The sequence below is a fragment of the Acidithiobacillus sp. HP-2 genome, assembly GCF_015100155.1.
Classification (GTDB): domain Bacteria; phylum Pseudomonadota; class Gammaproteobacteria; order Acidithiobacillales; family Acidithiobacillaceae; genus Acidithiobacillus.
This window is the reverse complement of sequence record NZ_JACKZA010000005.1, coordinates 113,202-170,872: the sequence shown is the minus strand read 5'-3', so window position 1 is coordinate 170,872 and position 57,671 is coordinate 113,202. Positions and strand designations below refer to the sequence as shown.

The following is a 57,671-nucleotide window of genomic DNA, read 5'->3' as shown; positions in this document are numbered from 1 at the left end:
GGGCTGATCTTGATTTTACTAATGTGCGACTCCAGAAAACCTCGCAGGCAGACGTTTACTGGACGATCCAGTGTGTTCTGCACGATTTGCGTAATGCATCCGATGAAAAGGGATTAGCAACTACATACCACACAACACTCATCAGTCCAGCTAATTTTGATCGCTACAACGACGGAGTGATTCAGGCATCTCTGCTCAGGGCTGCGCTTCCCGTGGAGCTTGACTATCGCGTCGACGCTATATTTAGCCGCCAAATGACTGATGTGATTTTGTCAGTTTTAAGAAATTGGAAAAATGCACAAGGGGAAGGTGCTTTAGAATTTTTAATGGCGTTATGGACGCAACACCTACAGCTCATTGACGATCACTTAGCGGAAATTGTCAAGCTTAAAAGTGAAGAGATGCCTGAAACTATCAAATTCTTACTGGATTGCTTAGACGTACAATTGAGTGCCGTCCCCTGATTTCTTGATATGTACGTTAGATGCAAAACTAGTCTTTGAAAGAATGCCAGCTAATATATTGTGCACCCACTATGGACGTCACAGCAATATAATTGAATATTTTCTCGGTAAAGCCTTCCGCGTATTAAGACTAACGATCAGCGCGCCTTCGGCGAATACCACGACCCAACGCCTGATGCTATCGACAAGGGATGCGCTGCAAATGGGAGTGCCGCGATGACTACAGCAGCAAGTACCCCGCTCATCAATATCTACGTCGATGAATCCTGCCACCTGCCCGCAGACCGGCAAACGGTGATGGCACTGGGCGCGCTATGGTGCCCGCAAACGGAAGTGCGCCGTCTGAGCGCTGCCTTGCGCGACCTCAAGGCCAGGCACCGTGCGCGCGGTGAATTGAAGTGGTCCAAGGTATCGGCTTCGCGGCTCGCCTTCTACTGCGACCTGGTTGACTGGTTCATGGCCGAGGAACCCTTGCATTTTCGCGGCCTGGTGGTGCTGGACAAGCAGCAGCTCAACCACGCCGCCTTCAATCAAGGCGACCACGACCTGTTCTATTACAAGATGCAGTTCTCGCTGCTCAACCGCATTCTCTCGCCCGACAGCCACTACGCCATTTACCTCGACATCAAGGACACGCGTAGCCGCCTCAAACTGTGCAAGCTGCGCGAAGTGCTGTGCAACAACATGTACGACTTCACCAGCGCGATGATCGGCCACATCCAGAACATTCACTCGCACGAAGCGGAATTGATGCAACTGGCCGATTTTTTCTCCGGTGCCTTGACCTATCGTCACCGGGAATTGCAGAGCAACCCGGCCAAGCTCGCCGTGATCGACCATATCGAGCAGCGTCTGGGGCGATCCCTACTGCAAGCCACTCCACTGCGCGAAACCAAGCTTAACGTGTTTTTGTTTCATCCCCGGCGGGTCGGGCCATGACCGCGCCGGCAGAACCAGCATGGCTGCCAGCGTTGTTCAGCATGTCGCCGTGGTCACCGGCGGTGACAGAGGCACTCTACTCCGTGTTTCGCCGCGATTTCGTCGACAACCCTGCGTGCTACCAAAACTGTGAGGTATGGTTTTTTCCTGAGCGGGAACGCGGCAAGGAGTTGATCTTCTGGCACCTCGTCGAGCGCGAAGACCCGCCGCGCTCCGGAAACCGCCTGCCGGATTTTCGCCGCGCCGAGCGTCTGCCCTGGGCGCGCGCCATGCTCGATCACATTGACGACCCAGCCGTGCTGCATTGGGACTACGCGGAAGGCGATGGCGACATTCACACCTATGTGTGGCTGCAAACCTTGGACTACCTGATCGTGATGAAAAAGTACCGTGACGGCAGACGACGGCTGATCACGGCATTCTGGCTGGAATATGAGAACAAGCGGCGCAAGCTGGCGCAAAAATATGCGCAGCGTCTATTGTAATTACCCGGAAACGAAAAGGCCAACGCACATGGCGTTGGCCCAACTCCTTTAGCCTTTGGCTAATGAGTATCTTAAGTGTAGGCAATTTCCGGTGATACCGTCAAGAAAATTTACCGTTACCATTCCATCATGAGCGAGGTCTTCCGCTTCCCTCACACCCCGCATCTCCCCAGGCTGAGCCAAGGCGATGAAGTTTTTGGGCAAGGCGCGCGCCAGTGACTGTCAACAGTTGGTTGACACCTATGGCACTGAGGTGTAATTTTTAACAGGGCGGCAACAACCTCTCCGAGGGTTCCACTTGATACGAAGTTTTGTGCATAAGGGCCTCAAGCAGGTTTTCGAGACGGGTCAATCGGCAAAAGTCGGTGCGGATTTGGTCACCCGCTGCAGGCGCAGGCTTGATGCCATAAACGCTGCAGTATCCCCGGAGGAGTTGAACGTGCCAGGTTTCGACTTCCATGCTTTGGAGGGAAAACCGAAGCGGTACACGGTTCATGTGAATGGACCCTATTGCATCACCTTCGAGTGGCGTGAAGGAGATGCCTGGCGCGTTGATCTGGAGAATTACCATTGAAGGGGGGTATCCAATGGACGAAATGACCGTTGAGCAGGTGGACCGGATACCGACGCATCCGGGCGAGATATTACGGGAGGAGGTACTGCCTGCACTGGATATCTCTGTAGCAGAGTTTGCCCGTGGCCTGCGGGTCTCGCGCCAGACCGTTCACGGCATCCTGTCTGAGCGCAAGGGCATCACCCCGGAGATGGCCTTGCGTATCGGCAAGTATCTGGGTAACGGGCCGGGGATATGGCTACGCATGCAACAGGCTTACGATTTGATCGTTGCGGAACGTCGGTTGGCCGAAGAACTTGCGGCCATTCGCAAGCCCGAGCAGGCCGCCTGACTGACAACCCGAGCGCACATCCGGAGTCTTGAAGATGGACTCGCTGAAAATAGCCCTGCTTGAAAAAACCGGACATGACCACGGCTTTGAGCATGTCCTGTCTGCCAACCCGCAAGCCGTCTGCCTCGCCTCTGCCAGGCACCCCACCCGCGTCACGGTTACGGGCACTGCGGATGACGGGTACCAAGTCTATTTCGAGACAACATCAGCCAGTCTAACGGGAGAGTTGGCGCGTGGTTTTCCCCAGTGGACATTGGCTAACAACTATTTTCTAGTCTCCGGGAATGCGGAACTCGCCACTCTCTTGCAGCGAGCAGCCGATCTGTCGCGGGCCTTGCCCAATGAGGCAGCCCTTAGCTACGAAGATGCTGTGAAAGAGGAACTGATTGCATTGCCGCCTGAGACACTGCACACGGAAGTCGAACGCATTGTCCGCCAGCGCATTGGCCAACAGAAATTCCGCGAAGCCATGCTGACCTACTGGGGCGGCGCCTGCGCCATCACCGGCCTGGCACTGCCCGACGTACTCCGCGCCAGCCATGCCAAACCTTGGGCAGAATGCGAGTCAGATGCGGAACGGCTGGATGTCTTCAACGGTTTTTTGCTCACCGCCAACCTTGATGCCCTTTTCGACCGCTTTCTGATCAGCTTTGATGCGCAGGGCCGCCTGCTACTTTCCCCAGTACTGGCAACAGCCGATCTGCGCTTGCTGGGCATTTCACCGGAACTCCGACTACGCTGGCTCGCACCCGAACATCAATCCTATTTGCAATTTCACCGTGCGCGCATGCGAGAGCACTCCCAACCAATCCAATAGGAATTTGACTGCCGGTTAGGTGCTAACCATATAGCTCGAGCCATCGATAACACTGAGCCGATGAAAAACTTTCTCAAAGTCCTCGGGCTATCTCACGCAGCAACCCCCAACAGAAATGTCCAACCAACAACCATTCCGGTCCGAAAGGCAATAAAAGACACAACGCAAGGCTACCGATTTTTTAAAAAAACAGAAAAAGAGCGATTTTAACTGCTTAATAGCAACAAAACAATAAACAGAACGACATATTCTAATCATAGACAAGTTGGTCAAATGGGTCTGCGGGCCTAATAGCATATATCCAGCAACTCACTTTAAAAAGGATCACATTGATGGACTATCAAACCGAGAAAAGAAATCTTGAAGTCATGTTTCAAAGGCAAATGCTCTTTTATCAGCAGGTACAGGACCTAATCTTTGAAGATGCTCAGAAGAAAGCACAAGAGTTTTATGCAAGCCAAAAAAAGCTATCCCAGCAAATCCATAAAGATAATCAGACCAAAGAATGGAGCGACTTGAGCATCGCGGTAAGAAAAACGATAAACGGCAGTGTGACAGTGCATTGGCGCAGTAGAATATGGTATAAATCATCCAACAATAGCCGCAAAAATTTCAATGCAAGACATATCAGCAAGGCTAGGAACAGTCAGAATTACAAAAAGTCCCTAGCAAAACATGCCACAACAGAAGAGTATGAAACCGTGATGAGACTTGAGGATCAGTTTGAGAAGTTGCGAAAATTTTCGCGATCGGTACAAGATGCGCGGCGGCAACTGCTGAAAACTGCAAAAGAATTAGGATTTTCTATTAAAGATGATCCGTTCATAATAGGGCAAGAATCAGCATACGCTCTACATGAGCAAATCGGAAATCTAATGTTATTGCTTCGCCACAAAATTTGGCCGACGCAAACAGACGCAGATCGTCAAGCGGACTTTGTGCAATTGGTTGATCCACATGCTGGTCTACCACGTAATGTGGATACAAGGGAACTGCATGCTTCCCTACAAAAACTAGAGGAGGCGCATGTGGTGCTGGGTAACCTGCTCATAATCTGAGGCATTGGGATTAATTTGATCCATTTTCTTTATAACGGTAACAACATGATCATGCGTCTGCCGCAACGTCATTAGTCTATGGACCATAGACTTACACGCTTGACGTTTTTTTTTGAGTCTTTCTATAGGCAAAAAAATGTGCATTTTCTAGCTTGTTTTAACCGGAAATCAAAATGTGATTCCTGATGTCAACAGTCGCAAAACGAATTAACATCGCGGCTGAGGCCATGCCGCTGATGACGGTCACTGGTCAATTACCATTTGTTACTAGATAATAACAGCCTTACCCACATACTCCCGCTACACTCACAACCTATGGACGGCTTGTTACACTATAACGACCAGCTGTACACGTTCCGACTTGCCGACCACACCCGCGCGGCCCTGTGGTCTGGATGGACCCCGTTGCGCGGGCAAAAGTTGTGGATTTTCCTGCTGCGGCTTGGATAAGGCTAGTGCCCCTCTACACCCCATGTAGACCACTTGCAGCCCCATAAAACAATAAAAACGGTCATCAACAAAAAGTATACCTTTTTTAGAACGTTTCTTCACCCCTTTGCCCTGCATAGCTTTCACCAGGCTAAACATCTCATGGAGGGTGTGCCCCTGTTCATCTCTTCTACACCTCTTGCAGCCGCATCCTTGCCAACGTCTAAACTTCCCACAAAGGCGGCTGGCATACCTGGGGGGCGCATACACGAAGGCCGTTGATGCCGTTACAGTCACGGAACTACTTTATTTTTACATAACAGTCATAGAAAATACTTATATTTAATCTACCAAACATATATAGGGTGGATCGAAAAACCCGCTTTCCTGACGAATGTCAGCTTCTAAAATCAGGATTTAGGACATTTTTCTACGGATTTTGTAGTAAAAGGTATTTTTCAAGGCCATATATCCAAAATTTTCTGCATTATGGGCATATTACGGCCCTGATCAGCCCCCTTACGAGAAAAGTCAGTCGCTTGATATTGTAGATCACAGTGCGCCATGATGATCATCAATAAGCTCGCGCGTGCTTGGCCGATCGTCTGAATACGCATGCTGGCCACGGAACAGAAAACCAACCGACCATTTGTAACACATTGTGAGCATTGCGAAAAAATAATAAGTTTACTCTCAGTCCGTCCAACCATCGGCCTTCTTAACGAGTGTGGTCTGAGATCGATACTGCTTGGCATAATTTGTCATTTTGACATTGAACAGATGTTGGAATTCTTTGGTAGTCGCCCATTTTGGAGGGGCCGAGCACTTCCAGTCATAACTGACGTTGGTCATCTTGAGTCCAACAAAGCTATTCACTCTAGGGGTGGTGTAATGGTTCACTTTCACCAGCTCACGATGATTAATGACAATGTGTGCCATACTTGATTGAGCAGCCAAGAATTTTTTGCCATAAGCTGTTAGCCCGAGCAAAAATATTTTTTCCGGTCGTGCTGTAGCGGATGCCTTAAAGCTAAAAGTAAATGGATTCCAAACCTTATGTTTTACGGATTTTGTGAATACCGAAAACAACCCTGATTTTACCAAATACTGCATTCTTTTCAGTTGTTTGCTATTTTCTTCGGGAAAACTATTATGCGGATTTTTAAAAGCTATGGATAATGGGACTTCAACCTTGGTACATGCGATATTGCTCAGATGCTTCTCCAAGGCTTTATGAATGCCTTTCGCGTTGGTCGAACATCCAGCGAGGACAATCGCCGACAGGATAAGTAATGACTTCGCCATAAATCTATTTAAATGAATTGGTGCACGGTTTTTAGAAATCACGACTCACTCCTTTGAAGTATATTGCCTCACCAGCCATCTCCGCTTATGGCCGGATTAAATTGATGTTTAATTTCATTAAGATGCAAAGAAAAAGAACAAAATATGTCAAAAATAGAGCTAAGCATCTTTACCGAAACTGCAGATATGTTTAGGGGCTATCATAGACGGACTCCGTCAATTAAGGGGTCTTACCCCAAGCACATAAAAGTCTAGGATAAGACAAGTGCTTTCCATACACACGCTTGCCACCACTTCGTTAACTGCTTTAGGAATTATTTTTTTGGGCTTAGTATGCAGAGCAGTTCATACAGCTTTGCATGTTGATGAATACTCATTGTTCACACAAGAAGGCGCGTATTGATTCATGGTTTCAACCGGTGTTGGCTTTGATAACTTGGGTGGCGTATGCGCCATCACTGGTACACGCTTATGCGCCTTCAACGGCACGCACGTATGCGCCACAGCTGGTACACTCACAGCACAAAAAGCCAGCGAAAGAATTGTAAGAACGATATTTTTTGACATATTTTTCCTCTGTTCACACTTTCAATAGTATTTTAAGGCTGCCAGTTTACTACTGCCCATGTCAACAGTAGCATTGTGGGTGGGAGGGTCGAAATCCCGCTCTACCCACAAACATAACAATCTGTGGACGGCTTCTCTAGTCGAACCAGCGGTACAGGTCCCGGTTTGCCGCCTCCCCCCACTGCGGCCTGGGAGTTAGAGAAATACCTATACGCTGGCAGGGGGGTTTGATTGGCTTGCCCTTTACATCCCATGTAGACCGCAGAAACTCGCATGAGCGCATCAAATCGGCGAATGATAATAAAGCGGCCCCTCTTCTATACCGTTCTGTAACGCACTCAGGACAAATATTAAATTCATTCATCATCATCATTCAAGGAATTCAAATCGTAATCCAAAGTCAAGCCATAAACAAATGCCCAACCAGAAAATATCACAGTGAGAATCGTCAGTACCAACATCAACGAGACCGATTCCCACGACATAAACACTTTGACCAGATATTCCGACCAGAACCAATAGAAGCCCAGCACTACAATCGTAATTATCATCCATTTTCGAAACGAAAGACGTTCCAACATCTGTGATGTCCACGTCATCATGTCCATCGGGGTTATTTGTTTATCCCAAAATATAATCGCCGATATGGCGGGCCATAATAAAAAAAATCCCACAACAATCAGTGATAACACCAGAGGGAAATTGTCACAAAAGCGTAACCACACACTATGGGCACTACTGCCCGCACCGGGATACATCCAAGCTCTATAGTCCCGCAGACTGACCATCCTAAATAGTCCAGCAGTCAACACAACTGGAACTGAATAAAAAGCGAAGATGATGAGTATAGACCGTACATGTCGCCGGACCCTTATCCAGGTTTCAGCAAACGACCAGTGATAATATACCCTTGCGTAGAGAATCCATAAAGTTGGGATCCAAATGAACAAAACGGCAAAGAACAGAATAGAGGGCAAAAAAGTGACGGCCAGCAAAGCCATGGTCATCAGTAAAAAACATAAGCTGCAACGCCCTATCAGAGCAAAAGGCACGTACCAGATGCGCATATTTATATCACGAGACAACATTTTTACTTCTCCTTTTTATGAATATCTTTAGAACAAGCCATGGCTATTTTATCAGGTACTTTGTGCGTAAACGATGGAACATGCGCAGCCTCCGCTTTATTCCGTACATGATACCCGCGTAGATATGCCTGCCGTTTATACGGTCGCTGTGGATGAGACCAGCAACCGACGCGGCCACGACTACATAACAATATTCCTTGATCTGGAAGCGCGGCAGCTATTGATTGCCACCCTCGGCAAAGACGTCGCCACCTTTGCTCAATTCGCCACCGACCTAGAAACCCAGGGGGTATGCGCAAGCAATCACGGACGTCAGCATGGACCTGTCTCCGGCCTTCCAGAAAGGCGCCGATGCGTATCTCCCCAAAGCCCAAGTGACCTTCGATCGATTTCACCTGATGAAACTCGTCAATGAGGCCGTGGACCAGGTCCGCCGCACGGAATCGCTCACCCAGCCCGATCTCAAAAAAACGCGCTGGGTATGGCTCATGAATGACCGCAACTTGAAGGCAAAACAGAAAGTAAAACTGCAGGAATTACTCCAGAACCAGAACCTCAAGACGACGCAGGCTTACCAGTATCGCCTGACCTTACAGGACATCTTTACGATCATGAACCGCCACCAGGGAGCCACACTCTAAAAGCTTGGTTGGAAAGCGCCAAGGCCAGCGGCTTGGTGCCTATCGTCAAGGTCGTCTATACCATCATGAACCATTGGGATGACGTACTTATAGTGGACCCCAATTTCCATTCGTTAATTATGCGTAGCTGACCATCAGCCTTTTTCTAACATATCTAACTGAACTAAAGGAAATAAAGTTGGCTTTTGTTGCCCCGCTGCATGAAAGTAAATTTGTCCATCTGGATCTGCCATCACTGACTGCTTGTGCATATCTATCGTACCCAAAGGCAATGCCATCAGGGTAGTCATCAATGAAAAATATCTATTCCTACGCCACCGAATCTGATAATACTCACCACGCTGCAAGTCCTCTTTGCGACATCTACTGCCCCAGGCATCCGCCCAAAGGAAATCACCTGTGAGCTCACGTCCACCATGCAGCTTAATACGATCCCAAGAGGCTAACGTGTCAAAAGTGCTTACGAGAGAATTCAACAGGGCTTCAGGAAAGGCTTCGCATAGCCCTTGCCCTACCACGTCCGCCTCTTCTTGCTCTAAGATGAGCCGTGCTAATTGTAGAATGATTTTATCGAGCGTTTTCATCCCCGCGCCCATGGAAAAATGACCCAACGATTCGACTGTCACTATCTCTGGCATGTTCGCAATATTGTCATCAACCTCTAACCGATTATTGGTGAAAAACACATGATTACGAATTTGTTCGGCGGCGATTTGAATACCATTCTTGAATAGATACTCTTTTAAATTTTCTGCCTTAATAGCGTTTACAACAACAACATTCGGTACCTGCATTGGTTCAACGTCACTGCGGCGATGACGCACCCAGGCATTTTTATTCCCTTGGCAAGTCATTAAACTTCCAGACCAGTTTTTGACTTCAATCACATGAACATGACGTTGGGTCAGTAGGATCAAATCAATCTCTACACGTTTACCTGGGAGAAGCTCGCATTGCCGGACGTTGGGAATGCGTTTATTCGCGTACAAGTGAGAACCGCGTAGTGATCTATGTTTGTTGAGTGTGTCCAACACCGCTTTTTCCCCTGCATCGCCGGCAGACTTAACGGCATCCTCATCCAATGGACGCACACTGGAGAGAATCTTCCAATGACTAAATCGGTCGTGCAATGAAATCGTAGACAAAACAGGTATGTTGTTCTGTTCTGGCCACACAAATCTAGCCGGCTGCCGCTCAACGTTATGTAACATTGATTTGTTTCCAGGCATCCATAAATTAATTTCCTTACCAAAGAATGTTTTTCCAACTTGACGGACAGCTGCATACACTCCAAGTATAAATAAATATAGCAAAAATATAAATAATGGTATTTCAGTTAAAATTAAAAATATCCATAGCAATAAAACCTTTAAAATTGATCCGCGCCAATCTATTTTTTTTTGGACACTTATGCGCTGATATCGCCAGAAATACCAAGCACCATTCAAAATAATTATCACCATTACAGCTATAGCTAGCAACGATCCAAAATCAATTCTTTTTTGGCCCGTCATGAAAACTATAAGAGCTTGAGAAACCAAGAGAAATGCTACGCAAGCAGTCACCATACTTACATTTATTAATCTCATTGACCCATTATTCTTGATCTTCATTGTAATCCTTGTCGATTTCAATCGGAAATATAATAATAAAGATAAGTCGAGCCGTATTCAACAAACCGACCTTATATCTTGGAAACAGCCCGTCTGGACTGGTACCCTTTGACTGATTTCCGGAGGAGATAGATCAGTTTTTAGAGGGTTGGGACATGACCCCGTAAAACAGAAATTCATGCCGTTGGTACAACTAAACTGTCCCGGGCCAAAACGGATGAAGCGGACGCCCGGATCATCGCGCTTCCATTGACGCCCCTTTTGCTATCCATCCATCAGCAAATTAATGCCGTCTGCAGACAAATCCAAGGTCATATGGATCACCCCCCCCCGGATCTGAAATCGTGAATACTCCACCGGCTAAAAGCCGGTGGCTTCAGGTTACGGCTGGAAGCCGGATCTGTCGGCACTGAGGCCGACGGCTGTCGCTACACGACATGAAAGTCATCGTCTGGATCTGGTGGGTTTGATTCTTGATGTACTCCTGCCAAACCTCATCTGTTACATTCCCACTACTCGCGACCCAATAGCCTCGCCCCCACAAATGTTGGCCCCAGTATCTCTTGCGTAACTTCGCATACTCCGTCAGCAACCGATGCGAGCTCTTCCCTTTCAAATATTGTACCGCCTTGGATACCGATAGATTCGGCGGTATCCCTATCAATAGATGTACATGGTCAATATTAATCGACCCCACATAAATCACCATTTCCTTACTACGCGCTATCTCTCGCAGCAATTCCCGACATCGTAGCCCTACATCCCCGGCCAATACCTGATATCGGTACTTCGTCGTCCAGACTAGGTGATACTTACAATCCCAAACCGTGTGACTACCACTTTTATAAGATTCCATAGCTGGGTTATACCACCGGACTTATCCGCCGCCTAAAGGCGGGTGGTTTACGGATCCCCTATCGGGGACTTATATGGATGCCTCCATGTTCGCAAGGTGATTTTCGATGTCTGGCATATTGAGGTCGGTTGCTGCCTTATATCCGGTCTTTAATGCAGGTTAATCCTGCTGACCCTGATGAAATCCGCCGGGAAAGTCCTCATCTCTAAAGCGTCCTTATTAGGACATAGTCCCCTCAGGTTCTCTTTCCCGTGGTCTGACCTGTTTTGCCATCAATCGGTTATCCGCCTGCGCAACTCCTTATGTTGAAGTTCAACAATTCTGTAATACCGTACTATGCGGCGGTTTTTATCGTCGCGTGATTCGCGTCGTAGATAGTGTCTCGCACCAATAGCGACCAAATCGTTCTGGCCATCTTGTTGGCCTGTGCCACGACAACCACGTTGTGGGGCCGTCGGCAGAGCAGCTTGTCCATCCAGGGATTTCGGTTCTTGATCTGGAAATTCACCACTGCCCGCGCTCCGTGGGTGAGCAGCTTTCGCAGATAGCTGTCTCCACGTTTACTGATGCCCAGCAACCGAACCTTGCCACCGGTCCCACTCTGGCGGGGAACCAATCCCAGAAAAGCCGCAAACTCCCGCCCCGACCGAAAGGATTCCATATCGCCCACGGTGGCGATGTTGCCGGTTGCCGTGAGCAGTCCCACGCTGGGAATCGCCATCAATCGCTTCACCGCTTCCTGATCTTTCTTCCACAGCGCCAAACACTTTTCGATATCCGCAATATCCTTGTCCATCTGTTCAAGCCGTTTTAATTGCTGGCGAACAGTGTCCAGGAACATGGGCGATAGGAATTCTTCCAGATCGGCCAATGCATCCGGCACTTCTTTCAGGCCCTTCTGCCGACCTTGCGGCAGATCGGCACCAAATTCATAGAGCAAGCCCCGGATCTGATTCACCTGCATCGTCCGGACCTTGATGAGTTGCTCCCGGATACGGTGGAGCGACAGGACGAATTGCTGCTCTTCACTCTTGACCGCCACAAAGCGCATATCGGGACGCTGTACGGTTTCCCAGATGGCTGCCGCATCCGCTGCATCGTTTTTGTTGGTCTTCACGAAAGGGCGCACAAATTGTGCTGCTACCAGATGGACCTCATGACCGAGATTGCGTAATTCCCGGCCCCAATAATGCGCACTCCCACAGGCTTCCATGGCCACGATGCCCGGTTGCCGATTGGCGAAAAACTCCAGAAGTGCCCGACGCTTCATCTGTTTGCGATGAATCTCACCGGTCTCCATGTCTACCCAGTGCAGCTGCATGACCCTTTTTGCCAAATCCAGTCCATAAGTTGTAACCTGCATGACGAGTCCTCCTTGTCCTTACCGTGGATAAATTTCCACCTTGGCACCTTGATGCCGTCCGGATCAAGCGGGGACTCCCTTCTGAAGCGCCCCGCTGCCGGTCCTGTAGGGGGAGGCATCCATTACATCTCTAAAAGGTGCTCCTGCTGAGTATTCCCGGCTTCGGCTAGACCACCTCAGCCATGCTACTGGCTTCCCTCAACTCGCTCACGCGCTTTAATTCCGCTAAACGGATCGTCGCCGATGCGGCACTCAACCCGCGTCTTGCGAGTCGAGTCAGTGGACCGGGAAAAGCAATATTGCCAAGGCAATCAATGCTCTTCTACGCAAAACACTGTACCTGCCAGCCGCAGTGACCAAGTGCTACGATCCAATGATCGTCCCCTTTTACGATCGGTTACAGTCACGGGGTTAATGTCTTATGCAGGTCATTGTGGCTGCCATCCACAGACTATTGGAATCACCTTAGGTGTGCTCAACTCAAGCCCATTCATGCCCTTACATAAACCGGTTTAAGACGATATAGATCGATGCGCACAGTACTCAAAATGCCGATGGAAGGCATACATCTTGACCGGCCAATGCACCGTGTAATGCATGGGCGCATTACTACGTTACAAAAATCATTACTGTAATACGCCCAGCATTACATCCCATGTTACATTCTACGTTAACGAGGGTCATACATCATATACCATGCTTTTTAAGATGAAATCTCGGCAGCCGTTCAGTTGCGGCAGTTCTGCACTTGGGGCTCAAATAGAGCCCCGCTTGGTATGGTATACGACATCAAAAACAGCGCGTGGTGTGGTAGCTGTTCGGTTACCACTATATTTTCAACGCCGGGTGGTACTGATCGACATCTGAACCAGCACAAAATCAAAAACTGTCCCAACTTCTACAACCCCTGTTTTTCCTGGAATCCCATGTTAACTCCAAGCACCACCTCTACGAGAACATGATTGCGCTCTGTGAAAAGCTCAAGCATTTTTCGTCAAGCAGAATGTCATTTGAATCCTACATTCAGAATAGCAAGATCCGGGGACTCACGATTTGGTATAAATAAACGCGATTTTCCCCTGTTAATGTTTACCACATTTGATGGAGTGCTAGCTACCCTTATCTACACCGATTGAGACAGATAAGGTGATACATGAGCAACCATAATGATCTAGTACAACAAGTTATTCTTGAGATATACATGCAGTTGGGTTCTGAAAACGCTGCATTTAAACAACAGCTTTTGAACGAAACAACAGCTGCCGTTGTATTACAGGTTGAGCGCAGCACACTTCAAAGCTGGCGATGCACAGGCCGGTACGATTTGCCGTTTGTAAAAATCGGCAGGCTGGTGCGATATCGTATCATTGATTTAGCAGAGTGGATAATTAAGCATCGCTCTGGTAACGAAGGCTAAGCCATGATCGCGCAAAAATGTCAAGTAATTATGGTGTCTTATCTTACCATTATGGTGTGGAGTTCAAGATGATCAAAGATCTTGAAGCCGAGTTTAAAAACGCCCTGATTGATGGAGGAATCTTCCTGGCGGTAAATACCAAAATTATTCCAGACGGCCGGTTACGCCGTGCCAGTGCTGTGAATGACAAACCGGGACAGCTTTCAATTTGGTACAACCTGCATCTTGATACTCCAGCTTCCGGCGTCGCTGGCAACTGGCGCACGGGCGCACGTGTAAAATGGAGTTCCAAGCGTCAATCAGCCCTCACAGCAACTGAAAAGAAAACCCTTCGGCTTCGTGCTGAGGAGGAGAGGGCACGCGCGCAGGCCGAACAGCAAGCACGTTACCATAACGCTGCTGAACGCGCCCTCAAGATATGGGCAGCTTCAGCGCCAGCCGCCCCACAACACCCCTACCTTGACCGCAAGGGTATTACCCCCGGCATTGCCCGCCAGTCTGGGCCTTCTCTGGTTCTGCCCGTTGTGGGCTTCAATGGAGCCTTACACGGCCTGCAGTTTATCCACCCAGACGGCCACAAGCGTTTTTTGCCGGGCATGAGCAAGGCTGGACATTTTATCCCTACTAGTGAAATCCCAGACGGAACCCGCCCGCTCTGGATTGCCGAAGGCTGGGCCACTGCGTCCTCACTGGCGGCCATGAAACAGGACGCCTGCCATATCTCCGCGCTGGACTGCGGAAACCTTGCCAATGTTGCCCAAGCAGCACGCGCAAAATGGCCGGGGCTTGAAATCGTACTCGCTCCCGACTTCGACGCCATTGGCCAAGAGAAGGGCCGAGCCGCCGCCAGCGCAGCTCGGGCAATGATTCTGCCAATGCCTGCCCGTATTCCAGAAGGCGCGACGGACTGGAACGACATCGTAGCCGCTAGAAGGCAAGGAGTTGGGCCATGAGCTGGGCTGATGAGTTGCCACCACTGGCCGCATATGCCGACTTAGAGCAGCCAGCGCCACGCCTGTCCGTCGTGCCTGCTACTGGTACTGCTGATGAACTGCCGGAACCGGAACCCGCAAGCAATCCGCTGTTTACGCGCATAGGTGAACTGCTGGCGCATCCCCAGCCTGTGGATTGGCTGGTTAAGGGTTGGCTGGAACGAGACACCACTGCCGCGCTGATAGCAGAGCCGGGGCGGGGCAAATCATTTGTTGCGTTAGATATGGCCTGTTGCGTGGCACTTGGCAAGGACTGGCACGGTATCCCTACCAAGCAAGCGCCTGTCCTGTTCCTGGCGGGAGAAGGCCGCGCCGCAATGGTTCGCCGGGCCTGCGCTTGGAGCATCGTTTATGACGATTTGAACGCCGCACCCTTGCACCTGAGTAGCGGAGCCGTGGCACTGAATGAGCCGGACGCTCTGGCAATTATGCAGGCCGAAATTGACGCCATGCCAGAACCGCCGGGCTTGCTGATAGTGGATACTTTGCAGCGCGGGCTATCTGGCGACGAAAACAGCGCCGAGGCTATGAATGGCTTTGTAGCGGCACTGGACACCCTGCGCCAGCGTTACCATTGCACTTGCTTGGTAATCCACCACCCCAGCAAGGCGACGCCGGGAGAACCGCGCGGGCACTCAGCGTTAAAGGGCGCGATTGACACAATGGCGACGCTGGAAGCGCGGGAGGGTGGCGTTATCGTGCTGATAAATGCCAAGCAGCGCGGGGGCGATACTGCCCGCCCGTTGGCCTTCGCTTTCCGTACCGTAGAACTCCCGCCAGCATGGAACGATGAGGACGGGAACCCAACCGAAAGCGCCATACTCGCGCCTTCCGACATGCCAAACGCGCCCGCCAAGCCAGAGAAAGGACTAGTCGATAAGCAAAGGCTGGCGCTGTCAATTCTCAAGCGCCTTGTGGCAGAGCATGAACGCAATTTGCTACAGGCTGGACGGGATGCCAAGGCCGCCAGAGTGGAGCTGTCCACATGGCGCAAAACCGCCAAAGATGAGGGGGTGGACGTGCGGAACTTCTCGCGCTGGACTACTGCCCTTGAGGACAAGCAGTTAATCACCATAGACGGGCCTTTTGTCAGTCTGGGCGATTCCTCACATTCCTCACCTTCCTCATTTGAGGAAAACGAGGCAACCCCCAAACCTTCCTCACCTTCCTCACATGCCTTTAGGCGTGAGGAAGGTGAGGAGGGGACGACGAGCGAGGACGATGAAGGGGATGATTATGAAACTTTCTAACCCTTCCCTTTTGGTGGAAAAACTCAGAACGGCAGGACTCACCCTATCCACCATTGGTGGCAATCTGAAAGTCGGGCCTGCTGTCTTGCTCACCGACGAACTGCGCCAAGCTATCAGAGAACACCGCGACGAGATGATCCGAATATTGGCGGCAACCCCTGAGAACTACCCAAGCAACACCCCAGCCGCCAGCGTGCGCCCTGAGCCAAGGAAACAGCCCCAGCGCGTGACTTGCGGAGAGTGCCTGCGCTTTCTGCCCGGCCAGCCGCTACCCGGACAATCACTGGGCACCTGTTCACTCACTAGATCAGGGCCACCGTCTGGAGGCTCTGGTTATAAAGCCTGCTATCCAATGGCACCCAGGCAGTGCCCCAGCTACGAAGTTGTGAATATAAAGAAATGAATGCACGGATATACAGCGACGTTTTCCTTGAGCATGTTTTTAATCTATCCAAAACCGACCCGCGCGTTGAACAACTCCGTCAAGTGCTTGTGGCCACCGACGACCCCCATGGGAAAATATTATTACTAGCAGCCTGTCGGACTTTCGGTTTTGAAGAAACACAACACATCGATTACTAAACGTTTTAATAAATTTCCAGGAAATGGCAGGTGCAATAGAATCAGTGGGTTACTCGAATAATCCGGCTGCTAGTGGAAATGGGGAACCGAATCGAGCAAATTATCTATGAGCAGGAGGCTGAAGCTTTATAAACACTCAAGGATAGTCCTTTCCTTTCTCTCTGCCGTACTCTGGCGGCATGGGCGTAGCCAATCTTGCCCCCCCCTCTGTTGCGTGTCTCGCTATCTGAGGAAAAGAGAGGCATTTTATCGTACAACCATTCAGGGGGATATCGATAGATCTCGCTCCACCCTCCGCATATCTCGGCTGACCGTGCTGAGGCTAATCCTAATAATCTACCTGGCCACGGCCCGTATACTCTCAACCTCTCGTTAATTCCTCGCTGAATCTGGTTTCCCTTGCTCAGACTCCAACTGCTAGTATCTCGACCCCCATTCATCCACCTCCGTCATCCTTGGACCGGTGTTGTTGCGCTTGATTCTGGAAATAACAGCAGATATTGCAGTGACTGCTGGCTTTGTTAGTGCAACGACCAACTTGCGGCTGGATGACTCCGTTTTTTTATTTATGGAACAGTTTCGCTTTTCATTCTGAGGTTGGATATAGGTTGGATTGAAAAAATAAAGGCACCTAGCAAAGTACGCTAAGTGCCTGATTCTTTTGGCTCCCCGGGACAGGCTCGAACTGCCGACCTAGTGATTAACAGTCACCCGCTCTACCGACTGAGCTACCGGGGAAAAGTGGGCGTATCCTAGCCTTCCCGTTGCTTCGCGTCAAGAACCGTGGGGCATTTTCAGGATGATGTTTCAACACCGCTTCACGGTCGGAGTATTTCGCGATAGACTGCCCCACGCCATAATTTAATACCCTGAACCTGCCCATCCAACCATTCGGTGAACCCCAGCCATGATGTTCCTGAAACGCCTGCCAACCGTACAAGAACCACGATTGTACATGGCGCTGGAACGCACGTATCTAGGTTACTTTAAGCTACTGTTTGTATCGATCGGAACAGGATTGGTTTCAGCCCGTCTTGCCGTACTGTTTTTGGCATTACATTACGCAAAACTGGGCCATTTTTTTACCGGGCTTTTCAATGTACTGACCTGGCCAGCCATTGCTCTGGTTTTTGTGGTAGGCTTGAATTTTATGTTTGATCTGCAACATATTGAAAAAGGACCCCCCGTGGCAGCAAAAGAGATTATTGATCCGCGTATTTACATGGCCGCCGAACGTACTTTTCTGGCATGGGTACGAACGGGTATCGGTCTGATTGCTTTTGGCTTTGTCATCGAAAAGTTCGATTTTTTTCTGGAACAGCTTTCCATCATGCTCCACACCAAGCTGGTTATGGGAGAAGGGTTCTCAGGGATGGGCATTATATTTATTGTCCTGGGAATCACCAACCTGATGATCGGTGGTATCAATTTCATTCGCACCGTCAAGAAGGTAGATGAAGGCTGCTACCATGTCCATAAATTCCTGTATGGTCTTTATGGCGTTATTTTATTTGGTATTACCGTCGCACTGGCGGTCATGATTATTCGGGTTTCCCTGTAAAATCAGAAAAGCGGAATCAATGCATCCTGATAAGCCCAATAACAGGCATGAAAGGGGTATTTTTCGGATCCTTTACGGGCATTACGCCATACCGGCAATCCGCTTTCTACCAGTAATTCCAGACAACTGCACACCCGCTGATCATAGGCAGAGGCCGGAATACCGGCATGCCCTCCCCAGGCGATAATCACTCCCGAACTTGCCGCAAGCGTTGTTTTGATGACCTTGTCATTCTGCGGGCCGACTACATGCGCCGCGCCCTTCGCAAGCAACGCTTTCCCCACTTCTTTACTGTCTGTACCCCTGAGCGCAAAAAGATTCAAAATGTGGACCCCCCCACTTTCCGGGAAATTGCGCCATACATATTCCGAGGCCGTGCGTACGGTTTTGTCTGCGGAGAGCTCACTGGCACTGGAAGGATTTTTGAGAAAAACCGCCATCATAGCGCCTTTACGCTCACGAAATGGCAAGCGCAATCCATACCGCCAGGTACGGCACGGTGAAAAATCTGCCTGAATAGTTGCCAAATCCACGGCTGGCGCATGTTGTACGGTTCGCCCGATTCTCAAGGTGCTGGAGGATAGGTTCTTCGTCATGTTTTGGATCCCCGTAATCATTGCCTGTTAATCGTCAACCATATCAGCCGGTGGGGTCACCCGACCAGTCCTAGCCTTGTCCTGCCCATCGCTATCAAAGCCAGTGCATCCTCTGATCAGCAAAAGCACGACCTGACCGCCGCATAGCACTGCAACACTCCGTTGCAACGATTCAACATAACAAAATACATATTTAACAATTAGATAAAAAATTAAATTGTTGCAGTGATTTTTAGGGATTTTATAAAAACCATATTTTACATACTCTTATTATTTGGCACAGTTTCTGCTAATAGACAGGCAATCACTTTGGGCATTGCTAAAGCTCACAAAACTTGCAAGGAACCTGTCTATGAAAACAAACACCTGGCGTTATGCATTAGTTTGCGGCCCGATCCTTTTGGGCATGGGCTTTGGCACGGCCCTGGCGGCCGCGCCGAGCCTCGTAACGGTGCAAACGGCGCCCGGCATTGGCCCCGTACTGGGGGGCCGGGTCATCCCGGCGTTTACGGTCACCCTGCGTGCCCAGTTGCCAGGCCGGGTCAAATTTGTGGCGGGTGAAGCCGGAATGCCCATTGCACCGGGCCAGCCTTTGGTGGCTTTGGATGACGATCAGCTGCTTGCCCAGAAAGCCCAGGCCATTGCGGCCTATCAGGCCGATGAAGTCGCCCTGCACAACGGTTATTCCCAGTACGGATATCAGCTGTACAGTTATGATCCCCCCTCTTTCATGAACCCCTTTACCTGGATGGGCCAGGGCTTCAAGGCCATGATGGGCAACAGCCAGAATCCCTGGGCCACCTATCAATCCAATCTGGAAAACCGGAAAGCTACCGCCCTCAAGGCGCAAACCCAGCTGGAGGCTTCAGCCTGGAGAATCCGTCAGATTGAGGCGGAGATGAACAACTCGGTTTCCATCGCCCCCTTTCAGGGCGTAGTCCTCGCAAAAGAGGTTAATCCGGGGGATATTGTGCAGCCCGGTCAGCCGCTCATGGTGCTGGGCAGTGGTGGACCCAAGCAACTGCTGGTCAAGGTGCCGGAAAGTCTGGCGGGCAATCTGAACCCCGGGCAATCCCTGCCCGTCCATCTGGGAGACAACGCGGGCATGGTGAGTGGCAGGGTCGTTCATGTCGCCCCCCAGGCCAATCCCCAAACCCATACGGTGGCCGTCAAGGTCAGTCTGCCCCGCAATGCCGCCATTCGTGTCGGGGCGTACGCGACCATCAGTCTGCCCAGTTACGGCAGCTCTGCCCAGAATGAACCGGCCATTCCCCGGAGCGCCCTCATTCCCGGGACTTCTTTGCCCTCGGTGCTGGTGGATCATCAGGGGGTGACCGAAATGCATGTGCTGCGCCTGGGTGGACCCTTGCCGGATGGGCAGATTCAGGTGCTGGCCGGACTGCGCGTGGGTCAGATCATCGTCAATGATCCCCCCGCCGGAATCGGGTCCGGTTATCAGCTCCAGACCAGCGCGTCTTCCGGGGAGTAAGCGCCATGCATAACGGTTGCCAAACCCCTGAGCCGGAAACCCCGGAAACCAGACCCTCGCGCAGTCTGGGATTGGCCGGTTCTATCGCGAAGATTTTTGTCAGTTCGCCGCTGGCGCCCCTGCTCCTGATTGTGCTGCTCGCGGCGGGCATTCTCGGCCTGATTTCCACGCCCAGAGCTTCCAACCCGCAAATCTCCGTGCCCATGATTGATATTTTTGTGGGTTATCCGGGGCACTCCCCTGCCGAAGTCTCGCGCATGGTCAGTGATCCTCTGGAACGCATGATGAGCGAGCTGCCCGGCGTGCGCCACGTGTATTCGGTGTCGAATCGCGGCGAATCCATGGTCACCGTGCGCTTTCAGGTGGGCAGACGGATGGGTCCCTCCCTGGTGGAGGTCTACAACAAACTCGCCGCCAACATGAACCGGATTCCGCCGGGAGCCACCCATCCTCTGGTCCGTGCCAAGGGCATCAACAGCGTCCCCTTCATGACGTTTACGCTCTGGTCCCGGGAGGTCGGTCCCGCCACCCTCAACGAAATTGCCCGCACCGCGTTGCAGCATCTCAAGCAGGTTCCCCAGACCGGGGAGAGTTTTATTGTCCACGGTCCTCAGGAAACACTGACCGTCGACATTCATCCGGGCCGCCTGGCCGCTTATGGCATCACCCCGCAGCAGGTCGCACAAACGATCAAGGCTTCCAATGCCCAGACGGAAACCGGGCGGACCGATGTGCAAAACATGCAGATGCGCATTGTCACCGGACAGTTTCTGCGCACGCCGGCAGAAGTCCGCAATCTGGTGGTCGGGGTGTATGAAGGAGAACCGGTGTATCTGTTTCAGGTGGCGCAGGTCCGGCTCGGCCCCAGCGATCCCCACAGTCTGGTGACTTATTACCAGAAGGCTGGCAAAAATCAGCCCGAAGTGGATGGCGCTCCGGCGGTCACCATTGCCCTGGCCAAAATTGCCGGCAGCAACGGGGTGACGGTCGCCCGGGCACTCATCCAGAAAATGCACAGTCTGGAAGGAACGGTCATTCCCGGTAATGTGCATGTCAGCATCACCCGCGATAACGGCAAAAAAGCGAATGCCAAGGTCGATTCCCTGCTCTTCAAGCTTTTTGTCGCCACGGCAGCCGTCACCCTGCTGATTCTGCTGGCCCTGGGATGGCGGGCGGCCGCTGTCGTCGTCATCACCATCCCGCTGATTTTGCTGATTACCGTATTCTCGGCCTGGTTATTGGGAATTACCATCAATCGGGTCAGCCTGTTCGGGTTGATTTTCTCCATCGGTATTCTCGTCGACGACTCCATCGTGATTGTCGAGAACGTGTATCGCCGCTGGCTGCAGGAAGGGACGACGTCCACTGAAACCCTCATTGATGCCGTGCGCGAAGTGGGTAATCCCACCATTCTGGCGACTTTTACGGTCATTGCCGCCTTGCTGCCCATGGGTTTTGTGGGCGGGATGATGGGCCCTTACATGGCCCCCATTCCGGTACTGGGTTCTGTGGCCATGCTCTTCTCCCTGTTCACGGCCTTCGCTCTGGCCCCCTGGTTGATGCTGCGTTTCAAACCCAGCCTGAAAACCCTGGAACGTATGCATAAGGGCGAACACCGGCAGGCCACCTGGTTGCGCAAATTTTTCCGGAACACCCTGATTCCGCTGATTCGCCGCAAATTTTATGGTCGCCTGTTTCTGGGTGGCATTGTGGTCGCGTTTTTTGCCAGTCTGGCGCTGTTTCTGGTGGAGTGGGTGCCTTTCACCATGCTGCCCCATGGTAATTCCAGTGCCTTTAACGTCGTCATCAATATGCCGGCAGGTACCGCCATGCCGGTAACCGCCAATGTGACGGCCGAGGTGGTACAGAGCTTACAGGGGATGAAGGATGTCCGGGCGCTGCAAAGTTATGTGGGCACGCCGGAACCGTATGATTTCAATGGCATGGTGCGGCATTACTACCTGCGCAACCAGCCCTGGCAGGCCATGATTCATGTGCAGTTGCTGGATAAAGCCGAACGCAGCGCCTCCAGTTCCGAACTTGCCGTCGTCGCGCGGCGGCTGATTACGCCCATAGCGGCACAACACCAGGCCCATATTGTCGTCGTGCAAAGTCCACCGGGGCCACCGGTTTTGGCGCCGGTGGTGGCCGAAGTTTATGGCCCTTCTGCCGCCATCCGCGACGCGGTCACCCGGCAGGTGACGGCCGAATTTGCCCGGGCCAAAAACCTCACCGAGGTGGATAACACCCTGGAAGCCCCCCATGACTACTGGCACTTTCATCTGAATGCCATCAAGGCCGGTATGGCCGGTATACGGCCCAGCGCCCTCAACGAAACCCTGGCGATGACCCTCGGTGGCTACAAGCTGGGTAACTTTACCCCCTATGGTCAGAATCTTGCGGTACCGGCCGTGCTGCAGGCGCCTCTGGCCCTGCGCAGTAATGTCTATAGTCTGGCGGCACTTCCCGTACCCTCCGTCAGTTATGGCGCCGTACCTCTTTATACGCTGGGCCATTTTGATCGCGAGAGAGCCGAACAACCCATCTACCAGCAGGATCTCAAACCCGTTGAATATGTGACGGCAGGCAGCAGGGGACGTCTGGATGCCCCGCTGTACGGCATGCTGGAAGTCGAAGATGCCCTGTCCGGTTATCTGACCCCCGATGGACACCCGCTGGGCATCGACTGGATCAGCGTTCCCAGCGGTAATCATGCCACGATCAAGTGGGGCGGGGCCTGGACCGTGACCTACAAGACCTTCCGGGATATGGGCATTGCCTTTGCCGTGGCCATTGTCCTCATCTACATGCTGGTAGTCTGGGAATTCGGGAATTTTGTCATCCCCGCCATTATCATGGTGCCCATTCCTCTGACCCTGATCGGAATTTTACCCGGTCACTGGCTGTTTGGGGCGAGCTTTACGGCCACCTCCATGATCGGTTTCATTGCTCTGGCCGGCATCATCGTGCGCAATTCCATTCTGCTGGTGGATTACTCCCAGCAAAGAGTGGCCGAAGGCATGCCGGTCATGGATGCCCTGATTGAAGCCTGCGCGACCCGTACCCGGCCCATTGTGATTACGGCACTGGCGCTCATGCTCGGTTCCGCAGAAATCATCACCTCCCCGATTTTCCGGGGGATGGGCATTTCCCTGCTCTTCGGGGTCATGATTTCGACCATCCTTACCCTGCTGGTCATTCCTTTGGGCTGCGTCAGCGGTCGTGCTGCCTTCTGTCCGGCGGGGATGGATCTGGGTGACAAGCAGTCGAACAATCCACCCCCCTTCCCGTTTGCGCCCGCCAGCATGCAGGTCTCCCTGTCTCCCCGGGATAGTCTGGCGCGAAGCGATATTCAATCTGCAGCACTGGTTCAGGATACGCCACCCAAAGATGCTGGTCCCCTGACCATGACCCTGGAAATGATCGGACAGGATATTCGCGCCTTTTTCCGGGCCATTACCAAAATCCTGCTGGCTTTGCTCGGTCAACTCTGGGCCTGGCTGATGAAGCGCCCGGCCGCCCACAACAAGCCTGAAGCGCCGGGTCCGCAGTCGCCTTCAGGGCCCGTGAGTCCCCCTCAGGGACCGGATGGATCATCGCAAGGACCAGCGAATCCTCACGTTTCAACTTCGGAAAGTGCCAGTGGATCGGCCAACAGTCCGGTCAGCAGGCAGAGCAACCCCGTAGCAACCACAACCGCTGAAACACCTGTGCAACTTTCACCCCGCGCCAAAGCGCGTGGCATTCATTTACGGTCATCCGGTTCCAAACCGAAAAAGGAGGATTAATCCCATGACAAGCCACACAACCCTTTCACCCCGTAGCCACAAGCGCCTGTTCTGGCTGGGGGTGGCGGTCTGTACGGCACTGGGCACGCAAGCCCAGGCCCTGGCGTCCGTGGACACGCCCTACTCCAGCCCATATTCGGGAATGCCAGGTCCTGGCATGGCCAATAGCGCAACATCTTCCGGCTGGCCGGAGATCCGTCCAGATCAAGCACTGCCAGCGCCAATGCCAGCAGACTCCACCTATGCCGAGTGGCATGGATATGCACCGCACCATACATCCAGCTATCCCTACGAGACCAACGGCTGGCCTGCACCAACCGAAAATGCAGACAGCGCATGGAACAGCGCAGAACAACAAGCCCCCCAGAGCACGCCACCCGCTCCAGGCTGGAGCAACCATGAAGCTGCCATGCCCACAGCCACATTCAACGAAGTAGCAGACTGGGTTCCCCCACCTCCGGGCCCCTACCCCAATGGGCCGCACGAAAGTGCCCTGGATACTGCGCCTCCTGCTTCTTTCCCGATGGCGATGCCACCACAGGGATATGCCCCCCAGCAAGGATACGCACCCCAATATACCCCAGGACCAGCTTATGGCGGGCCGAATGCTGGCCCCATGGAGTCCATGCCCTACCGGGGCCCCAACATGCCCTGGCAAAACACACCCAGGCCCGGCTATGGCGCACCGGCCTACGGAAGACCAACTCCCTATGGGCCCAACCCTTATGCCCAGCCACCACAGTACGGCCCACAATATGGCGCACCTGGTAACCCCATGAATGGTCGTGCTTTTCCGAACGGGGCTTACCCGCAAGGGCCCAATGGTGAATCCCCTTATGGCCGCCCAAACTTTGGCCCCATGGACCCCATGCCCTGGCAAGGCCCCAGCATGCCTTGGCAAAATGCGCCCAGACCCGGTTATGGTGCACCAGCTTTCGGACCATCACCTTACGGGCCTAATCCTTACGCCCGCCCGCCTCAATACGGCCAACAATATGCTGGGCCAGATTATGGAGCACCAGCCTACGGGCCATCACCCTATGGACCCCCTCCCGAAGCCCGGCCACCTCAGTCTTATGGCCCGCAGCCTGGTTATGGTTATCCATAAACGGAAATATCGGGATATAGGTCCGCCTGAAAAAAGGAGAACGCAATGCAAAAAGCAAAATGGGTAAAGGTAGCCATTCTCTCTGCCGCAATGGGAACACTTTCCGTACCTGTTGCTGCTTATGCCTGGGGGCCCTGGGGAGGCGAAATGCCTTGGTCCGGCTGGCAAAACAGTATGCCCTGGAGCGGTTATTCCGGTCCCATGCAAGGGGATTCGGGGCCGTGGTCTGGTTATGGAGGTCCTTGGCACGGTAATAGTGGTCCCTGGAGTATGGGGAGTTTCCGTATGACTTTTCCCCATTGGGGTCCCATGAATTTCAATGGCAGCCCCTTTGGCGGCTACGGACGCCCCTGGTCCGGAGATGCGATGCCCTGGGGTGGTGGTATGCCTTGGGGCGGTGGTGGCGGTATGCCTTGGGGCGGTGGAGGCGGTATGCCTTGGGGTGGTGGCATGCCTTGGGGCGGTGGTGGCGGTATGCCTTGGGGTGGTGGCATGCCCTGGAGTCCGATGTCCTCCATGAACCCCATGTCGCCAATGGGTCCCATGAGCCCCTGGAGTACCTGGTAACACCATAATTCCCAAGTTTGGGGAGTGACATTGCAGTGGCGCCAACTGCAAGGCTTGTGGCGCAAAATGATCAAGGAGCAGATGTAATGAATGTGAAATATTTTGGAAAAATAGCCGCTTTGGCAGCGACACTCGGATGTGCGGGTTTACTGACAGCTTCGCCTGCTTTTGCCTGGGGATGGGCACCCTGGAATGACATGCCCTGGAGTGGTTACAGTAGCCCATTTTACAGCGACAGCGGCCCTTTCAGTGGTTATGGAGGTCCCTTTACGGGCAGCAGTGGACCCTGGAACATGGGCAGCATGAGTTTTAATGGACCGCACGGCGGCCCCATGCAATTCAGTAGTGGTCGCTGGGGTGGTTACAGCCAGCCATACAACGGGTACTACGGAGGTGGTTATGGTGGCGGAGCCTACAATGGTTACGGATACCGGGATTACGCCCCTGAAAATGCCTACCCACCTGCGGAATCGGGATATCCTGCATACGGCAATTATAACAATGCCGATAATAATGCTTACATCGCTCCTTCAGCACCACCGCAATACGCCAACAACAGCCAGCAATATGCCCCGCCACCCGGACCCTACCGTCCCGGTTACGGGTATCCGTGATGGACAAAAATCCTGCGGGCTGCAGATGCACCGCGATGCCAGCAGGGTTCAAATATTTTTTGAAATCAAAAGCACATGTGCCAAATAGAGGCCAGCCATGAAACGAATTTTGGGTAGAATCATTGGGTTTATCATTCTGGTGATCATTGTGCTGGTAGTGATTGCTGCCATACAGGATCCGCAACTCTGGCGTCATGACTGGCAGACGACCCGGCAATACACGGTGCAAAAATGGCAGGCAATGCACCATTGGTGGGAAAAACAGGAAAGCAAACCCACTCCGGTAGCCCATCCTGCAACAGTGCCGATCACGGCCACCACACCAAAACTACAGCCGGGCGTGGCTGTACAGCAAGCAACCCCGGTTACCCCGCACGTTAAAATCCTTTTTCCGAAAAACCTTACCGAGTCTCAGTATGCTCTGCTGATGGCTGCACGACGGGCGTTTTGGGAACATGATGTTAAAGCCGCCATTGCCGATTATCAGGCATTAATCGATCAACTGCCTGAAGTACCGCAACTGTATGGCGAATTAGGCAACATTTATTACCAGACTGGTCATCCTTTATCTGCTGGCAAGGCCTATTCCGGTGCTGCCCGAACGCTAATTGCAACGCATCAATATCCTTCTGCCGCAGCATTATTACCCCTGATCAGTTCTCTGGACCCGAATCAGGCCACCATCATCCGCCAGGCACTGGCACGTTAACCATAAGGAGTAATGAATTATGAGTGACATCCGAGAAGAACCGCAGTTACATTCAGAAGATGCCCCGACCAGCGGCAAAGAATCCATGCCGGAATCAGAAGCCAACTTGCATAGTGACACGGATACCGAATACCACCAGGTTACGCAAAGCCAGCATGAACCAGAACAGCAGCACTATACTCATTCAGAGACCCATTCGGGTACCGATACAGATGCATCAGCAGCGGCTGCAGCAGCCGCTGCCGCTGCGGCGTCAAGTTCCAGTTATAGCAGTTACTCTCCGCCCCCTCCCCCTCCTGCGCAAAAAGAGGGATTTTTGAGTCGCTTTTGGGGATACCCACTGATCATTTTGATCTTGCTGGTCATCATTGTGATTCTGTTTATTTGGGCCATCACCGCCAATAAGCCCGATCATACCCAGGTAGCTGCAGCTAAACCCGCGCAAAAAGTCCTGCATGTCACCAGTGCCCCCAGCATTGCGGCCATCACCCAAAATACCAAACCGTTGACCGCCGATCAGACCAAGTTGCTCATGCAGGCGCGCGGGGCTTTCTGGCATCACGACTATGCCGGTGCTATTGCGGATTATCATCATTTGATTCAGGAAGCGCCTGACTCCCCCGCTGCCTATGGCGAAATGGGTAATGTGTTGTACATGACCGGTCACTATCACCAGGCGGGCAACGCTTATGGTCAGGCTGCCATGCAGCTGATTCATGCCGGACGTTATGCCGATGGTGCCGCGCTGATTCCTATTCTCGGACGTCTGGATCCTGCGGAAGCACAAAAAGTGCAGGAGGCGCTGTCCCATGCCCCCGAAGCCGAAACCGGGATGCCGCCTGCCTGATGGTGAATTTCACAAAATCAACTCGATGGACAGCTATGCTGCTGTCTGTCGGGTTTATAGTGTGCATGGCCACTGCACAAGCCGGGGTTACATCCGATTTGTTACGTCCAAAATCCGGATGGAACCATCACTACCTTCAGCAGCTGATGCAGGCACGCCAAGCCTACTGGCAAGGCAACCCATTGCGCGCCATTCAGGAATATGCACAATTGATTCATCTTGCCCCCCAGCGGTATCTGGCAGATCTCTATGGAGAACAGGGCAATGTTTATTACCGGATAGGCGCATTTTACGCGGCGGAAAATGATTACATTCATAGCTTTCGGAATCTGATCCGGGAGAAAAACCTGCGTGGAGCCCGCACACTTATTCCCATCGTCGCACAAATCAATCCAAATGCAGCCTATCAGCTGACGATCCAATTAAATCATCAGGAGACAAACCATCATGGCGGAACAACCGACTACGGAAACACACTCGCAGTCTCAGCATCATATCGCTGGCCTTTCTGACCGCCAGCTCAGACTGATCGTCTACGCGGCACTCGTCGCCTTTCTGGTCCTCGCCGCTTATGAGTTTTATCTGGCCGTGGAAATGTCCCATGACCTTCATGAAATGACCGCACAGTTCCAGAAAATGAGTCCCAACATTCAACGTAACATGAACAGCATGTCACAAAACATGGCTGAGATGACCCATTCGACCAATTACATGGCCAGAGCCACCGGACAGATGCAGGCTGAATTCTGGAGCCTGAATCGTAACATCACCCCACCCTTTTCTTTTCTGAGTGGCATGTTGCCCTTCAATCACAATGATCCGCGCTATGGACCCAGAACGCCTCTACCCCCTCCACGCCAGGAAGCCTATGATGGAGTTCCACCGGGATATAATCCGCAATATCAAAGTGGCTATCCATATCAGGGGAATGCTTATGGCAACCACTGAGACTGATGGCGAGGTGCTGGCCAAGGAGAAAAAAATGGCGTCGCTGAGCACTGAACTGGAAACCCTCTGTGAGGTTTTGCCAGAATTACTGGATTCCATGGACGCCGGCATTCTGCTGACCGACATTCAGGGAAAAATTGAATTCTGCAACGCTGCCGCCAAAATCTTGTTGAACACGCATCAACTGGAGCACCTGCGCAGCATACCTGGAGGTAGCGTCCAGAAAGAACTGGTGCGAGCGGCCATTGCTGCTGGTCAGGAAGATGCCGTGAGTCGACCGCAAACTGGCTGCGTCCGCTGGGATCACCTGCTTCCCGTTGCCGAAGGCGATCACAAGGTCCTGCAGATCAGAACCCGACTGGTAGAGCGCAAACAACATAAACGCCGCATTTTTTTCATCGAAGATGTCTCCGAATTGCGTCATGCCGAGCGGATTCTGGGCGGCACCCGCAGTGTGGGTTTTATTACGGATGATCCGCACATGCGCGATGCCCTCGAATTGATTGCGCAAGTCGCGGCCACCGATGCCAGCGTCATCTTTCAGGGCGAATCGGGGTCTGGTAAAGGCTTGATGGTCCGCTTACTGCATCAACAGAGTAACCGCTCCAAAAAATCCCTGGTGGAAGTGAATTGTGCCGCCATCCCCGATAATTTATTTGAAGCCGAGTTTTTCGGATCCGTGAAAGGCGCTTTTACGGGAGCAGTGACAGATCGCATCGGCCGTTTTGCGGCAGCCGATGGTGGCACGCTCTTCCTCGATGAAGTCAGCGAACTGCCCAAACATCATCAGGCCAAACTGCTGAAGGTGCTGGAAGACATGCGCTATGAACCGGTTGGCAGTACCAAAACCCACCAGGTCGATGTACGCGTGGTTGCTGCCAGCAATCGCAATCTCAAGGAACTGGTAGAAAGTGGGGATTTTCGGAGTGATCTGTTTTATCGGTTAAATGTGATCCCTATCCGCATTCCGGCGCTGCGTGAACGGCCTTCGGACATCATGCTCCTCGCCGAACACTTTTTGAAAATTACTACGGGAGGACACAAGAAAAGGCTTGGCTCAGCGGCCAAACATCTGCTCCTGGATTATCCCTGGCCGGGAAATGTGCGTGAACTCCGCAACGTGATGGAATATGTGGCCATCTGCAGTGCCGGACCGGAAATCAGTGACAGTGATTTCCCCAAAGACTTCCTGGACAGAATGCACTTGGGGTCATCGGTTACTTCCAGCCGATCAGAAAACGATCCGGAAGCCATTTATGATCGGGAAAACCTTTTGCAGCTACTGGATAAACATGGAGGCAATCGTGCCGCCGCCGCTCGCGAGCTGGGTATTGATCGCGTGACCCTGTGGCGGCATTTGTCCCGCCTGGGCATTTCCGGAAAAGACAGTAACAACCATTTTGGAAATCAGTAAATTCAGGGCTCCTGCATATCCCAGAAGCCCTGAACCCCTGTTTCGCTCCCCTTGCGGACTAGATTTTGGACATCGCTGAAAAGCTTTTGACAAAGGGTCCTGCCATACGTGGATCCTTAAGCATGCTCGCGTAGTCTCCTACCTTGAATTTGATTTTTCCGGTGGTAAACGCCATGCCCAGGCCCGTCATACCCGGAGACTTCTCTATCCACTTCAACCATTGCGGATGCTGGGCACGAATATCCCAGTTTAAAGGCTGATCAGTATACACGCCCGATGCCGTTGCCTTGCCGTTTTGTACCACCAGAAAAGCACGGGGCCTGTCTTCTTCCGGGTAACCATAAGCAATGACCGAATTAAAGCCAATCTGGGCAAGAGCGTCAGAAAGCTCGGGATCCTTGTTCCATTCCTCAACAAAACGAGCCATCCAGGCGGGTGAAAATAAATCTGCCACGGGTAATACCTCCTCATACAGGTGAACAAAAATTTGCGGACGCACGCCCGCACCAAAAAGCGGTTCTCAGGATGTCGGGTCTCTCGTCAAAAACTGTGACTTCAGATCCTGGCAATATTGGCAAAATGTAACGGCATCATCACGCTGGGCACTGCTCCAACCACACAGATCACGGCAAGACACCGTTTGCCAGAAACTCCGGGTGTTTTCCAGAAAGGCGCGCCGAAAGGGATTCCGCCGGGCGGCACCGGCACTTCCAAGACACGATAAAGCCGTCATGGAACAGAGTGCACAACTCCCCTTATGAATTCTCCAGAGCAGCAAAATACTCATCAGCAGCAAAAAAACGGCAACAAAAAAGGTCGCTGTGGCTATCAGGATCGGCAGTGTAGACCAAGTGATCTGCAGTAGTGCCTGCCACCAACCCCATTGCGTCATCCCCCACACCACCGCCGCAATCACGACAACATCCAGAAAAGCCACGGAAAACATCCAGCGCCGTCGCCAGCGCATCAGGTGTGGAATCGTTTCACGCATCAGGGACTGCAACTGACGCTCAAGCAACTGTGCCAAAAAACAGGGCCATAATTGGGAAAGTTTATGCAAATAAGTAACGGCGTTATCGACCGAATCAAAGCGGATGATTTGGCTCCCGAAAACAGGCTGGGTTCTTTCAGGCTGCGGTGATACTGCCAGTGACGATTCCTCCAGATACAGCAACGGACCGGTATCGGCTTCCTGTAAACCGAGAGAATGTTTCAACTGTGCGCTTTGTACATCAAGATTGATCAGAATCTGCGCTTTCGCGGCTATTTTTTTCAGACACTGTATAGCCTCTGACGGCAACGAAGACAAATCTGAAACCAGATAAAAATCTGCAGGTATGCCAACCCAATCGGGACATGGCAGCGCCTGCACGCCAGAGAACACCTGGAGAGACAGACTGCTTACTTCCGGATCAAAAACCTGGTCTGGCAATTCTTCGGGATCTTTTGGATAAATATGGATGATTTCCGTTGAATTTTCTGGAAAACTTACCGCATTCAGCCATGAATGCAGTAAGTTTTGCAATTGCCTGGCCGATCCCAAAACAAGCACGATTGGCCGGGCAGGAACGGAATGTCTCAGATCCTCCTCCGGATTTAAAACGTACATGTCGTGGAGCACGTCATTCCAGTGGCGATATTTTTCGAGAACATCCACCAAAGGCCCCCGCAGATCAGTCTCCATTCCGGCCCCGCTTATTGATGGCCGCACTATGTCCCCATTCACCCAGATCACTCACTTGTACTCCGACCCACCAGAAAGGCGCCACACTATCCTGACCATGTCCACCGACCAGATGCTGACCCGGTGCCAAATGCACATGAGCAACCAGATTTTCCGCTTCCGCACGCGTCCGAAAAACTGACCAGGCAACAACCCGCTCCATAGGGGTCATACCAGATTTTCCAGCCTGGGAGGCATGGACCTTTGAAGGTAAGTCCCGTGCCTCATCGAGAAAATGACTATCCATAATGAATTTCTCCTTCAAAATAATGAATCAGACACTCAGCCTGAATTGAGCATAAATTATGCCAACTTATAATCATTTGATTACAATAGAATCAATCTGATAGCAATCTCTATCCATGCAACGCTTTTTTATTTTATATAAAATAAAAACAATAAGATAAATCATGCATCAGATGTTGCAACACCAGCCTCGGGGGCAATAGCCACCTTCACCCTAACAACGTCAGATTATTATTATTAAATGAATCTCTTAATTATTCTTTCTATGTTGCACGCTCTCGCCGGGTATTGTTGCATTAAAAAATCATTAAATAACATACGTATAAAATCTTTCACCATCATCAACCGTTTCACAGTGCATTTCCATAAATTAAAAATCATTTAAAAATCAGAGAACTCGATTTTGGCACATAAAATGCTTATGTACTCTCAAATTTTTATGAGCAGGTTTTCATACTTCTTCACTTTTACGGAATAACAAAAATCAGGAGTCAACCTTATGTTGATCGAAAATACGTTACCCGTTTTACTCAGCCGTCTCGATTTTGCCTGGATTACCTCGCTGCATACTCTCTGGACGCCCATGACGATTGGCATGTCATGGCTGCTTTTCGGAATAGAAGTCCTCTGGCTCCGCACCGGGGATGAGCGCTGGTACAAACTCAATCGTTTTTTCGAAAAAATATTCATAATCAATTTCGGTGCCGGGGTGGCGACGGGTGTCACCATGGAAATGGCCTTCGGGATTCTGTATGGGCCATTTTCTCAGGCAGTCGGCCCCTTTTTCGGCAACATTCTCGGCTTTGAAACCATCACCGCATTCATGTATGAAGCGGGATTTATTGGTCTGATGGTTTTCGGCTGGGGAAAAATCAGTAAAACCATGCATCTTTTTGCCACCTTCAATGTTGGCATTTCTTCCACTTTATCGGCCGGCTGGATTCTGGTGGCGAATTCCTGGATGCAAACGCCCGACGGAGTCGTCTTTAAAAATGGGCTGTTTCAGGTCACCAACTGGTGGAGCGCCATTTATAACGACAATTTTCATTGGGGATTTCCACATATGTGGATCGCCTGCGTAGAGCTGGCTCTTTTTGTTTTTGCCGGCGTCAGTGCCTGGTTCATCCTCAAGAACCGCAACGCCGAACTTTTTGTAAAGCTGCTCAAACCAGCGCTCCTGGCACTGCTGATTGTGACCCCTTTGCAGATTTATCTGGGGGATACGCTGGGGCGGGACGTCGCCCAGACGCAGCCTACCTCTCTGGCCGCCATGGAAGGGCATTACCATACGTATCTCCCCAATGGGCAGGTCAATACCGGCTGGCACCTGATTGCCATACCCAACAGCCAGAATGACGGTACCCGATTTGCGATTACCATTCCTTACGTCCTGAGCCTGCTGGAAACCCATACCTTGACCGGCAAGGTGACAGGTATGGACAGCTTCCCTGCCCGTGATCGTCCGGATGTCTGGGTGCCTTTCTATGCGTTCCGGATCATGGTCGCCATTGGCTTTTTCCTGTTCCTCGTCGCTCTTTGGGGTAACTGGCTGCGCCTGCGGGGCCAGCTGAATGCGACGGCTCTACGCCAACATCCGTGGTTTCTCCGGGCCGTCGTTTTCTCGGCATTTTTACCCTATCTGGCGATCTGGACGGGCTGGTGGGTGCGCGAAATCGGTCGGCAACCCTGGGTAGTCTTTGGCATGATGCGCACCTACGAAGGAGTCAGCCACATGTCGCTGGGCCAGGAAGTGGTCTGGTTCGTGGGCTACATTATTTTTGAGTTGGCCGTCTGGTCGGGCGCCTGGTACTTCTTCAGCCGCGTCATCCAAAAAGGCGTGAATGACATTCCGGATTCCACCCATCTCTGGGACAAACCGGAAACCATCGACAGTGGAGGTGGCCATGTGTCCCCCCATTTTACCAAAGCATTGCCACACCGAGATTGAGGAGAACCCATCATGACCGATCTCATGGGTAGAATTGCCGTGTCCCTGTCCACCTGGTGGTGGTTGATTCTCGCCTTGTTTTTTATGCTTTACGTGATGCTGGATGGAGCCGATCTGGGCGCTGGCATTTACACCCTGTTTTCGCACGACGAGGAAGAACGCGGGGCGGTCATGGCTTCCATGGCCGGATTCTGGGACGGAAACGAAACCTGGCTGGTGGTTGCCGGCGGGGTCCTCTTCGGGGCTTTCCCGGTGGTCTACGGCTCTGCTTTGAACTATCTCATGATCCCGTTGATGCTGGCCTTGTGGGGGATTATTTCCCGCGCTGTCGCTTTTGAATTTCATATTCATGCGCGCAGCAGCAAACGATTCTGGGGCTGGGCCTTTGCTCTCGGCAGTCTGATCGCCCCCTTTTTTGCTGGCGTATCCCTGGGTGCCACCTTGCAGGGTTTCCCCCTGAAAGCCGGGCGCGCCCTGGAAATACAGGGACACGGTCTCCCTGCTTCCACGGATCCGGTACTCCATTATTCCGGACAGGCCTTCACCTTCTTAAGTCCTTTCAGTATATGGGTCGGTTGCGGGGCCGTCATTGCGGCAGGCCTTGCCGGTGGACTGTATTTATGTGCCCGCTTCATACCGGGAGACCCCATTCATGAACGCGCCCGCAAGTGGACTACCGTATTTTCTTTTCTGGCGCTGATCGCCATTCTCGTTACCTTGATCTGGTCCTACGCCATTTTCCCCTGGGCAGCGGCCAAATGGAGCGGTGCCCATTGGTGGATCTGGGCGATCTGGCTGGTCATTGTGCTGTTCTTTGCCTACAAATCGATGATCAATCATTCCCTGCAGCGGGATATTGCCGCCCTGCTCTGGGGCGAGGGTGTGGTGGCATTTCTCTGGATGGCCATGTTCGCCACCATGTATCCCTATGTCGTGCCAGAAACCTGGCCTATCGCCCTATCCGGCAATCCAGCCAACTCCCTGGCGGTCTTCACCCTTTTCATGACGGGATTTGTGCCGGTCATGATCATGTACAACTGGTATCAGATTTGGGTCTTTCGGGGGAGGTTAAGCAAAAAAGCCGCATACGGTGGGCATTGAAAATCCATCTTTAGCGGATGTTGATCCGTCGTTCGTCAGCTGTTCGTTTTCGCTTTGAATAAGGAGTATTGACCATGGCACATGTAGTGATTTTAGGCGCAGGAACCGGCGGCATGCCCGCCGCCTATGAGATGCGGGACCTGCTCGGCCCCAAACATGAGGTGACGCTGATCAGCGAAAACCCTTATTTCCAGTTCGTTCCCTCCAATCCCTGGGTGGGTGTAGGCTGGCGGCAGCGGGAGCAAATCGTGTTTGATATTGAGCCGCATACCAGTCGCAAGCGCATCAATTTTATTGCCCAGCGCGCCGACCGCATTGATCCGGAACGCAACACCATTGATCTCGCCAATGGTTCCAGTGTCCATTATGACTATCTGATCATCACCACGGGACCCGCTCTGGCTTTCGATGCCGTTCCCGGATCCGGTCCCCATGCCGGACATCAGAAGTCGACCCATTCCATTTGTACGGTCGATCATGCCGAGAAAGCCTATGCGGCTTACATGAACCTGCTGGACTCCAACAATCCCGATCCGATTATCATCGGCGCCATGCCCGGTGCCAGCTGCTTTGGACCCGCCTATGAATACGCCATGATTGTCCTCAGTGATCTCGAAAAACGCGGGGCGCGCAACAAAATCAAGGAATTCCACTTCATCACTTCCGAGCCTTATGTCGGCCATCTGGGTCTGGGTGGCGTCGGGGACTCCCAGGAAATTCTGACCCGGGGCCTCGGGGAAATGGGGGTTCAGGTGCATACCAACATGAACACCACCAAAGTCGAAGATGGCAAAATGTTCTGCGAGCACCTGAATGCAAAAGGCGAAAAAATCGGCGTCGGCACCCATGACTTCGGTTTTTCGATGATGCTGCCTTCTTTCAAGGGCGTAGATGCGGTAGCCAAGGTGCCGGAACTCTGTAATCCCAAGGGCTTTGTCATTGTCGACGAACATCAACGCAGCCCCAAATATCCCAACATTTACTCGGCGGGCGTTTGTATTGCCATTCCTCCGGTAGAACAGACTCCGGTACCCACCGGGGCGCCCAAAACCGGCTATATGATCGAATCCATGGTCACCGCCCTCGTCCATAACATTCAGGCAGAAATTCAGGGCAAGGCACCCACTGCCGAAATGGGCACCTGGAACGCCATCTGCCTGGCCGACATGGGCACGAGCGGCGCTGCTTTTGTGGCCTTACCCCAATTCAAACCCCGGCGTGTTGACTGGTTCGGAGAAGGGCCCTGGGTGCATTGGTCCAAGATTGCCTTTGAAAAATACTTCCTCGCCAAAATGAAAGCCGGGGTTTCTGAGCCTTTTTATGAAAAACTGGTCTTCCAGATGCTCGGCATTTCCCGTCTGAAAAGTGACGAGCCCGCCCATCTCCGCAAAGTGGGCTGAGGCCATTCCCCTGGCGCAGATTGTCTGCAGATCTGCGCCAGGGGCCGTTATCTTTTCAAAGGAGGACAAATGTGATGAGTGCTGCCGAAATGAGTCAAGCCGTCAATAACCCGACGGAAACGCCGGATTGGTCGCAGGTGCTGGACCTCAGTCATGCCATCGAGGATCAGTTACGTTTACTGTACGCCATGCTGGACGAGGTAACTGCCGATACCGATGTCCGCAGTGCTGCCCTGCATATCGCCTGTGAAGCAGGGCACCTCTGGTCGGCCACCCAAAAACTGGCTCAGGTCACCGGCGTGCATTCTGCCGCCGACCTGGAGGCGCGGGTCGAATCCGGTGTCCGCATGCTGGAACCCCTGCTGGTCGCCATGAGTACGCTGATGGAAACCCTTCCGGAAGTGCTCGGCGATCTGGCCAAATCCGGCACCATGCAGCAACTGGGCATGGCCACCGTAGAATGGACCGATATCCTGAAACGGATAACCTGCCTCATCCAGGGTGCCTCACCTTCCCTGACGGCACGCGTTTCAGGACTGGTAGACGATGCCAGCCGCTGGTCGGGAGAACTGGTAGTCGCCTGGGAAACCCTGGCTGCCACCCTGCCGGAAGTCATGCAGGATGAGATACTTCACAAGAACCTGAATGATTTGCAAAAAGCGATTGGTGTCTGGGCCTCGGTCGCCATTGAAGCCCGGACGATGGTTGCCCGCTGTGGGGGAGGCAACATGGCATCAGGTGCGCGGGCACTGGTCTGCTCCATCCGTGATGGTCTGGACGATGCGGAGCAGAAAGGCGGGTCAGGCAGTGGCGGGATTTTTGCCCTAATACGCCTCGTGCTGTCCGGAAAAACGATCTATGTACTCCGCAATGTCATCTCCATCGCTTACCGGGTCCTCAAAACCATGAATGCATCCGGTAAAAAAAAGATGGCCGGCTGATGACTCGCAATGTCGGCATACTGGAAATGTTCAAACGGGCACATCGCACGGGTGGCACCATGGTCGAGATTTTCAAATCACTGTCCTTGTTCATCATTGGTGCCAGCATCATCTGGTCGGCTACGCATTTTTATGTGCACCTGATTCATCGTGGCTATGCGACCTTGCAGGATTTGCTGCTGCTTTTTGTGTATCTGGAAATCGGGGCCATGACCGGCATTTATTTCAAAACCGGAAAACTGCCCGTGCGCTTTCTGATTTATGTCGCCGTTACGGCCATCGCCCGCTATCTGGTGGTGGATGTCGATCATCTCAAAGCGATGTCCGTATTGACCATGAGTATCGCCGTCATTGTGCTGATGGCGGCCCTTTGGGTGGGTGACCATATTCATTCCAGCGAGGATTAGGTCTGCTATGTTTTATAGATGACCGACGGCGGTCGGCTTTGATTTTGATCTAACAAGTTACATCCAGGAGGTGAAATATGACTACAGCAACTTCTTCAGTACAGATTATCAAAAAAAGTGGCGGTTTTTATTCCTGGCCACTGCTGGCCATTCGCGGAATGGCTGCATTGGTGTATGCCCTGGTGGCCCTGGCCGATTTCAAGGCAACCATTCCATTACTGGTCTGGTTTTTTGCCATTTATGTACTATTCGATGGTTTTTATGCGCTGAGCGTAGCCTTAGGTCACCAGATTGATGGTGTGTGGACCCGTCTGGCCGTGATTTTTAAAGGTCTGTTAGGCATTGCCGCAGGCATCATCGTCATCTATTGGGATCTGAGTGCGGGGCCTACGCTTTACATTCTTCTGACCGTATTCGTCTGGGTGGCCTTGTCGGGAGTCCTCGAAGGGGTCTGGGTGATCCGCAACATTAAAAACAAGGAACTCGTGCTGATTATTGGCTCTGGCGCTTATCTGGCCCTGGCGGTAGCCCTCCAGTTTCTGTTCGCGCTGGCTCCACAAGCCGGTTCGTCCATATACAGTTGGATCATCATCGGGTTCTCGGCCGCCTTTGGATTAGGCATGCTGATCATGAGTTGGGCCATGCGCAAAAACCAGTTCGGATAAGAGGCATCGCTTTACCTTGATTATGAGTGGTCACTGTGTACTCCGCTATTTGGGAGATGTCCCTGTCTCCCTTTTTTGACGCCATACGGCTCTCAAGCCAATACCTGCATAAATCACCCATGCCATTTTAGCGTTGTTTGTCACCTCTGGATTCGGGAGATCACTTGATCTCCCTTTTTTCTCTGAATCACCACGTTGCAGGAACTGTTGTATGAACCGTTGCATTCTTTCAGGCTGCAACATTTATAATATTTATTATATATCAGTATATTGGTTCAATTTTCTGTTGCGAAAAGATAAATTTCTTAAACCCATAATACTAAATAAAACAAGAGATTAACTTCTGGCACGTTGTTTGCTGATAAAGCTTGCTGAAATTGCCGATGGCGTGGCGGGTTCTGGAAACCAACAGAATCAAGGGTTTTTTATAACGAACATGGAGGCAAATGTGATGAAATCATTGAAAAAAACACCAATGAGCCGGAAACTGCGGTCTTTGGCTTTGATGGCGGGTGTCGGTATGGCGGGCTTCATGATCGCAGCCCCGGCGTATGCCTGGGGTCCTTGGGGTGGCGACATGCCCTGGAGTGGTGGTGGAGGGATGCCCTGGAGCGGTGGTGGCATGCCTTGGTCCGGTTATAGCGGCCCAATGAATGGCAACAGCGGCCCCTTTAGCGGCTATGGTGGCCCCATGCAGGGATCAGAAGGCCCCTGGGATATGGGTGGCATGAATTTCAATGGGCCGCATGGTGGCCCCATGAACATGAATAGTGGCAACTACGGCGGTTATGGGCAGCCTTATCAGGGCGAATATCAGGGCGGTGGTAGTAATGGTTATCCGCAGTCCTATGGACAACAAAACTACGCTTATCCCAATCAGCAGCAATATTCACAACCATACCCGCCGCAATATCGCCAACCCTATCCGCAGCAGATGCGTCCCAGCATGCCGCCCCCGCCCATGGGACCTTATCCGTCTCCTTATGGATATCCGCCTTACGGATACGGACGCTAGCACGAGGTCATCATGCGTTTGGTAGTGGCATCCATGAAAGGTGGATCGGGAAAAAGCACGGTGAGTTTCAATCTCGCCGTGTGGTTGGCGTATCGGGCTCCCGTGCAACTTTACGACCTCGATCCCCAAGGTACCTTACGCGATGTCTGCCGCGATCGCACAGAACAGCACATTCTGCCCGCCATCTCTGTAGCTACAGAGATGGATGAAGCCCTGCCCCTGACTGAATACGTGCTGATTGACTGTAGTTATTCCGAATTGAACGCTTTTCGGAGGGCCCTGAGCATCGCCGATACCATCCTCATGCCCGTCGGCCCCAGTCAGGCCGATATCTGGTCTGCACAACGTTTTCTGGAGGATTGCAGCCATTGGGCAGCCCCTCCGGTCTGGGCATTTATCAATCGCGCAGATACCCACCACGCGGTTCGTGAAAGCGATGAAGCCGAGGCCATGCTGGCCGAACTTCCACAGGTCAAATCATTGGGATTACGACTCGGACAACGCACTGCCTTTCGCCGCTCACTGAGTGAAGCCCGTGCCGTTTTTGAATTGGATGTCAGCAGCAAAGCCAGCAAGGAACTGGAAAAACTGGCTGTTACTCTGTATCCAGAATGGTGTATAGCCTAGACCAAACCCATTTAACATTGAGGCGGACAACTTATGCGTACTTTCTCCCAAAAACCCTTCCACAAACATTTTCTCTTCAAAAAAGGGATAGTTTTTTCAGCTCTTTTTGCGAGCGCCAGCCTGCAATTAGTCTCCGGGAATATGCATTTCGAAACGGCTCCTTTCAGCATTATTGCCAGCGCAGCAGCCGCAGAATCTGCCTTGCCTGCAGAAACTGCACCCGCTCAATCGGCGCATCTGACTGCCGCAGCTCCCAAAAAAGTGGCGACACCGGTAAAGCCACCACACGGCGCTGCCCCCGCAGCCAAACATCCCGTCGCGCCAAAAAAAACTGGACGGAGTGGCCCAGCCAAAGCGCATTCTGCCCACAAAAATATCAAGGCTCCGCCCACATTATCCATGCCCATGCCGGCTTCGACAAAAAGCCTGAGCAAAGCCGAAGTCAAACTGCTCTTGCAGGCACGGGCGGCCTACTGGCATCGCAATGCGCCGAAAGCCATTGCCGACTACCAAAAACTGCTCCACGAAGCGCCTGATCATCCGGGTATTTATGGTGAATTGGGCAATGTGTATTACATGACCGGCAAATATCCAGAAGCCGCCATTGCCTATGGAAGTGCGGCCCGAACCATGATTCGGATGCAGCGTTTTGCAGAAGCCTATAGTCTTTTGCCGCTGATAAGTTCCCTGAATCCTCGGGAAGCTACCGCCATTGACCATAGTCTGCAGGTTCACAGCGCTGCGGCAGCCAAAAAAACCAGAGCAACCGCCCAGCAAAAATCTGAGCAGTCCGCAGTGCCCGATTGAAAATCATCGCGCCAACAACATATCACCAGTCGATCTCAACAAGCTGTTTGCAGAGCATTGGGCAGACTGTCGGCCGCATGCAGAACATGCCGGAGTTCCAGAGATAGTCGCCGCTGTCGAGGTAATCCTGGGCATTGCTCTGATTGGGCTTTTCGACGAAACGGGCAACCTGATAGCCGCTGTCCAGGGCGCTGCCCTTCTGAATGTAGCCATAACCGGTTTCGGGACCCGTCGGCGTGACACTAAAGGTCACCAGTTAGCCTTGTCCGGCAGGCTGCTGCGCTTTGTGTACGGTGTTTAACACCGTTGTGTGGACGCAAATGTGAGACCGCAGCACGTTTTATCAGCGTCTGGGTTTTACTCCAACTCTCGATAACCGTTGTACCTCTGTATTTCTATTTCGCAGCTGATTAGGGCCAGAGCGTGAACCCCCAGCTCTTCGACGGCAATTTCCGGCTGCTGGAGGCTGCTGGGGGCTGGGTGGCGGGAGGACCAGAGCCAGTAGTCGGTGCGACCATCTTCAAAATGACGGGCCTCATAGAGTTTTTCCATGATGGGGACATGGTCACCATAAAACCCCAGCACACTGGGTAGGGACAGCCTGGGCAGTTCGGTCATGAACTGCTGCAGCATGGCGCCAGCGTTGCGGACGTGGCGCAGGTAAATGGCAAGGTCATCGGCGCTGACAGAAGGCTTCTGCAAGAGCAGGGTTTTCTTTTCTGCGGCGCTGACCGATTCCAGATGCAGAGGGCCGTGGTTTTCCATGGTAATAATGAAGATGAAGGTCGGCTGGGTGGCCCCCTGCAGTATTTGCAAGGTCTTGTCGGCAACCGCCCGGTCGCCGGTATAGGGGCCACTGCGATCTTCCGGCGTAAACTCCGCGACATCCAGAAAATCATCAAAGCCGAGCAGTGGGTAAATCGTATTGCGGGCGTAAAAGCTGGAGGGATAGGGGTGGATGCAGATGGTCCGATAGCCTTGAGCCTTGAGTCGCCAGGCGATGCTGGGCAGGGGCCGACGCGCCAGAAAGCGGTAAGGCTGAAACTGATGAATACCGAGCGCAGCAGGCGACCAGCCGGTGAGCAGACTGAATTCAGTGCGGATGGTATTGGCTCCCCAGGGCGGTACACGAATTTGCCCGCTTTGCACACATTGACGTCGGGCCGCGTCAAAATCCCTGAACACTTCCGGGGCAATGTGTGGCCAGAGGCGGCGCGCATCAAAAAACGATTCGCTCTGGACGATGACCAGATGACCCGTTGATTCTGTATGACTTGGGGTTTCTGAGATATTCGGATTCGGAATAATCGGCTGCGGTTCTGACCAGGGACCAAAGGGTCTGGCAGCGGGCACCTGAACAGGGGCCCGTTCTGCCCAGCCATATAACCAGAGACTGGGGGCGAAACCCATGTCGCGAATATCTTTGTCCGGCTGCAGGCTGGGTACGTCAGACCAGCGGTCGCCTATCCAGAGCAGGCAGGCTGCAGCGAACAGCGACAAGGCATTATATTTGAGAAAAACCAGCCAGGGCATTTGTGCAGTCAGTGGTGTTTCCGCCCAAAGCGCCGTACCAATGACGGCTATGGCAATAATCCCCAGGGCGATGGCCCGCCACAAACCGAGAAAGGGTAAATACAGGCGGGGATGTTTGATGGCATCGGTGAAGTATTCAAAGTCCATGAATACAAAAGGTTCACGCAGGCTGGCTTCTTTGGCATTACCCACCAGCACCACCGCCAGCCAGATACCGAGACCCGCCAGCATGGCAAATATCGGCCGCTGGACGATGAGCAGAAAGATTGTGAATATCAGCAGCCACAGGCCGCTATGGAGCAGGTAGGTCCATAAGGGGCGGCCCGGCAGTTTGGGGCGGGGGTGCAGCAACGCTTCGGCCGCAAACGACAGCAGCCAGCCGATGCCCAAACACCAGGGCCAGAGCAGTTCAGTCATGGTGGCCATTGTAGCCCATCAGGCCGACAATCCAGACGGAAATAGCGGCAGGAAGCACCGCCAGCCACCAGGTGCCGAAATTGAGGGGAAAGGGAAAGCTGATGCGCGCCTTGTTGCGGGCGAGCCCTTGGCGGATGAGTACCGCCGCGCGGGAGGGCTGCATGAGGAAAGGCTTGGGACCGGGCATTTCCCGACACATGACCGAGTCCACATAGCCGGGCATGATGACACTGATGCCAATGCCCTCTTTTCCCAGCCAGCCACGCAAGGCTTCGCCGTAGGCTTTGATGGCCGCTTTGGAGGCACAATAGCTGGGGGTGACAGGCAGGCCGAAGTAACCGGCCAGGGAGCTCATCAGGGCGATTTGTCCGGCATGGCGGGCGCGCATGGCGGGGAGCACGGCATCTACCAGTACCCGACTGGCGTGCAGATTCACGTCCATGAGCGCTTCGGCTTCTTCCCAGACTTCGCCGGATTCGTCGGGGCCGGTATTGATGTTCATGCCAGCGTTGGAAATGACCAGATCCAGCGGGCCGTTTTTTTCGCAATCCGCCACCCAGGCACGCAGGGTGGCACTGTCGCGCACGTCAAAACTGCGCTGGGTGACGGTTGCGCCCCGGGTCTGGGCAGACTGCACAATGGCGTCCAGTTTTGCGCGGTTACGCCCATGCAGGTGCAGGGTTACGCCGGGTCGGGCGTAGGCGGCGACCAGGGCGGCGCCAATGGCGCTGGTCGCGCCGGTAAGAAGGATGGTTTGCGGAGATCGTTGCGGCATAAAAGTTCCTCTATGGGGGACTGTTGTAGTTCAAGTCTGGCAGCGGCGGTTTCCAGCGCCAGTTGCATACCGGTGTTGCAATAAAAGCCGCCGTTGATTTGGGTGCCATATATCAGCACCCGGCGGAATGCGGACCAGAGCTCCGGATCGGGAGCATGGGGCTGGTTCCAGAACTCGGCAAGACGCTGCTGGCTGGTGAGACCAGCCACATTGTAAACCGGATCGGCCAGAGTAATCACCGGTTTTCCGGAGTTGAGTGCCCAGGTGCCCACCGTACTGTTGATGGTCACCACGCCCTCGCAATGCTGCAGGAAAAGTTCCAGATTTCCGTAATCATAATAATGAATCCGGTCAAGGATCCCGAGTTGCCGGGCGGTTTTCTGAGCAAAGGCTTCATAGGGAAGAATACCGGGGTCCAGGGGATGATTTTTGATGATCAGATGCAGGTCTTTGTCGGCATATTGGGCAAAAGATTCCAGACTCTGGCGAATAAAATCATAGGTATCACAAAATTCCGAATGACAGGTGATCTGGCTGTCACTGTAGAGCTGCAGAGGGAGCAAAAAAAAGGGCTGCCCCCTTTCAACGAATTGATAATTGCGGGCCAGATCGCTTTTCAGTCGGTGCCGGATTTTGGGGTAGCGGCGCACATACCAGAAGTATTCGCGAAGGGGATGCATGGGGGCGTGATGCCGATAATGCCGGTAGGCAACAGGGTTCAGAATATCGCCACTATGGTAAACCACGTCATGCAGGGCACGTATTTTGAACTTGCCGAGAAACGCCTGACTATTATCGGGTATGGGCACCCGGTCAATAATGTGACGATACCAGTCCGGGTCCTTGGGGAGTTGGGAATGGGCATTGACACCTCCCCTTTCCAGGGTCAACCAGAATGGCCGCAAATAACCTTCTTCAAAAACGTGGACCGCAACATTCTGCGCTTTGGCGTGGGTATGCACAGACTGATGCACCGGACGCTGGTCGCCAAAAAGCACGACATCGGTGATCTGTTCGCGCTGGAAAGTCTGCTGGAGAAATTCCGGCAGCACATCCAGGCTGTTGCGGAAATGCAGGGCCTTGCGCGGAAACCAGTAGACCATGTCTCCGCCACAAAACTGGACTTTCAGCACCTGATGGCCGCGCTGGACCAACCGGTCGGCGAGCAGGGCAAAAAACGGGCTGGCGACCCCTTGCAGAAACAGGAATTTCTTCATCGCACCCCCACCACCTGACGCAGCACCAACCGAAAGGCTTTGCGCCAGAACGGCAGGTGATAGTCGTTTGCACCACCGCGTTGGGCATGCAAGGCATTGACTGCGGCCTCGGGGCTGCAGAGACATTGTTCCTGAGGGTGAATATAACGGGGGTAGAGGATCAGCGCAGCAGCAACCAGGGCATCCAGACTGAGTAGACGTTGCCGCCGGGGGATCGTTTCCTGGTCGTTGGTCAATCCCCATCCGGCGTAAAATGGACTGCCATGACAGGTCACCGGTTTGTCGCGCAACAGTGCTTCAAAACCCGCTGCGGAGGTCATGACATGCACCTGATCTACCTGGGTCAGCAGTTGATGCATGCTGACATTGTGAACCACTTCGTCGCAGTAGGCAGTCGCCTGCTCTTCCCCCGCACCCACCCGGCGCAGCCCGGCACTGACGTCAGGGTGGGGTTTGTAAACCACATAGGCGTCGGGGTGCATTTCTCGCACTTTGCGCAGCAGCGCCAGATTACTCTGGGTGCTGGCGCTGCCCAGGGCAATGCTGGCGTCACTTTCCACCTGTCCGACGACCAGGATGACCTGGGTAACGGCCTGATTTTGGGCTAATGCCTGCGGGTCGGATTGTTGCTGTTTGCTGAACCGCCGGGCGGCGGGATGACTTTCAGGCGACCGAATGCTGGGCAGACGGGTTTCTGGCCGCTGCCAGCCCCCCTGCCCGACGTTATACTTGGTGAGTCCCAAAGCCACAATCTGCTCACGCAGGGCATGGGCGCGCTCCAGAAGCGTCGCATCAAAATCATGGGTGGCGAGTATTTGTTCAAGGTCCGATGCTTTGCTGGCGTCGTAATAAAGGCCGCTGCCATCAAAACAATAAGACAAGGGTGCAATCAGGTCAGCACCCAAGCCAATGGAGCGTAAAAAGCCATCCTCCACACGAATAATGGGATGACTCTCCGGCGCAGTTTGCGCTCCCCAGAGCAACAGAGTGGATCCTGCCGGTGCCTGACGGGTGTTGCGGATAAAGTGCAGTCGCGTCTCGGGCAGAAAGGCCCGCAGCGGCCCCTGTTTCCAGGCCGAAAATCCGACGGCGTATAAGTCTGCGGGAATTACCACCATTTAACACAAGCCTTTCAGCCTGATCAGGCTATCCCGGAGTTCTTCAGGGCTATGTTCGACGTTCAGGAAAAAACGCAGGCGCGCCTGTTTTTCCGGCACCGCTGGATAGAGGATGGGTTGCACATGCACGCCCTGCTCCAGCAATTGGGAAGAGAGCCGCACGGCCTGCAGGGAACTGCCAATAATCAGGGGGGTGATGGCATAACCGGCGCTGAACCCCGTATCCATCTGCTGCCTTTTCGCTTCTTCCAGAAAATATTGACCACGTTCGTGCAGGGTTTTGACCCTGTCTGGCTCTTTCTGGAGGATAGTCAGCGCCGTCAGGGCGGCGGCGGCCAGGGGCGGGGCCAGTCCGACACTATACAGGAACCCTGGTGCCAGATAGCGTAAGTTGTCGATCAGGGCCTGCTCTCCGGCAATATACCCACCACAGGCGGCGAGGGTTTTGCTGAGGGTGCCCATCCAGATATCGACATCGTGGGTATTGACACTGAAATGCTCGGCAATGCCCCGGCCGGTGGCACCCAAGACGCCGAAAGAATGGGCTTCATCTACCATCAGCCAGGCCTTATGCTTTTTTTTCAGGTCGATCAGGCGCGGCAGGTCGGGGAAATCTCCGTCCATGCTGTACATTCCCTCTACCACAATCAGGACCCGCTCCGCTTTGCGCCGCTGCTGACGTAACAGGGTTTCGAGTGCATTCAGATCATTATGCGGAAAACTGAGGCGTTGGGCGCCCGACAACAGGGCTCCCTGGACAATGCTGTTATGGGCATATTCATCGTGCAGAATCAGATCACGTGCACCCAGTAAATGCCCGATGGTGGTGACATTGGTGGCGTGACCGCTGACAAAAGTCAGGGCATCATCGACCCCGTAAAAATTGGCCAGAGCTTGTTCCAGTTGCCGGTGCAGGGGGCGTTCACCCGCCACAATGCGGCTGGCAGATACCGAACTGCCGTATTGGGCAATGGCAGCCTGAGCGGCAGCATTCACTTCGGGATGTCCGGAAAGACCGAGATAATTGTAGCTGCCAAAATTGATGACGCGCCGTCCGTCGATGGCACTATGCGCCCCGGCAGTGCCCTGGTGAACATGGAAAAAGGGGCTTTTGACGCCAAAGCGTTCCGCGCTTTCCTGCATGAGATGCACTTGCTGATAACCGGGTTGGCGATCAAAGCGGGTGAAAGCTTCGGGAATTTCCGCTCCGCCAATTTTGGCCCCGGGCGCGGGGGCCGCCTGTATTTTTTGCAGGCGCTGTTCCAGACCTTTCTGGATGAGCTTTTCCTTGAACTGGGCGGCGATACTACGATCAGCTTTGGTCATTTTCCGGTCTCAGGTAACACCGTGTTGGGCTTCCAGCTGTTCACGGGTAATGCTTGCGGTACCCGGAACATACTGTTGTTCTGGGTCGTTACTCAAAGACTGCACCAAACGCCGCGCCAGACGCAAGGGAGTTGGCCCCTCACTGAGCAGAAAAGCGGGTAATTTGACACCCACACGTTCTTCCAAAGCCAGGACCAGTTCAACGCCCATGAGCGAGTCGAGACCGAGTTGACTGAGATTCTGATCGGGCGTGATTTTATCTGCTGACAGGCGCAGAATCTGGGCGACTTCCCGGCGGACGGTATCCACCAGCAATTGTTCTGCTTCGGCCGTGGGCAGGCTTTGCAAGTGACTGCGCAGGTCTTCATCACTGGACGTTGCATCGGCCTTTCCAGAGGGCATAACCGCCGCAAAACGGGGGCTTGTGGCCACCGGCAGAAAACGCTGAAGGGCACGCCAGTCGAGATCAGCCACCATCCAGCCATGCGCGTCACTGACCATCATGTTTTCCAGCACATCCAGGGCGGTACTGGCAGTCAATGCGGCTCCACCCAGACGTTGCTGCAATAAGTCACGGGTTTTTTCGTGTCTGGTCAAATACCCCACATCGGCAATGGCTCCCCAGAGAATGGCCAGAGCGGCCAGCCCCTGCTGACGCCGCCATTGCGCGAAAGCCTCCATCCAGCTGTTGGCCGCCACATAATGCGCCTGCCCCGGATTGCCGAGCACGGTGGTCATGGAAGAATACAGAACGAAAAACTCCAGGGGCTGATTGAGGCTGGCCTGATGCAGATTCCAGGCACCGGCCACCTTGGGCTGGACAACTTTATCCAGCAGCTCTGCGCTGAGATTCTGGGCCAGGGCGTCTTCGATGACGGCAGCCGCGTGGATGATACCGTGCAGGGGACCGACTTCCCGGGTGATACGCTGGATGAGCATCTGTACCTGAGGGCTTTCGCGGACATCGCAGGACCAGGCGTGGACCTGCACGCCTTGCGTGCGTAAGCCATTGAGGATGAGGTCGGCAGCCGGGTCAGGTTGACCGCTGCGACTGACCAGCACCAGCTTTCTGGCACCACGCTCCACCAGCCGCTGTGCTGTCGCGAGGCCAAAGCCACCCAGCCCCCCGGTAATCAGGTAAGCCGCTTCCCCATTGAGTTGTAAGCGCAAAGCCGCTTCGGATCGGGGCGCATGGGGCAGATAGGGTGCGCTCATCTCGACCACCACCTTACCGATCTGGCGGGCCTGCTGCATGTGCCGGAAGGCATCGGTGACTCGGGAGGCCGGGAAACGGGTAGCGGGCAGCGGGAAGAAGTCTCCCGCCTCGAAACGGGACATGATTTCCGTAAAGAGGGTCTGGGTGAGTTGCGGTCGACCTTTCAGGAGCTGATCGGCATCAATGCCGAAGTAACTGAGATTATTGCGGAAGGGTCGCAGGCCAATGGCATTGTTTTCGTAAAAATCGCGTTTTCCCAGCTCCAGAAAACGTCCGAAGGGTTTGAGTATCTGGAGATTGCGCAGGACCGCCTCGCCATACAGGCTGTTCAGCAGAACATCTACCCCTTCGCCTTGGGTATCGGCCAGAATGGCGTCGGCAAAATCCAGGCTGCGCGAGTCATAAATGTGCTGAACCCCCAACAGACGCAGAAAATCGCGTTTTTGCGGCGAGCCTGCCGTAGCATAAATTTCCGCCCCCAAATGCTGGGCTATCTGGATGGCGGCAATGCCCACCCCACCGGCAGCCCCGTGAATGAGGACTTTTTCGCCAGTCTGCAACTGGGCCAGCGTGTGCAACGCATACCAGGCGGTCAGGAAAACCGTGGGAATGGTGGCGGCGGCACGCATGGACAGGCCTTCGGGGATGCGGGTAATGGCCTGCTCCGACGTGATCAGGCGCGTGCTGAAACTGGCCGGGGCAAAGCCCAGCACTGCGTCGCCTACCTGCCATTGCGTCACAGCAGCCCCTACCCGCCGGATTCTGCCCGCAAATTCCAGGCCCAGCGTGGGACCGGAGAAACCGTTTTCCAGGGCTTCATCCGCCAGCAGACCCAGGGCATACATGACATCGCGAAAATTAAGCCCGGTACTGTCTACGGCAATTTCCACTTCATGCGCCCCGGGGGTCTGCTCTGGCACGTCTACCCACTGCAGATGACGGAGCTGGCCGGGCAGGGAAAATTGGAGTTGCTGGATGGGTACGGGCTGAACGGGTTGCGTCGGGGTTTGCGGATTATCATGACTAGCCGGCTGTAATTCCGGGGCAGTGCCTTCCTGCACCTGCAAAATATAGCGTCCGCCCTGAACATCCAGCAGAAGCTCGGTTTCAGGACCGGGGCTCAGGTATTCTGTAACAACCATTTGTACGGTCTCGGGACTCCCCTGCCCCCAATCCACAATGCGCAACTTCAGCTCTGGCCATTCGTTTTGCAGACTGCGGGCAAAACCACACAGACCAGCCTGTCCCAGACTGTGTATGGCGCCGAAGGCAGTCGCAGAAGCAGCCCCTCCCAAACCGCCATCACTCAACAGTAGCAAGGGGATGACCGGGTCCTGACGCAGACACCAGAGTCCCGCCTGTTGTAAGCGTTCGCAGTCCATGCGCAGCCTGCTGGCGGCTGATACGCCTTCTGCTGACAGATCCTCTCCATCCGCAAAATCCGGCAGAAAAATCATTCCGGCTATCGGCTTGACTTCAGCAGATGCAGCGAATGGCGTCGACGTCCCCTCCACCGGCCAGGGCAAATGCCGGCATTCCAACCCCTGGGCCGCCAGGGCGTTTTCCAGTAAATAGGCGGCAACGCTCCCTACCCCATTATGGTCGGGGCTGCTGCAGAGCAGTACCGCAGCAGCCGGTTCGGTACGGATCTGTTCAAGGAATGCTGACTGCTCCAGGCTTTTACGGGCAATAAAGCCATAAGCTCCCGCTGCTTCGTCTGGTGTCAAAGCCAGACTCAGGGCGATGCCGCGCTGCTCCAGCCAGTCCTGAATCTGCGTTCGCGAGGGGAGAGCACTTGCCGCAGGATCCACTTCACTCCACCAGTTTTCGGGTTCCACTCCCTGGACCAGCAACAACCCGCCGGGTACCAGGCAGCGCTCGGCAAATTCCAGCATCTGCCAATGATGTTCCGACAGCGCGGCATCCAGACGCAACCAGATCAAATGCATGGCTGCGCAAGGAGTTGTAGTGATTAGCACGGACTGCCAGGGTTTGTCTTCCCGGGTTTCGACGTCTTCCGATGCATAAGCCCGCCATAGGGATATGCGCGGGTCGGTATTTTCTGCCCAGAGCGCGAGTGCTTCCGGTTCGCCACTGCAAATTTCCATGAAATTCAATGTCTGCGCAGCAGATAACTGCTGTAGACACTGGTTTTGCAGATCTTGCAGACAAAGCACCAGTGAAGGGCTGAGGGTATCCATCAATACCGGCATCAGGTCTGCCAGCAAAGAGCCGTCGGGAGCATCCTCAGCAGCTTCACCTTGGGTACCCAGCCCATATCGGCCAACCGCCAGGGTAATCGGGAAAAACTCGGGATAATCCTGTAAAAGCATTTGCCAGATATCGTGCGCCGCCACTTCCGGGTCACTGTGGTCTGCTGATTCTGCGGCATAAGTCTGTAACAGGGTATGAATCAGTGGCGAATATTCTTGCGCATAACGCTGCAAAGCGGGTTGTCCGGACTGATGCCGGGCAAAAATGCTGTGGATACGCGGCTGATCCAGTTCTGCGACAAAATGCTGATGTTCAGGACGCGGTACGGGGCGCAGCACCGACTGGACATAGCGGAGCTTTTCTCTTTCCGGCTTCTGCAACCGCACCCGGCGTAAACGCAGGCTGTCGCAGCAGGCGACGAGTTCGCCAGCTTCTCCCCAAAAGCTGAGGCGGGCCAGCAGCGACTGGGGAGAGTGGCGTAGAACTTCGACCACAACCCGCAGTTTCTGCGTTCCCGGTACAAAGACGCTGAGCCCGGCAAAACGCACGGGAACATAAGCCCAGCCCGCCGGAACCGGACTTTGCGCCAGAAAATCCACAAATAACTGCATGGCGCCGTCGAGCAAAGCGGGATGAAGCAGGTAGGGTTCTGACATCGCGCTGCCGGACAGTTGTAGCTGCAGTTGCCCCTGGATGGTAGTGCCCTGCAGCCAGCCCTGAGTCACCGTCTGGAACTCAGGCCCATAATGCAGACCGGCAGCCCGGCAGCGTGCATAATGTTCCTCTCCCTGGAAATCTGCCCGTTCACCGGGCATGCTGGTCGGAGCAGGGGTTCCTGAACTTTGCAGACTGCGCTCTGTCATGCCTTGCGTAGCCCCTAAACGAACCCGGCCCTTGGCATGGATGACCCAGTTGTTTTCCATCTGCTTGCGGGAACGAATCTGGAAATGACCATCTTCCTGAAGCTCCACGCGGACGATCCTGCTGCGCGCACTGTCCAGCAGCAAAGGCAGAAGAATATCCAGCTCTTCCACCGTCCAGGCCCGGGTATCCTGGCGTTCCGTCAGTTTTTCCCGGGCTGCAGCCAGTGCCAGTTCGACAAAACCCGCGCCGGGGAAAACCACGCCATCCCCAACCTGATGATCTGCCAGAAAAGCCTGGCGGGACGTGTCCAGACTTTGTTCCCATTCATGCGGATGTCCGGCCACAGGATGCCCCAGCAGAGGATGCACCGCATAACGATATAAAGTACCTGCTGATTCCGGGGTCGTTTGATGCCAATGCCTTTCCCGTTCCCAGGGATAATCGGGCAAATCCACGAGCGAACTGCGAACCGGAAAATACCGCTTCCAGTCGGGCTCAACGCCAGCCAGCCACAGTGCCGCCAGGGTCTGACGGATGGCTTCCGGATGATTTTCGTTGCGACGCAGGGTGGGAATCACCCGCCCTTCCTGTCCACCTGCGGTGATTGCCTCCTGCAGATAACCCCGCAGCACTGCATGACCACCAATTTCTACAAACAGATTCCATTGTTCCAGAGCGACGGCGGCTGCCTGCTGGAAACGGACGGGCTCACGAATATTGCGCCACCAGTAGTCGGCGTCCAGGGCTTCACCGGCAAGCACCGTTCCGCTGACCGCAGAAATAAAGGGAATTTGCGTTGCCTGCGGTTTCAGTTCCTGCAGAACTTCCATCAGCTCCGCATGGAGCGGGTCCATGCAGGCGCTATGGAAAGGGTAATCGATATCCAGCCGTTTATGGCCGACACCTTGAGCCTGGAACTTTTTCTCCAGTTCACCCAGCGCTACGCTACTGCCAACCACGGTTGCCCCCCGGTGACTGTTCCAGGCAGCAATGCTTATGCTCTGGTCCAGACCCCAATCGTGAAGATGGGGTATCAGCACATCGGCTGAAAGCGCGACTGCCGTCATTTGCCCCTGCCCTCGCGACTGACCCTGCAAACGGCTCCGCTCGTATATGACCAGCACCGCCTCGGCCAAAGTCAGGGCACCACTGGCCCAGGCAGCAGCCACCTCGCCAACACTGTGACCGGCAACTGCCGCCGCCACAATTCCCTCGGCACGGAGCATGGCCGTAATGCCAACCTGCAGGGCAAACAGGGCCGGTTGCGCCTGTTCAGTGGCTAAATAGCGTTCATCTCCCAGACATCCTGCCAGTTCATCCTGTAGCGTGTAACCAGCCAGAGGCGCAAAGTGGCGATCCACTTCAGCGATGCTGCGGGCGAACACCGGGTCCTGAAGCAGTGCCTGCCCCATGCCTGCCCATTGACTACCATTGCCGGAGTAGACAAATACCGGTCCTTGTATTTTTTCCATGGCCTGGGCAGCGACGCTGTCGCCCTTTCCTTCAGCAAAGGCACGCAGTTGCGCGGCCATGTTTTCCTGAGGGTTCATCCAGAAAATAACGCGCTGCGCCAGCCAGGCCCGGCGGAAATTGGCCTGATACAGTGCCGCATAAAATTTCTCCTGGTCCGCAGTCGCCAGCCAGTCTGCAAAGTCCTGAGCCACGGCTTGCAGCGCAGAGGGCGTAGCCGCACTCAGACAAAGCGGTTTATGACCATCGGCCGAACTCCGCCAGCGCGGGGATCGGCGTTGGCGCGGGACTTTGGCGGATTCCAGAATGATGTGGGCATTGGCACCCCCGAAGCCAAAAGAATTAACCCCCACCAGCAAGGGGCCTTCGGCACGGAGTGGACGCATACGCTGCACCACTTCCAGGTGGTAGGTATCCAAAGCCAGTCGGGGATTAAGGGTTTCTATCCCAATAGTCGGCGGAATCAAACGGTTTTGCAGGACCAGAATACTTTTCAGCAAACCCGGAATACCCGAGGCGGTTTCCAGATGGCCGATGTTACTTTTTACGGAACCGATGGGTAGTGGCTGATCGGCATCGCGATGGATACCCAATGCCCTGCCAATGGCTTCCACTTCAATCGGATCCCCTATGGAAGTCCCGGTACCATGGGCTTCCAGATAATCCAGTTGCCGGGGATCAATTCCTGCAGCGGCGTAAGCCTGTTCCAACAGGCTTTGCTGGGTATTGACTCCGGGAATGGTCAAACCGGATTTGTACCCGTCCGTATTGATGGCGCTGTGGGCCACCACCGCCAGGATCCGGTCACCATCGCGCAGTGCCTGTGCATGATCCTTGAGGATAAATACTCCTCCGCCCTCGGAACGCACATAACCATCTGCAGAAGCATCAAAGGGGCGGCAGCGTCCACGTTTGGAAAGCATGGAGGCTTTGGAAAAAATGAGAAATCCGTAAGGATGCAGATGCAGGCTGATGGCTCCGGTCAGGGCCAGATCCGTTTCCCCGTGCAGTATCGACTGGCAAGCCTGATGAAAGGCTACCAGCGTCGAAGAACAGGCGGTATCTACAATAAAACTGGGTCCCCGCAAGTCGTAAAAATAAGACAGCCGATTCGCCGCAATACTGGCCGTTGAGCCCGTGGCGGTATTGGCATCCACGGCGGCCAGATCATCCGCCAGCCGCGAAGCATAGTCGGTGCTGGCCAGCCCGATAAACACGCCGCAGCGACTGCCACGCAGATGTTCAGGGCGGATGCCGGCATGGGCAAAGGCCTCCCAGCTCATTTCCAGCAGCAGGCGCTGCTGGGGATCTATGGCAGCGGCTTCACGCGGAGAAATGCGAAAAAAACCGGCATCAAAACCCGATACTTCACCCAATGAACCGGCGGCAAAAGTGACTGATGTGCCGGGATGACTGCGTTGCGGGTGCTGCAGATACTCTTGCGCCCAGCGGTCTTCGGCTACCTGGGTGATCAGATCATCTCCCGTCAACAAATGTTGCCAGAAGCTGCCTTTGTCTCGGCACTGTGGTAATCGGGAGGCATAACCAATAATTGCAACTTTTTTCACAATAAGCTCACAAATTGTTCGAATTTTTCAAAATGTTCAGACCATGTCGGGGCAACAAAACCTTTTATTCTCTGCAGCTGCTGTTGACGGCGTTCGTGATCACGCTCGCTGAAATCGCGAATAGCCTGCAGCCAGACTGCTTCGTCATCCGTATCCAGATATTCCGGAATATTTCCTGCTATTTCCGCAAATACGGGCAGCGGATTGGCCAACACCGGTACCCCTGATTCCAGAGCTTCCAGTAAAGGCAACCCGAATCCTTCCGCATGCGAAGGAAAAAGTAAGGCCTGAGCGCCACGAAGATGCGCGAGCACTTCTGCGTCACTGCAGTGCGGAAGAAATTCGACGTGTTCTTTCAATCGCTCATTATGCTGCAATTCATACAGTAAATCGCCGCACATCCAGCCTACCTGGCCAATAATGCGTAATTGGGGAATATGATTCCAACGCCACTCCGCCATCATACGTTGCCAGAGATAGAGCAGGAAAGCATGGTTTTTTCGGGGTTCCAGAGTTCCCACCACCACAAAATAGGGCCTTGCCGGCGCAACTTCGGGACCGCTGACCGGGCTACGCCTTAAATGCGTACCCAGGGGTATGACCGCCATCGGCGGTATCGACATCTTGATATTTTCTGCATAGTCGCGAAGCGCCTCGGCGGTGTGCTGCGAATTGCTGACAATACCTGCCGACTGCCCGAGAATCACCTGCAGGCGTTTTCCATGGCGTTGGGTTGCATCGAGCTGACAGAAATGTGGATGGGTCACGGGAATCAGGTCATGGGCCATCACCAGCAGACGCATTTTTTTGCGACGCAGCCAGGCCAGATAGCTGGGTCGGTCCAGCCCACTGTGGCCCATGTTCAAAACCCAGCTGCCGGATTTTACCGGACGAAAGGCCAGTTTCAACATGTACCCAACCGTCTTGGCAAGACTGCCATGCCGCTGCCCATGCGCCCAGGCCTGCAAAGTATCAAACAGGGTCATGGAGGTGATTACCGATAGGGCAACCGCCACACCATTATGAATCATCATGGCCTGTGCCCGGCCATGGAAGTGACCAACATAGGCGAGACACACCCGGTCTACCCCGGTCGGTATGCGCCCCTTGCGCATACGGTGGACAAGCCGGGTAATATCTATATAAACCGGGGCTTCGCCAAGATCTGCCATAAAATGCTTACTTGACGATGCCCGCCGTACTCAGGCCCTGAATCGGGTAAACAATCTGCACGATCAGGCCCAGGAATTTCTGAAGATCGGTAATAGGTGCCGAGGCCACATAAATCAGATCCTTGTTCTGGATAGGGAACTCTTGTGCCGCAAAAAGCGTGGCAGGATTGCTGAAGTCAAAGCGGAACACCACGGGCACTTCCCCTTCGGCATTGGTTTGCAGCGGTTCTGGCCAATTGGTGAGGAAATTGGGTTTTTCCAGGCGGAAAACAAATACCGCCTTGGCATCAGCTTCATTGCCATTCAAACCACCTGCTCTGGCCAGAGCTTGTGCCAGACTGATACCCGAGGCTTCAAAATCAATTTCTTTGGTCTGAGTGGTCGCTCCCATGACGGTCACATGCAGCGGCTGATAAAGTGCCGTAATCACATCCCCTGCCCGCAAGGAAACATTTTCTTCGGGGTGCCGAATCACGTCTTCCAGAGGCAGTTGCAACACCTTCCCCTGATGAGAAAGCTGAATGGTGACCTTGTTCACCGGTTTATCGACCCCGCCCGCTGCCGCCAGCGCCTGCAGCACGCTGACTCCGCCAGGAATCAGCGGAACCTGGGTACTTTTACGCACATTGCCGACTACGGAAATGCTCTGGGCATGGTTACTGACCAGGCGGACCACCACCTGGGGATCATGGGCCATATTTTTCAGCCGGGCACGGATTTCAGCACCAATGTCGTCCAGGGTTTTACCGGCACAGGAAATTTTACCGGCAAAAGGAATGATGATATCGCCATTACTACCCACCATTTGCTCCGGAATGGAGGTCATCACCGAACCGGAACCCGTAGTGCTGTTTGCCGCTCCGGCAGAAGCAAAAAGCATGGCGGGTGGTGCCTCCCAGATATAAACCTGCAGGGTATCGCCAGGCCCCACCGTATACAGTCGCGGATTGGGGTTACTGAAGTCGCGCAGCAGGTTTAACTGAGGTGTATCCGCCCGAATCCGAATCTGATGGGCAAGCGCATAATCCACCTTGACCAGCTGAATGCCGCGCAAGGTCTTATTGTGGGCCACGTTCTCCACGGGTCCGGCACGCGGTCCTGCGTAAGGCATGTAGGAGGAGCAACCCGCGAGCCCCGCCAGCAGCAGACCGACAGTCAAAGCGCGCAAACCCGGATAACCTGTTGTCATCAGCAACATCCTCAGAAAAAACGGTCAGTTGAAAAGTTGGTAATATTATTTCCTGCTTGATTGTAACCGAATATCAACTTGGAGGTCATCCAATAGGCACGGCTATGCGCTATATCAGCCAGATTAGCCCGTCGTACTGAGCCAGAGCCACATCATTGGAGAGCGGCTGAGTTGCTTATTAAGTTTTATTTGGTGGGCGGTACAGGGTTCGAACCTGTGACCCCTGCCGTGTGAAGGCAGTGCTCTACCACTGAGCTAACCGCCCTGGATGCCGAACGGTTCCAGAGAGCGCGTAAAATA

General features: G+C 53.6%; 50 protein-coding genes, 2 tRNA genes and 1 pseudogene (2 of these 53 cut by a window edge). 33 read left to right on the top strand and 20 right to left on the bottom strand.

Features of this window, described 5'->3' with window-relative positions; genetic code table 11:
- Nucleotides 1-7, top strand: the final stretch of a protein-coding gene (locus H7F11_RS05620) for a hypothetical protein (protein ID WP_227485286.1). It extends 1,727 nt beyond the left edge of the window; 7 of the gene's 1,734 nt are visible here — the last part of the coding sequence; its start codon lies beyond the left edge, outside the window; the stop codon is at nt 5-7.
- On the top strand, nt 1-464 hold the 3' portion of the coding sequence (locus H7F11_RS16685) for a hypothetical protein (RefSeq protein WP_227485285.1). 28 nt of this gene lie to the left of the window's left edge; the window shows 464 of its 492 coding nt (coding positions 29-492); its start codon lies beyond the left edge, outside the window; the stop codon is at nt 462-464. The genes H7F11_RS05620 and H7F11_RS16685 overlap by 35 nt, the downstream gene beginning before the upstream one ends.
- A gap of 216 nt (nt 465-680) precedes the next feature.
- A complete protein-coding gene (locus tag H7F11_RS05615) occupies nt 681-1,403 on the top strand; it encodes a DUF3800 domain-containing protein (protein WP_193651442.1) in 723 nt (240 codons plus the stop codon).
- Nucleotides 1,400-1,888, top strand: a complete 489-nt coding sequence (locus H7F11_RS16680) for a hypothetical protein (protein WP_227485284.1) — start codon at nt 1,400-1,402, stop codon at nt 1,886-1,888. Before H7F11_RS05615 ends, H7F11_RS16680 begins: the two co-directional genes overlap by 4 nt.
- A gap of 298 nt (nt 1,889-2,186) precedes the next feature.
- On the top strand, nt 2,187-2,462 hold the full coding sequence (locus H7F11_RS05605; RefSeq protein ID WP_193651441.1) for a type II toxin-antitoxin system RelE/ParE family toxin: 276 nt from the start codon (nt 2,187-2,189) through the stop codon (nt 2,460-2,462).
- Between the two features lie 13 nt (nt 2,463-2,475).
- Nucleotides 2,476-2,793: a HigA family addiction module antitoxin gene (locus H7F11_RS05600; protein WP_193651440.1), complete on the top strand. Its 318-nt coding sequence runs from the start codon at nt 2,476-2,478 to the stop codon at nt 2,791-2,793.
- Between the two features lie 34 nt (nt 2,794-2,827).
- Entirely contained in the window at nt 2,828-3,610 is a 783-nt protein-coding gene (locus H7F11_RS05595) for an HNH endonuclease (RefSeq protein ID WP_193651439.1), read from the top strand.
- A 332-nt stretch (nt 3,611-3,942) separates the two neighbouring features.
- Nucleotides 3,943-4,668 (top strand): conjugative transfer protein MobI(A/C), encoded by a 726-nt coding sequence (mobI, locus tag H7F11_RS05590; protein WP_193651438.1) that lies wholly within the window; start codon nt 3,943-3,945, stop codon nt 4,666-4,668.
- Between the two features lie 1,122 nt (nt 4,669-5,790).
- On the opposite strand, the gene H7F11_RS05585 is transcribed toward mobI, so the two are convergent.
- The gene (locus tag H7F11_RS05585) at nt 5,791-6,444 is read right to left on the bottom strand and encodes a hypothetical protein (RefSeq protein WP_193651437.1); all 654 of its coding nucleotides are present in this window, start codon (nt 6,442-6,444) and stop codon (nt 5,791-5,793) included.
- Between the two features lie 881 nt (nt 6,445-7,325).
- Nucleotides 7,326-8,057, bottom strand: coding sequence for a hypothetical protein (locus tag H7F11_RS05580; protein ID WP_193651436.1), 732 nt, complete (start codon nt 8,055-8,057; stop codon nt 7,326-7,328).
- Nucleotides 8,058-8,175: 118 nt separating this feature from the next.
- Here H7F11_RS05580 and H7F11_RS05575 point away from each other — a divergent pair.
- Nucleotides 8,176-8,787, top strand: a pseudogene (locus H7F11_RS05575) (transposase); the annotation flags it as partial.
- Nucleotides 8,788-8,832: 45 nt separating this feature from the next.
- On the opposite strand, the gene H7F11_RS05570 reads toward H7F11_RS05575, so the two are convergent.
- The 3 genes from H7F11_RS05570 to H7F11_RS05560 all read right to left on the bottom strand — a co-directional run bounded on the left by H7F11_RS05570 (nt 8,833) and on the right by H7F11_RS05560 (nt 12,530).
- Entirely contained in the window at nt 8,833-10,311 is a 1,479-nt protein-coding gene (locus H7F11_RS05570) for a nuclease-related domain-containing protein (protein WP_193651435.1), read from the bottom strand.
- A gap of 376 nt (nt 10,312-10,687) precedes the next feature.
- Nucleotides 10,688-11,167, bottom strand: a complete 480-nt coding sequence (tnpA, locus tag H7F11_RS17210) for an IS200/IS605 family transposase (protein WP_227485283.1) — start codon at nt 11,165-11,167, stop codon at nt 10,688-10,690.
- Nucleotides 11,168-11,501: 334 nt separating this feature from the next.
- Complete coding sequence (locus tag H7F11_RS05560) at nt 11,502-12,530, bottom strand: IS110 family transposase (protein ID WP_193658025.1); 1,029 nt, start codon at nt 12,528-12,530, stop codon at nt 11,502-11,504.
- Between the two features lie 1,153 nt (nt 12,531-13,683).
- Here H7F11_RS05560 and H7F11_RS05555 point away from each other — a divergent pair.
- From H7F11_RS05555 to H7F11_RS05540, 4 genes are all read left to right on the top strand, one after another.
- Nucleotides 13,684-13,947 carry a helix-turn-helix domain-containing protein gene (locus H7F11_RS05555; RefSeq protein WP_193650154.1) on the top strand — a complete coding sequence of 88 codons (264 nt, stop codon included), beginning with the start codon at nt 13,684-13,686 and terminating at the stop codon, nt 13,945-13,947.
- A gap of 68 nt (nt 13,948-14,015) precedes the next feature.
- Nucleotides 14,016-14,900 carry a toprim domain-containing protein gene (locus H7F11_RS05550; protein ID WP_193650153.1) on the top strand — a complete coding sequence of 295 codons (885 nt, stop codon included), beginning with the start codon at nt 14,016-14,018 and terminating at the stop codon, nt 14,898-14,900.
- Nucleotides 14,897-16,189 (top strand): AAA family ATPase, encoded by a 1,293-nt coding sequence (locus H7F11_RS05545; protein ID WP_193650152.1) that lies wholly within the window; start codon nt 14,897-14,899, stop codon nt 16,187-16,189. Before H7F11_RS05550 ends, H7F11_RS05545 begins: the two co-directional genes overlap by 4 nt.
- Nucleotides 16,176-16,592: a hypothetical protein gene (locus tag H7F11_RS05540; RefSeq protein WP_193650151.1), complete on the top strand. Its 417-nt coding sequence runs from the start codon at nt 16,176-16,178 to the stop codon at nt 16,590-16,592. The genes H7F11_RS05545 and H7F11_RS05540 overlap by 14 nt, the downstream gene beginning before the upstream one ends.
- Before the next feature lie 841 nt (nt 16,593-17,433).
- Here H7F11_RS05540 and H7F11_RS05535 read toward each other — a convergent pair.
- Nucleotides 17,434-17,509, bottom strand: a tRNA-Asn gene (locus tag H7F11_RS05535).
- A gap of 280 nt (nt 17,510-17,789) precedes the next feature.
- Between H7F11_RS05535 and H7F11_RS05530 the strand changes: the two genes are divergently transcribed.
- The gene (locus H7F11_RS05530) at nt 17,790-18,332 is read left to right on the top strand and encodes a YidH family protein (RefSeq protein ID WP_227485282.1); all 543 of its coding nucleotides are present in this window, start codon (nt 17,790-17,792) and stop codon (nt 18,330-18,332) included.
- A 2-nt stretch (nt 18,333-18,334) separates the two neighbouring features.
- Here H7F11_RS05530 and H7F11_RS05525 read toward each other — a convergent pair whose 3' ends face one another.
- Nucleotides 18,335-18,928: a DUF1643 domain-containing protein gene (locus tag H7F11_RS05525; RefSeq protein WP_227485281.1), complete on the bottom strand. Its 594-nt coding sequence runs from the start codon at nt 18,926-18,928 to the stop codon at nt 18,335-18,337.
- A 352-nt stretch (nt 18,929-19,280) separates the two neighbouring features.
- Between H7F11_RS05525 and H7F11_RS05520 the strand changes: the two genes are divergently transcribed.
- The 10 genes from H7F11_RS05520 (at nt 19,281) to H7F11_RS05475 (ending at nt 30,412) form a co-directional block, all read left to right on the top strand.
- Nucleotides 19,281-20,417: an efflux RND transporter periplasmic adaptor subunit gene (locus H7F11_RS05520; protein ID WP_193650150.1), complete on the top strand. Its 1,137-nt coding sequence runs from the start codon at nt 19,281-19,283 to the stop codon at nt 20,415-20,417.
- A 5-nt stretch (nt 20,418-20,422) separates the two neighbouring features.
- Entirely contained in the window at nt 20,423-24,205 is a 3,783-nt protein-coding gene (locus H7F11_RS05515) for an efflux RND transporter permease subunit (RefSeq protein ID WP_193650149.1), read from the top strand.
- A gap of 4 nt (nt 24,206-24,209) precedes the next feature.
- Nucleotides 24,210-25,313, top strand: a complete 1,104-nt coding sequence (locus H7F11_RS05510; RefSeq protein ID WP_193650148.1) for a hypothetical protein — start codon at nt 24,210-24,212, stop codon at nt 25,311-25,313.
- A gap of 45 nt (nt 25,314-25,358) precedes the next feature.
- A complete protein-coding gene (locus H7F11_RS05505; protein WP_193650147.1) occupies nt 25,359-25,880 on the top strand; it encodes a hypothetical protein in 522 nt (173 codons plus the stop codon).
- Between the two features lie 86 nt (nt 25,881-25,966).
- On the top strand, nt 25,967-26,494 hold the full coding sequence (locus H7F11_RS05500) for a hypothetical protein (protein WP_010638514.1): 528 nt from the start codon (nt 25,967-25,969) through the stop codon (nt 26,492-26,494).
- Nucleotides 26,495-26,591: 97 nt separating this feature from the next.
- Nucleotides 26,592-27,203, top strand: a complete 612-nt coding sequence (locus tag H7F11_RS05495; RefSeq protein ID WP_193650146.1) for a tetratricopeptide repeat protein — start codon at nt 26,592-26,594, stop codon at nt 27,201-27,203.
- Nucleotides 27,204-27,222: 19 nt separating this feature from the next.
- On the top strand, nt 27,223-28,050 hold the full coding sequence (locus tag H7F11_RS05490; RefSeq protein ID WP_193650145.1) for a hypothetical protein: 828 nt from the start codon (nt 27,223-27,225) through the stop codon (nt 28,048-28,050).
- A 65-nt stretch (nt 28,051-28,115) separates the two neighbouring features.
- The gene (locus tag H7F11_RS05485; protein ID WP_193650144.1) at nt 28,116-28,562 is read left to right on the top strand and encodes a hypothetical protein; all 447 of its coding nucleotides are present in this window, start codon (nt 28,116-28,118) and stop codon (nt 28,560-28,562) included.
- Nucleotides 28,498-28,998 carry a hypothetical protein gene (locus H7F11_RS05480; protein WP_193650143.1) on the top strand — a complete coding sequence of 167 codons (501 nt, stop codon included), beginning with the start codon at nt 28,498-28,500 and terminating at the stop codon, nt 28,996-28,998. Before H7F11_RS05485 ends, H7F11_RS05480 begins: the two co-directional genes overlap by 65 nt.
- Nucleotides 28,985-30,412: a sigma-54 interaction domain-containing protein gene (locus H7F11_RS05475; protein WP_193650142.1), complete on the top strand. Its 1,428-nt coding sequence runs from the start codon at nt 28,985-28,987 to the stop codon at nt 30,410-30,412. The genes H7F11_RS05480 and H7F11_RS05475 overlap by 14 nt, the downstream gene beginning before the upstream one ends.
- Before the next feature lie 58 nt (nt 30,413-30,470).
- On the opposite strand, the gene H7F11_RS05470 is transcribed toward H7F11_RS05475, so the two are convergent.
- The 3 genes from H7F11_RS05470 to H7F11_RS05460 all read right to left on the bottom strand — a co-directional run bounded on the left by H7F11_RS05470 (nt 30,471) and on the right by H7F11_RS05460 (nt 32,382).
- Nucleotides 30,471-30,866 carry an SCP-2 sterol transfer family protein gene (locus H7F11_RS05470; RefSeq protein WP_193650141.1) on the bottom strand — a complete coding sequence of 132 codons (396 nt, stop codon included), beginning with the start codon at nt 30,864-30,866 and terminating at the stop codon, nt 30,471-30,473.
- A 66-nt stretch (nt 30,867-30,932) separates the two neighbouring features.
- Nucleotides 30,933-32,096 (bottom strand): hypothetical protein, encoded by a 1,164-nt coding sequence (locus tag H7F11_RS05465; RefSeq protein WP_193650140.1) that lies wholly within the window; start codon nt 32,094-32,096, stop codon nt 30,933-30,935.
- Entirely contained in the window at nt 32,086-32,382 is a 297-nt protein-coding gene (locus H7F11_RS05460; protein ID WP_193650139.1) for a hypothetical protein, read from the bottom strand. Before H7F11_RS05460 ends, H7F11_RS05465 begins: the two co-directional genes overlap by 11 nt.
- Before the next feature lie 498 nt (nt 32,383-32,880).
- Between H7F11_RS05460 and H7F11_RS05455 the strand changes: the two genes are divergently transcribed.
- From H7F11_RS05455 to H7F11_RS05415, 9 genes are all read left to right on the top strand, one after another.
- Nucleotides 32,881-34,329, top strand: a complete 1,449-nt coding sequence (locus H7F11_RS05455) for a cytochrome ubiquinol oxidase subunit I (protein ID WP_193650138.1) — start codon at nt 32,881-32,883, stop codon at nt 34,327-34,329.
- A 12-nt stretch (nt 34,330-34,341) separates the two neighbouring features.
- Nucleotides 34,342-35,430, top strand: coding sequence for a cytochrome d ubiquinol oxidase subunit II (cydB, locus tag H7F11_RS05450; RefSeq protein ID WP_075322927.1), 1,089 nt, complete (start codon nt 34,342-34,344; stop codon nt 35,428-35,430).
- Between the two features lie 74 nt (nt 35,431-35,504).
- Nucleotides 35,505-36,830, top strand: a complete 1,326-nt coding sequence (locus H7F11_RS05445) for an NAD(P)/FAD-dependent oxidoreductase (RefSeq protein ID WP_193650137.1) — start codon at nt 35,505-35,507, stop codon at nt 36,828-36,830.
- A gap of 74 nt (nt 36,831-36,904) precedes the next feature.
- Nucleotides 36,905-37,771, top strand: coding sequence for a hypothetical protein (locus H7F11_RS05440; protein ID WP_193650136.1), 867 nt, complete (start codon nt 36,905-36,907; stop codon nt 37,769-37,771).
- Complete coding sequence (locus tag H7F11_RS05435; RefSeq protein WP_075322928.1) at nt 37,771-38,178, top strand: phosphate-starvation-inducible protein PsiE; 408 nt, start codon at nt 37,771-37,773, stop codon at nt 38,176-38,178. Before H7F11_RS05440 ends, H7F11_RS05435 begins: the two co-directional genes overlap by 1 nt.
- Before the next feature lie 77 nt (nt 38,179-38,255).
- A complete protein-coding gene (locus H7F11_RS05430; RefSeq protein ID WP_193650135.1) occupies nt 38,256-38,843 on the top strand; it encodes a hypothetical protein in 588 nt (195 codons plus the stop codon).
- 451 nt (nt 38,844-39,294) lie between these two features.
- A complete protein-coding gene (locus H7F11_RS05425; RefSeq protein WP_193650134.1) occupies nt 39,295-39,858 on the top strand; it encodes a hypothetical protein in 564 nt (187 codons plus the stop codon).
- Between the two features lie 12 nt (nt 39,859-39,870).
- Nucleotides 39,871-40,485 carry an AAA family ATPase gene (locus tag H7F11_RS05420; protein ID WP_193650133.1) on the top strand — a complete coding sequence of 205 codons (615 nt, stop codon included), beginning with the start codon at nt 39,871-39,873 and terminating at the stop codon, nt 40,483-40,485.
- A gap of 33 nt (nt 40,486-40,518) precedes the next feature.
- Nucleotides 40,519-41,292, top strand: coding sequence for a tetratricopeptide repeat protein (locus H7F11_RS05415; RefSeq protein ID WP_193650132.1), 774 nt, complete (start codon nt 40,519-40,521; stop codon nt 41,290-41,292).
- 22 nt (nt 41,293-41,314) lie between these two features.
- Here H7F11_RS05415 and H7F11_RS16675 read toward each other — a convergent pair whose 3' ends face one another.
- The 10 genes from H7F11_RS16675 to H7F11_RS05365 all read right to left on the bottom strand — a co-directional run bounded on the left by H7F11_RS16675 (nt 41,315) and on the right by H7F11_RS05365 (nt 57,636).
- Entirely contained in the window at nt 41,315-41,545 is a 231-nt protein-coding gene (locus H7F11_RS16675; RefSeq protein WP_300252301.1) for a sugar phosphate nucleotidyltransferase, read from the bottom strand.
- Nucleotides 41,546-41,649: 104 nt separating this feature from the next.
- The gene (locus H7F11_RS05405) at nt 41,650-43,251 is read right to left on the bottom strand and encodes an LTA synthase family protein (RefSeq protein WP_193650131.1); all 1,602 of its coding nucleotides are present in this window, start codon (nt 43,249-43,251) and stop codon (nt 41,650-41,652) included.
- Nucleotides 43,235-44,017 (bottom strand): SDR family NAD(P)-dependent oxidoreductase, encoded by a 783-nt coding sequence (locus H7F11_RS05400; RefSeq protein ID WP_193650130.1) that lies wholly within the window; start codon nt 44,015-44,017, stop codon nt 43,235-43,237. The genes H7F11_RS05405 and H7F11_RS05400 overlap by 17 nt, the downstream gene beginning before the upstream one ends.
- Entirely contained in the window at nt 43,924-45,234 is a 1,311-nt protein-coding gene (locus H7F11_RS05395; RefSeq protein WP_193650129.1) for a capsule biosynthesis protein, read from the bottom strand. The genes H7F11_RS05400 and H7F11_RS05395 overlap by 94 nt, the downstream gene beginning before the upstream one ends.
- The gene (locus H7F11_RS05390) at nt 45,231-46,352 is read right to left on the bottom strand and encodes a beta-3-deoxy-D-manno-oct-2-ulosonic acid transferase (protein WP_193650128.1); all 1,122 of its coding nucleotides are present in this window, start codon (nt 46,350-46,352) and stop codon (nt 45,231-45,233) included. Before H7F11_RS05390 ends, H7F11_RS05395 begins: the two co-directional genes overlap by 4 nt.
- A complete protein-coding gene (locus tag H7F11_RS05385) occupies nt 46,353-47,678 on the bottom strand; it encodes an aminotransferase class I/II-fold pyridoxal phosphate-dependent enzyme (protein ID WP_193650127.1) in 1,326 nt (441 codons plus the stop codon). It abuts the gene before it with no gap.
- A gap of 9 nt (nt 47,679-47,687) precedes the next feature.
- Entirely contained in the window at nt 47,688-55,010 is a 7,323-nt protein-coding gene (locus tag H7F11_RS05380; RefSeq protein WP_193650126.1) for an SDR family NAD(P)-dependent oxidoreductase, read from the bottom strand.
- A complete protein-coding gene (locus H7F11_RS05375; RefSeq protein ID WP_193650125.1) occupies nt 55,007-56,182 on the bottom strand; it encodes a glycosyltransferase family 4 protein in 1,176 nt (391 codons plus the stop codon). The genes H7F11_RS05380 and H7F11_RS05375 overlap by 4 nt, the downstream gene beginning before the upstream one ends.
- A gap of 7 nt (nt 56,183-56,189) precedes the next feature.
- A complete protein-coding gene (locus H7F11_RS05370) occupies nt 56,190-57,371 on the bottom strand; it encodes a polysaccharide biosynthesis/export family protein (RefSeq protein ID WP_193650124.1) in 1,182 nt (393 codons plus the stop codon).
- A gap of 190 nt (nt 57,372-57,561) precedes the next feature.
- A tRNA-Val gene (locus H7F11_RS05365) sits at nt 57,562-57,636 on the bottom strand.
- Between the last annotated feature and the right edge of the window lie 35 nt (nt 57,637-57,671).

What these genes read in the sequence shown, in the direction of transcription:
- H7F11_RS05615 (WP_193651442.1), top strand. Translation starts at nt 681, where the DNA reads ATGACTACAGCAGCAAGTACCCCGCTCATCAATATCTACGTCGATGAA.
- H7F11_RS16680 (WP_227485284.1), top strand. Translation starts at nt 1,400, where the DNA reads ATGACCGCGCCGGCAGAACCAGCATGGCTGCCAGCGTTGTTCAGCATG.
- H7F11_RS05600 (WP_193651440.1), top strand. Translation starts at nt 2,476, where the DNA reads ATGGACGAAATGACCGTTGAGCAGGTGGACCGGATACCGACGCATCCG.
- H7F11_RS05595 (WP_193651439.1), top strand. Translation starts at nt 2,828, where the DNA reads ATGGACTCGCTGAAAATAGCCCTGCTTGAAAAAACCGGACATGACCAC.
- mobI (WP_193651438.1), top strand. Translation starts at nt 3,943, where the DNA reads ATGGACTATCAAACCGAGAAAAGAAATCTTGAAGTCATGTTTCAAAGG.
- H7F11_RS05580 (WP_193651436.1), bottom strand. Translation starts at nt 8,057, where the DNA reads ATGTTGTCTCGTGATATAAATATGCGCATCTGGTACGTGCCTTTTGCT.
- H7F11_RS05570 (WP_193651435.1), bottom strand. Translation starts at nt 10,311, where the DNA reads ATGAAGATCAAGAATAATGGGTCAATGAGATTAATAAATGTAAGTATG.
- tnpA (WP_227485283.1), bottom strand. Translation starts at nt 11,167, where the DNA reads ATGGAATCTTATAAAAGTGGTAGTCACACGGTTTGGGATTGTAAGTAT.
- H7F11_RS05560 (WP_193658025.1), bottom strand. Translation starts at nt 12,530, where the DNA reads ATGCAGGTTACAACTTATGGACTGGATTTGGCAAAAAGGGTCATGCAG.
- H7F11_RS05555 (WP_193650154.1), top strand. Translation starts at nt 13,684, where the DNA reads ATGAGCAACCATAATGATCTAGTACAACAAGTTATTCTTGAGATATAC.
- H7F11_RS05550 (WP_193650153.1), top strand. Translation starts at nt 14,016, where the DNA reads ATGATCAAAGATCTTGAAGCCGAGTTTAAAAACGCCCTGATTGATGGA.
- H7F11_RS05545 (WP_193650152.1), top strand. Translation starts at nt 14,897, where the DNA reads ATGAGCTGGGCTGATGAGTTGCCACCACTGGCCGCATATGCCGACTTA.
- H7F11_RS05540 (WP_193650151.1), top strand. Translation starts at nt 16,176, where the DNA reads ATGAAACTTTCTAACCCTTCCCTTTTGGTGGAAAAACTCAGAACGGCA.
- H7F11_RS05525 (WP_227485281.1), bottom strand. Translation starts at nt 18,928, where the DNA reads ATGACGAAGAACCTATCCTCCAGCACCTTGAGAATCGGGCGAACCGTA.
- H7F11_RS05520 (WP_193650150.1), top strand. Translation starts at nt 19,281, where the DNA reads ATGAAAACAAACACCTGGCGTTATGCATTAGTTTGCGGCCCGATCCTT.
- H7F11_RS05515 (WP_193650149.1), top strand. Translation starts at nt 20,423, where the DNA reads ATGCATAACGGTTGCCAAACCCCTGAGCCGGAAACCCCGGAAACCAGA.
- H7F11_RS05510 (WP_193650148.1), top strand. Translation starts at nt 24,210, where the DNA reads ATGACAAGCCACACAACCCTTTCACCCCGTAGCCACAAGCGCCTGTTC.
- H7F11_RS05505 (WP_193650147.1), top strand. Translation starts at nt 25,359, where the DNA reads ATGCAAAAAGCAAAATGGGTAAAGGTAGCCATTCTCTCTGCCGCAATG.
- H7F11_RS05500 (WP_010638514.1), top strand. Translation starts at nt 25,967, where the DNA reads ATGAATGTGAAATATTTTGGAAAAATAGCCGCTTTGGCAGCGACACTC.
- H7F11_RS05495 (WP_193650146.1), top strand. Translation starts at nt 26,592, where the DNA reads ATGAAACGAATTTTGGGTAGAATCATTGGGTTTATCATTCTGGTGATC.
- H7F11_RS05490 (WP_193650145.1), top strand. Translation starts at nt 27,223, where the DNA reads ATGAGTGACATCCGAGAAGAACCGCAGTTACATTCAGAAGATGCCCCG.
- H7F11_RS05485 (WP_193650144.1), top strand. Translation starts at nt 28,116, where the DNA reads ATGGCCACTGCACAAGCCGGGGTTACATCCGATTTGTTACGTCCAAAA.
- H7F11_RS05480 (WP_193650143.1), top strand. Translation starts at nt 28,498, where the DNA reads ATGGCGGAACAACCGACTACGGAAACACACTCGCAGTCTCAGCATCAT.
- H7F11_RS05475 (WP_193650142.1), top strand. Translation starts at nt 28,985, where the DNA reads ATGGCAACCACTGAGACTGATGGCGAGGTGCTGGCCAAGGAGAAAAAA.
- H7F11_RS05465 (WP_193650140.1), bottom strand. Translation starts at nt 32,096, where the DNA reads ATGGAGACTGATCTGCGGGGGCCTTTGGTGGATGTTCTCGAAAAATAT.
- H7F11_RS05460 (WP_193650139.1), bottom strand. Translation starts at nt 32,382, where the DNA reads ATGGATAGTCATTTTCTCGATGAGGCACGGGACTTACCTTCAAAGGTC.
- H7F11_RS05455 (WP_193650138.1), top strand. Translation starts at nt 32,881, where the DNA reads ATGTTGATCGAAAATACGTTACCCGTTTTACTCAGCCGTCTCGATTTT.
- cydB (WP_075322927.1), top strand. Translation starts at nt 34,342, where the DNA reads ATGACCGATCTCATGGGTAGAATTGCCGTGTCCCTGTCCACCTGGTGG.
- H7F11_RS05445 (WP_193650137.1), top strand. Translation starts at nt 35,505, where the DNA reads ATGGCACATGTAGTGATTTTAGGCGCAGGAACCGGCGGCATGCCCGCC.
- H7F11_RS05440 (WP_193650136.1), top strand. Translation starts at nt 36,905, where the DNA reads ATGAGTGCTGCCGAAATGAGTCAAGCCGTCAATAACCCGACGGAAACG.
- H7F11_RS05435 (WP_075322928.1), top strand. Translation starts at nt 37,771, where the DNA reads ATGACTCGCAATGTCGGCATACTGGAAATGTTCAAACGGGCACATCGC.
- H7F11_RS05430 (WP_193650135.1), top strand. Translation starts at nt 38,256, where the DNA reads ATGACTACAGCAACTTCTTCAGTACAGATTATCAAAAAAAGTGGCGGT.
- H7F11_RS05425 (WP_193650134.1), top strand. Translation starts at nt 39,295, where the DNA reads ATGAAATCATTGAAAAAAACACCAATGAGCCGGAAACTGCGGTCTTTG.
- H7F11_RS05420 (WP_193650133.1), top strand. Translation starts at nt 39,871, where the DNA reads ATGCGTTTGGTAGTGGCATCCATGAAAGGTGGATCGGGAAAAAGCACG.
- H7F11_RS05415 (WP_193650132.1), top strand. Translation starts at nt 40,519, where the DNA reads ATGCGTACTTTCTCCCAAAAACCCTTCCACAAACATTTTCTCTTCAAA.
- H7F11_RS05405 (WP_193650131.1), bottom strand. Translation starts at nt 43,251, where the DNA reads ATGGCCACCATGACTGAACTGCTCTGGCCCTGGTGTTTGGGCATCGGC.
- H7F11_RS05400 (WP_193650130.1), bottom strand. Translation starts at nt 44,017, where the DNA reads ATGCCGCAACGATCTCCGCAAACCATCCTTCTTACCGGCGCGACCAGC.
- H7F11_RS05395 (WP_193650129.1), bottom strand. Translation starts at nt 45,234, where the DNA reads ATGAAGAAATTCCTGTTTCTGCAAGGGGTCGCCAGCCCGTTTTTTGCC.
- H7F11_RS05390 (WP_193650128.1), bottom strand. Translation starts at nt 46,352, where the DNA reads ATGGTGGTAATTCCCGCAGACTTATACGCCGTCGGATTTTCGGCCTGG.
- H7F11_RS05385 (WP_193650127.1), bottom strand. Translation starts at nt 47,678, where the DNA reads ATGACCAAAGCTGATCGTAGTATCGCCGCCCAGTTCAAGGAAAAGCTC.
- H7F11_RS05375 (WP_193650125.1), bottom strand. Translation starts at nt 56,182, where the DNA reads ATGGCAGATCTTGGCGAAGCCCCGGTTTATATAGATATTACCCGGCTT.
- H7F11_RS05370 (WP_193650124.1), bottom strand. Translation starts at nt 57,371, where the DNA reads ATGACAACAGGTTATCCGGGTTTGCGCGCTTTGACTGTCGGTCTGCTG.